The organism is Pseudomonas gingeri, assembly GCF_013386115.1.
GTDB lineage: Bacteria > Pseudomonadota > Gammaproteobacteria > Pseudomonadales > Pseudomonadaceae > Aquipseudomonas > Aquipseudomonas gingeri.
Map to the genome: position 1 here is coordinate 437661 of NZ_JACAOR010000010.1, position 50222 is coordinate 487882.

Genomic DNA, 50222 nt, shown 5'->3' on the forward strand with positions numbered 1-50222 from the left:
ACCGCGCATCACTTTCGCCCGCGCGGAGGGTCAGGCGCTCGATCAGCGCCGCCAGTCCGGCCCGGTCGGCCTGGAACAACGGCCCGCCCTGCGCACGGGGGAAGCCGTAGCCATTGAGAAACACCGCGTCGATATCCGAGCCTCGCTGGGCAACCCCCTCTTCGAGCAGGCGGATACCCTCGACACTCAGCGCATCCAGGCAGCGACTGACGATCTCCTCGTCGCTGAACGTGCGGGCCACCACGCCCCGCTCACGCCGATAGTCCTCGATCAATGTCTGTATCAGCGGGTCCTCCACGGCTTGCCGGCTGCCTTGCGGATAGGCGTAGATGCCGGTGCCACCCTTCAGGCCGAGGCGCCCCAGTTCACTGACGCGGTCGAGCCAACCGGACCAGCGCTGATCCGGATAATCGCGGTATTGCCGCTGACGAATGTCGTAGCCGACATCCAGACCCGCCAGGTCGGCGACCCGCAGCGGCCCCATGGCGAATCCCCAGTCCTGCAGCGCGCGGTCCACTTGCATCGGCGAGGCTCCCTCTTCCACCAGTAGCGAGGCCTGGCGCAAATACTGGTGCCACATGCGATTGCCGATAAAGCCGTCAGCACTGCGCGCCACGACCCCGATCTTGCCGAGGGTCCTGGCCAGGTCCAGCGCCGTGACCAGCACCTCATCGCGGGTCGCGCGACCGCGCACGATTTCCAGCAGGCGCATCACCGGGGCCGGACTGAAGAAATGCAGGCCCAGCACTTGCCCGGGACGGCTGGTGAACCCGGCGATACGGTCGATATCCAGGGTCGAGGTATTGCTCGCCAGCAAGGCCTGCGGCTTCATGACCCGATCCAGGGTGGCGAATACCGTCCGCTTGACGGCCAGGTCCTCGAACACTGCCTCGATCACCAGATCGGCATCGGCGATGGCCTCGAAGCTGTCATGTGGTGCGATCCGTCGGATCAACTGCTGCGCGGCGTCGACACTCAGGCGCCCCTTGTCCACTTGCGCCTTGTAGTTCTGCCGGATCCCGGCAAGCCCACGGGTCAGCGAGTCCGGATTGACATCGAGCAGGCCGACGCTGAATCCGGCATTGGCAAAGCACATGGCGATCCCGCTCCCCATGGTACCGGCGCCGACCACGGCGATCTTGTGCAGGGCCAGCGGGCGGGTTCCGGCGGCCAGCCCGGAGAGTGTGCCGGCGCGACGCTCGGCGAAAAAAGCATGGCGCAGGGCCGCCGACTCGGCACTGCTTTCCAGGGCGGCGAACGTTGTGCGTTCCAGCTCCATCGCAGCCTCGAACGGCTGCCGCACGGACGCCTCGACGCATTGCCGCAAGGCCTGCGCGGCATGGCTGGCGACGCGTCCGGGGAGTGCCGGCAACGCCTGTTCGACAACCTCCCGTTGGCAACTGCGACGCACACCCTGGCCGCCGTCGAGCAAGGCAACAAACCAGCGCAGTGCCCGCGCGGCGAACTCACCGTCGAGCACCTCATCCACCAGCCCGAGCTGCGCCGCTCGTTCGGCGTCGATCGGCTGGCCGCCGAGCATCATCTCGTAGGCCGGCTGCAGGCCGATCAGCCGGGGCAGGCGCTGGGTACCACCAGCCCCGGGAATCAGCCCCAGGTGAATTTCCGGCAGCCCCAGGCGCGAGCGACGGCTGGCGACGCGCCAGTGACACCCCAGGGCCAACTCCAGGCCGCCGCCCAATGCATGCCCGTCGATGGCGGCCAGGATCGGCAGGCGAGCGTTCTCGATCTGTCCGATCAGGGCCCCCAGGGACGGGTCGGCGTGACTGGCGGGCGAGCCGAATTCGGCGATGTCCGCTCCCGCCGAAAAAGCCCGCCCTCCCGCGCCCATCAGGATGATGCCGCGTACGGCCGGGTCGGCCAGGCAACGCTCCAGGCGCTCGGCCAGGGAACGACGCAAGGCGTGGCTCAAGGCGTTCACCGGAGGATTGTCCAGTGTCAGCAACGCAATCCCTGCGTGTACTTCATAAAGTGTGGTCATGGCAGGCAAGTCCCGAAAGAGTGAAGCGGCAAGGTCAGCCGATACGGCGAACAATCGCCTCGACCCGTTCGCGGTGGTCGTCGGTGGCATGGGCCAGCGCCTGGAACGCTGCCGACATTTCCAGAATGGTTTCCAGCCGCGCGTGGGCCGACTCGCGCATCAGCCGCTTGGCCATGCGCAACGCGTGACCGGGATTGACGGCGATGCGCGCAGCCAACGCCCAGGCTTCATCCAGCAGCGTCTCGTGCCCGACCACCCGGGAGACCAGGCCGAAGCCCAGGGCCGTGGGGGCATCGATCGTGTCGCCGGTGAAGGTCATTTCCGCGGCCCGGGCGACGCCGATCACCCTCTGCAGCAACCAGGCCCCGCCGTCACCGGGAATGATCCCGACCTTGACGAAACTCTCGGCGAAGGTCGCCTTTTCACTGGCGATACGCAGGTCGCACATGCACGCCAGGTCCAGTCCGGCGCCAATGGCCGGACCGTTGATCGCGGCAATGACCGGCACCTCCAGGCGATGCAGGGCCATGGTCACCCGATGGATGCCTTCCTGGTAGCGGTAGCGCTCTTCAATGGGCTCGGCGCTGCGGTCGAGGGCACGCCGGTGCATCAGTTTCACATCGCCGCCGGCGCAGAACGCCTTGCCGGCACCGGTCAGTATCGCGACACGAATTCCCCGATCCCTCTGGATCCGCGCGCAGGCCTGCTCGATGGCGTCGAACTCCCTGGCGGTGCTCAGGGCATTGCGGGTATCCGGTGAGTTCAGGGTCAGCAGGACAATGCCGTCGCGCTCGACGGCAGTGACAAAGGGAACGTCAGTCATGGGTGTCTCCAGAAAACCGGGGCAAGCGTTTCTCGCGAAATGCCTGCAATCCTTCTTGATGATCGGCACTGCGCCGTGCCACGTCGAGATCCTGCTGGCTGCTGCGGACCGACTCGAGCAATGTCTGTTCATGGGCGGCCCAGGCCTGGCGCTTGATCACCGCCAGGGAACGTGGCGAGCAACGCTCCACCAGTGCCTGCAGATAGTCTTCGACATGGGCGTTGAAACCCTCGCCATCGACCACGTGATTGACCAACCCCATCTGCTGGGCTTCGGCTGCCTCGACCAGGCGACCGGACAACAACAGATCGTTGCTCGCCCCCGGCCCGACCAGACGGGGCAACCACCAGGCAATGCCGTACTCGGCGACCAGGCCGACCCGGCTGTAGGTAAAGCCCAATCGCGCGCCCGCCGAGGCGATGCGGATGTCGCAGAACGCCGCCAGGACCAGCCCGACGCCCACGGCCGCGCCGTTGATCGCCGCGATGATCGGCTTGCGGGCCTGGATCAGGTAGCCGAAGCGAAAGGCCTCCAGGCTATGCGGCTGCGGGGTGTAAGGCAGTGCCGTCGACAGCCCCGGCGCCACGCTCAGGTCAGCTCCGGAACAGAAGCCTTCGCCCATGCCGCTGATGCAGATCACGCGACACTCCGGATCGTGCTCGGCACGGCTCACGCAGGCACGCAGTTCGGCGTCCATGTCCGCGCTCAGCGCATTGCGCCGGGCCGGACGGTTGAGAGTGATCCAGGCCACGTGGCGGTCCAGCAGATACAGGACCGCGGGGCTGCTGTCCGGGGCAAATGCGGCGTCATTGGCCATGGCGCTTCCTCTCGGCTAGGAGCACGCCACGATCGAGCATCTGATCGATCTGCGTATCCGAATAGGCTGCCTCGCCGAGAATCTCCCGGGCATGCTGGTTGTATTGCGGCGGCGCGCTATGCACCTGGCCCGGAGTGCGAGACAGCTTGATCGGAATACCGGTGCTCTGGTACTCACCCAACTGCACCACCATCTGACGATGCAGGGTGTGAGGATGGGTCAGGGCCTGATCCACCGATTGCACGGCGCCAGCGCCCACACCCACGGCCATCAGCTTCTGGCAGATGTCCACGCCTTCGAAATTCGCCAGCTGCGCCTCCATGGCATCGGTCAGCACCCGACGGTTGACGATGCGCCTGGCATTGCTGGAGAACCGCTCGTCCTCGGCCAGTTCCGGCAGTTCCAGCACCGCGCACATGCGCTTGAACTGGTTGTCGTTACCCACCGTGATCAGCACCGGCTGGGTCTTGGTGTTGAACAGGCTGTAGGGGGAAATGCTCGGATGCTCGTTACCGGTGAGCCCAGGCACCTTGCCGGACATGAACCAGTTGGGAGCGTGGGGATGCAGCAGGCTGATGGCCGTGTCATAGAGTGTCAGGTCGACATGCTGGCCACGTCCGGAGCGATCACGCTCGTACAGCGCCAGCAGGATGCCGATGACCGCGTTGCTGGCGGTGGACATGTCGATCACGGGGATGCCCAGGCGCAGCGGACCGCTCTGCGGCGTGCCGTTGGTCGATACCAGTCCCGACCATGCCTGCGCCATCAGGTCATACCCCGGCTGGCCGCCGAACGGTCCGTCCTTGCCGAAACCGGTGACGCTGGCGTGAATCAGTCGCTCGAAGCGCCGGGACAGCACGTCATGGCCAATGCCCCACTTCTCCAGCGTCCCGGGCTTGAAGTTCTCGATCAGGATATCCGCGCCTTCCAGCAGGCGCATCAGCACCTCGCGCCCCTCTTCCAGGGACAGGTCCAGGGCCAGGGTGCGCTTGTTGCGATTGACGTTTAGGAAGTAGGCCGAGGCATCGCCCCGGAAGGGAGGCCCCCACTCACGGGTCTCGTCACCCTGCGGCGGTTCGACCTTGATCACATCGGCGCCATGGTCAGCGAGAATCTGCGCCGCCAGCGGTCCTCCCAGCACCCTGGACAAATCGATCACACGTACGCCCTTGAGCGCACCGGAGGTCGACACTGACGGTCGGGATGAGGTGCCCATAAAACGATCTCCATAACGGTTTCTTGTTTTCACCGCGCCACAAGGGCCGCGGGTCATGTCAACCGATTATGTGCAAGCACTCGCCGGGCAGCGACGGCCCAATCCCACACAGTGGAATTGGCCGGATCCAGCCGCGGCGAAACGTCAGCGTCACGCCCCGTCACCCTGGGGCGCCAACCCTCTACGACAGGTCCTCCAGCGAGCGCACCTGCGCCAGTTGCTCACGGATTTTTTGCAACAGGCCTTCAAGCAACGGGGTCAGTTCACTTTCGATTTGCCCGGCGGTGAAGTCCTGGCTAGCGAAGCTGATGTTGAAGACATAGGGGGGTTGGTCCTCAAGATCCAGGGGCAAGGCGATGGAGGTGATGCCGGCCTGCCATGATGCCTGGCAGACACCCCGGTTGTGCACGGCCTTGCGCGCGTTGGCTATCGCGGCACGCACCTGCTTCCAGTTCTTCGGATGCCGGGGCTTGAGTCGATCCAGGAGCGCTTCCAGCGCCGGCCCGGACAATGTCGACAGATAGGCCTGCCCCAACGACGTGATTTCGATGGGCACCCGCGAGCCGCTGGTGACGTGGCGGAACAAGCCGCTGCGGTTCTTGCGCACGGACTCCAGATAGACCATATCCGTCTGGTCAGCGACGGCCAGGCCGACATTGATCTTGTGGCCCTCGGCAATCTCGCGCATCAGCGGCTGCGCCAGCTTGAGGATCTCCGATTCCAGGCGCAGGGCATGGGCCAGGCTCAACAACGGCGGACCGAGGCGATAGGTGCCACGCTGCAGTTCGTATTGCAGGAAGCCGTTTTCCACCAGCGTCTGGGTCAGGCGACTGATGGTCGAGCGCGGCAGGCCGGTCAACTCAACCAGTTCGGCATTGCCCAGCGCCGCCACGCCGGGCCGGAAGGCCCGCAGGATCAGCAGCGCGCGTTCGACCGAGCGGTTGGAGGGCGAACTGCGCGACTCGGTGGGTTTTCTCGGCATCGGGAGACTCCTGGGTAGAAATAATGGCAAACACACAACGGTTACAGATAGCAGACGCAACGCGCCCCAACCAATCCCACTCAGTGGAATTGCCGGCTACTGCCTACGGTAACCGACGTCGATAATCGCCGGACAGCCCTGGCTACCGCCTGTCTTCGCGGCCGGGCATTCCCCACGACATGCGAGAACCTGCCCATGTTCAACAGTTTCAGTTTCCAGACCGTCAAGTCCCTGCTGGTCGAAGCCGGCGCGGCCCAGCGCCTCGGCGAAATCGCCCGCCAGCACGCCATGCACTCGGTGCTGCTGGTGTCCGACGCCGGGGTCAAGCGCCTGGGCCTGCTGGACGCCGCACTGGCCAGCCTGCAGGCCAGTGATATCGCCGTGACCCTGTTCACCGAAGTCACGGCCGACCCGACGGCGGCCATGGTCGAAGCCGCCGCCGCGGCAGCACGAGCAGCAGGTGCCGATGGCGTGATCGGCATCGGCGGCGGCAGCCCCATGGACGTCGCCAAGCTCGCCGCCCTGCTGGCCCGGGACGGGCAGCCACTGGACACCCTCTATGGCGTCGGCCTGGCAAGCGGCCAGCGCCTGCCCTTGATCCTGATTCCGACCACCGCCGGCACCGGTTCCGAAGTCACTCCCGTGGCCATCGTCACCACCGCCAGCGGTGAAAAGAAAGGCGTGGTGTCGCCCCTGCTGCTGCCGGACTGCGCCCTGCTCGACGCCCTGCTGACCCTGGGCCTGCCCCAGCCGGTCACGGCGGCGACCGGGATTGACGCGATGGTCCACGCCATCGAGGCCTATACCAGCCGACGGCTGAAGAACCCGATTTCCGATTGCCTGGCCCTGGATGCCCTGCGGCTCCTGAGCGCCAACATTGTCCGGGCCTGCGAACAGGGACAGGATGTTGCCGCTCGCGAAGCCATGCTGCTGGGCGCCTGCCTGGCCGGCATGGCGTTCGCCAATGCCCCGGTAGCAGCCGTCCATGCCCTCGCCTATCCCGTCGGGGCGTTGTTCCATGTACCCCATGGCCTGTCGAATTCCCTGCTGCTGCCCGGCGTGATGGCCTTCAACCTGACCGAAGCCCGGCCGCTGTATGCGCAACTGGCCAGGGCGGTGGTACCGGACGCCCATGGCGACATTGACGAACTGGCCGATGCCTTGCTGCGGACCATGACCCGCCTGCCCTTGCAACTGGGCCTGCCAACCCGTCTGGCCGATGTGGGCATTGGGGCCGACGACCTGCCGAAACTGGCCGGGGACGCCATGAAACAGACCCGCCTGCTGGTCAACAACCCGCGCGAGATGACCTACGACGCGGCCCTGGCGATCTACCAGGAGGCCCTGTGACCCAGCGGCAGGCAGCGCAACCCCGTGACCGGTTTCCCGTGCTGCGCACGATGCCGACACGTTGGGCGGACAACGACAGCTACGGGCATATCAACAACGTGGTGTATTACGCCTGTTTCGATACCGTAGTGAACACCTGGCTGATGGAGCATGGCGCATTGCAGCCCCTGCAAGCCGGCGCTGCTACCATTGGCCTGGTGGTGGAAAGCCAGTGCCGCTACTTCGCCTCGGCACGGTTTCCCCAGGTGCTGGAGATCGGCTTGCGGGTCGGCCATGTCGGCACCAGCAGCGTGCGCTACGAGCTGGCGGTCTTTCGCGACGACCATGACGTTGCCGTGGCGCAAGGGCATTTCGTGCATGTGTATGTGGACAGCACGACCCGCCGGCCGGTGAAGGCATTGCCAGCGACACTGCGGGCGGCACTGACGATGCTCGAATCGACACCAACGGTGGCCTTGCTGGCCGACCGTTGCCTCGAGCCACTCAGCCCCCCGCCTCCAGCGCCAGCTGCGCACTGATGGTGTCAATCAGGGCACGGACGCGGCGCGGCAGGACACGCACCGGTGGATAGACAATCTGCAGCGCCGTCTGGCCGGGCGAATAGCCCGGGAGCACTTCCACCAGCCGTCCGGCAGCGATGTCGGCCTGGACGTCCCAGACCGATTTGTTGCAGATGCCGTGACCGTCCAGGCACCACTGCCTGACCAGGCCACCGTTATTGGCCACCCGCCTCCCCTTCACCGCCACGCGATAACTTTCGTCGCCCACCCGGAAGGTCCAGATCCGATCGATATTGCCGCCAAAGCGCATGACGAGGCAGTCATGCCGCACCAGATCGTCCGGATGTTGCGGCGTGCCATTGAGTTCAAGATAACGGGGCGCCGCGCAGACCACGCGACGGTTCTCGCCGATCGGCTTGGAGCGTAACGTGCTGTCGGCCAGGGTGCCGTAACGAACGGCGAAATCGATCCCCTGGCCGACCAGGTCGACAAAACCATCGGTGAGGTTGAGGTCGATCGTCACGGACGGATGTTCGGCCAGGAAACGGTCGAGGATCGGCACGATCTGCGCCTGCCCCAGATCGACCGGGGCCGTGAGGCGAATCAACCCGGAAATTTTCTGTGCCCCCAGGCGGATGCTGCTTTCCAGTTCCTCGGCCTCGGCCAGCAGGCGTCGGGCGCCATCGGCCAGCAAACGGCCCTCGTCGGTCAGGCTGATGGAGCGGGTCGTGCGGGTGAGCAGGCTCGCGCCGTAATAGCTTTCCAGTACCGCCAGCCGTTCGGACACCGAGGCAGGCGACAACCCCAGCTCCCGCCCCGCGGCAGACAGGCCGCCCTTCTCGACGATCATCAGGAACAGCGCCAGGTTATCCAGGGTCATTCTTCGGAAACTCCGAAATATAATTTCGAATCCTAAGCAATTATCAACCGGGTCCGCAATGTCTATCTTCGCCACATCAACCGGCGGGACTACGCCGACAACCCACTGATTTGTGCGCAGGAAGACCCCTTCATGTCACTGACCTCGAGAATGCCGATCCAGATCTGGATCCTGACCCTTTCCGCCTTTGCCATCGGCACCGCCGAATTCCTCATCGCCGGCATCCTGCCCCAGGTCGCCGACAGCCTGAAGATCAGCACCGGGCAAGCGGGCAACCTGATCACCGCCTATGCCCTGGCCATCGTGATCGGCGGTCCCCTGCTGACGTTGTGGCTGGCGCGCTTCGAAAAACGCAACGTGCTGATCGTGCTCCTGAGCCTGTTTGTCGCCGGCAACCTGATTGCAGCCTTCAGCACCGACTACACCATGCTCCTGGTCAGCCGGGTGGTGGCCGGCCTTACCCAGGGCCCGTTCTACGGTATCGGGGCGGTCGTGGCGACGCGCATGGTCGCCGATAACATGGCCGGGCGCGCGGTGGGCCAGATGTTTGGTGGCCTGACACTGGCCAACGTCCTGGGCGTGCCGGCCGGCGCCTGGATCGGCAATGCCTTCGACTGGCACACCGCCTTTCTCGTCGTGGCGGTCATGGGTGTCGTCGCCATGCTGATGATTGCCGTCACCATTGCCCGCAGCCCGGAAAACAAACCGGCCTCGATGCTGACCCAGCTCTCGGTGTTCCGTGATCGCAATCTTCTGGCCAGCCTGACCTTCACCGTGCTCGGCTGGGTCGGTTTCATGACGCTGTACGGCTACATCGCGCCGGTGGCCGAGCAGATCGCCGGCTTCGACCGCAGTGCGATCACCTGGGTCCTGGTCGTGGTGGGCGCCGGCCTGGTGGTCGGCAACAGCATCGGTGGCCGGACCGCGGATGCCAACCTGCGCCGCTCGCTGAGCCTCTGGCCACTGGCGATGATCGCCGCGCTGATCCTGGTGGGTTTCCTCGCCCACTACAAATGGCTGTTCCTGGTCGCGGCGTTCATCTACGGCGTGACCACCTTCGCCAACCTGCCGCCCATGCAGATGCGGGTCATGAAATACGGCTCGAAAGCGCCCGAACTGGCGGCCACCGCGAATATCTCGGCCTTCAACATCGCCAACGCCCTGGGCGGCTTCATCGGCGGCGCGGTGATCGACAGCCACCTCGGTGCCGCCGCGATCCCATTTGCCGCGGCCATCATCCCGGTGCTGGGCCTGCTCTTCATCTGGTCGCAAGAAGCGCGGTTGGCGGCGCAACCGAAGGCCGCCGCACCTTGTGTATCGCTCGGAAACTGATCCCTTATCCCACCTGACCCTGGAGACGAAAATGTCGACGACATCAAAGCTGTTCAGCCCTACCCGATTCGGCCGTCACGAAGTAACCCATCGCATCGTCATGGCACCGATGACCCGCGCACGCAGCACCCAGCCCGGCGATATCCCCAACGCCCTCAATGCCCGCTACTACGCCCAACGCGCCTCGGCCGCGCTGATCGTCAGCGAAGCCACGCAGATCACCCCGCAGGGCAAGGGCTATTCGTTCACGCCGGGAATCTACAGCACGGAGCAGATCGCCGGCTGGAAGCTGGTGACCAAGGCCGTGCACGACGCCCATGGGCGGATCTTCCTGCAGCTCTGGCACGTCGGCCGGATGTCCCACCCGGACTTCCATAACGGCGAGTTGCCAGTCGCGCCCTCCGCAGTGCCGTTCGACGGCTCGATCTGGAAGGTCGACCCGGCCACCGGTATCGGCGCCATGGTGCCGAGCCCGACACCCCGGGCGCTGGCCCATGACGAGATCAAGGCCATCGTCAACGACTTCCGCCAGGCCGCGCGCAATGCCATCGACGCCGGCTTCGATGGCGTGGAAGTGCACGGTGCCAACGGCTATCTGATCGACCAGTTCCTGCGCACCACCTCCAATGTGCGCACCGACGAATACGGCGGCTCCCGGGAAAACCGCCTGCGCTTCCTCAAGGAAGTGATCGATGCGATCGCCGACGAGGTCGGTGCCGAGCGTACCGCGATCCGCCTGGCCCCGTTCCTGACCGCACGCGGCATGGACTGCCCGGATATCCTGCCGACCATCCTCGAGGCCACCGAGTACCTCCAGGCCAGGAACATCGCCTACCTGCACCTGGTGGAAGCGGACTGGGACGACGCCCCGCAATTCACCGAACAGTTCCGCCAGGATATCCGCCGGCATTTCCACAATACGATCATCGTTGCCGGCAAGTACGACAAGACCCGCGCCGAGTGGGTGCTCGCCAAGGGTTATGCCGACCTGGTTGCCTTCGGTCGCCCCTTCGTCGCCAACCCCGACCTGCCGCACCGCCTCGCCGAAGACCTGCCGCTGGCGGACTTCGATGGCGGCTCGCTGTTCGGCGGCACCGAGCGTGGCTACACCGATTACCCGGCCTGGAGCGCCGCGCCGCAGGCGGTATCGCCGGCCTGACCCGGGGCATCCGCCCTTTCCCTGAGTGATCCGGGGCATTCACCTGTGCGGACTCTCCCCAGCCGTAACGGTGAATGCCCCCCGTCCCCGCCCGTTTCCCGCCCTCCTGCTTTCTGCCCTTCTTTCCTGCTGCCCCGCCCGCGACCTGATCGCCTTGACCCGCCTTGGCAGTTTTTCGCAAAAATAACTTAAATCTCACAATGTGAAATATTTGATAAATCCCTATTTACAGAATTTTTGATTGGGAATAGATTGACTCCATGGCCCACCTGCCGAAAAAACGGGCCGCAAAAAACAACAAGAAGAGTCCATGCCATGCCAACCGTGCCTGAAACAGCAAACGTCCTGAGCGACGTGATCGATCAACGCCCCATGGGCCGCCTGCAACTGGAGTTGATCGGTCTGTGCGTGATCCTGGCCGCCATCGACGGTTTCGATACCCAGGTCATGGGCTTTCTCGTCGGACCGATGGCCGAATCCCTCGGTTTGCCGGCGGCCAGTTTCGGCCCGGTGTTCGCCAGCACCCTGCTCGGCCTGATGATCGGCGCCTTGAGCCTGGCGCCCCTGGCCGATCGCATCGGACGCAAGAAAGTCCTGCTGGGTTGCGTCGCCACCTTCAGCGTGTTTTCACTCCTGACCGCCCTGACCCAGAGTTACGAACAACTGTTGCTGGTGCGTTTTCTGACCGGCCTCGGCCTGGGCGGCGCCATCCCCAACCTGATTGCCCTGGTCTGCGAATACACCCCCCGGCGCCATGCCCGCAGCGCGGTCACGCTGGTGTTCTGCGGCATGCCGCTGGGCGCCATGGCGGCTGGCCTGATTGCCGAACACGTGCTGCCGGCCCTGGGTTGGCGCGCGGTGTTTATTTGCGGGGCGCTGCTGCCGCTGGTCTTCGCCGACCTGTTGTGGCGCAGCCTGCCGGAGTCGGTGGAATTCCTCTCGCGCACGGCGGCCAACCGCGAACAGGTGGCAAGGATCGTGTCACGGCTGGTGCCGGGCCTGGAAACGCTGCCGGACACGCTGTTCGACCGCCCTCGGACCAAGGCCCCGCGCATTTCCCCACGCCGGCTGTTCGAAGACGGCATGTGGCGCCGGACATTGCTGCTGTGGCTGCCCTATGCGATGAACCTGCTGATCCTCTACTCGATCATGAGCTGGGTGCCCACCGTGTTGAGCAGCGCCCGGCTGCCCGCCCACACCGGTATCCAGGCGATCGTGCTGTTCAGCCTCGGAGGCGTGCTCGGCTCGCTGGCACAGGGCCGCCTGATGGATGCGCTGGGCGCCCATCGGGTGCTGATCGCCGAGTTCCTGGTCTATCAGGTGCTGGTCCTGCTGCTGGTGATGCTGCCGCTCCAGGCGGCGAGTTTCCTCACCCTCCTGCTGCTGATGGGCGTGCTGATCCAGGGTGCGCAGGCCGGGCTCAACGCCCTGGCCGCCGAACTCTATCCCCAGGAAATCCGCTCCACCGGTATCGGCTGGGCGCTGGGCATCGGCCGCATCGGCTCGATCCTCGGCCCCTTGCTCGGCGGCCTGATGGTCGGCCTCGGCTGGCACGTCCAGCAAGTCTTCATGGCGGCGCTGATTCCCAGCCTGATCGCCCTGTGCGCGCTGCTGGCGATTCACCTCGGCCAGCGCCGCGCCAACGCTTCCCACCCTACCCCGACTTATTGATCCTTCCAGGAGACCCACCATGAAAATTGCCAGCTTCCTCAACCAGGGTATCCCCAGCTACGGCCTTGTCGACGGCGACCAGGTAGTGGACCTGCAATCGTTGAAGGCCGAACTGGGCTATGACCTGAAGGCCGCGATCACCCACGGCCTGCTCGCCGGCCTGACGCCGGAGCGCATCGCCGCGCTGCCGCGGCTGGCCCTGGCCGAAGTCACCTTCATGCCGGTGATCCCCAACCCCGGCAAGGTACTGTGCATCGGCATCAACTACGCCACCCATGTGCGCGAAACCGGCCGGGAAATGCCGACCTACCCGATGATCTTCACCCGCTTCGCCGACAGTCAGACCGCCCACCTGCAAGCCATCCTGCGCCCGCGGATCTCGCACAAGCTGGACTTCGAAGGTGAACTGGCGATCGTCATCGGCAAGAAGGCGCGCCATGTAAAGGCCGAAAACGCCCTCGATCATGTGGCCGGCTACGCCTGCTACAACGACGGCAGCGTACGCGACTGGCAGAAGCACACGATCCAGTTCGTGCCCGGCAAGAATTTCCCGCAGACCGGTGGTTTCGGCCCCTGGCTGGTGACCGCCGATGAAGTCGGCGATCCGCAGGACCTGGAGCTGACCACCCGGCTCAACGGCCAGGTCATGCAGCACACCTCCACCAGCGACATGATTTTCGACGTGCGCAAACTCATCGAGTACTGCAGCACTTTCACCGAACTGGCCCCCGGCGATGTCATCGTCAGCGGCACCACCGGCGGCGTCGGCGCCTTCCGCGAACCACCGGTGTGGATGAAACCGGGCGATGTGGTCGAAGTGGAGATTTCCGGCCTGGGCATCCTGCGCAACACCATCGCGGACGAGATCTGAATCATGACCGACACCCACAACCCCGCTGTTTCCCCCGCGTCGACCGAGTCGGTGGAAAGCACCGCCGAGGCCAAGGGCTCCAGCCTGGAGCGCATGCTCAAGGTGCTGGACCTGTTCACCGAGCATCAGCCGGTATGGACCGTCGACGACCTGGGCACTGCCATGGGCTTCACCCGTTCGACGATCTACCGCTACGTGCGGGAGCTGGCCGAAGTGGACCTGCTGTTCCAGGTCGAGGCCGGCCGGTATGCACTGGGCGCCCGGATCATCACCTGGGACCGGCAACTGCGGGTCAGCGATCCACTGGTGCGCGCCGCCAATCAGCTGGAAAGCCAATTCCCCCAGTGGAGCCCGTCACAGGTCTGGCTGACCTGCCGGCTGTTCAAGGACCAGGTGGTCTGCGTGCACCAGAGCGGCAGCATTGCCAGCGAGGTCAGCTATACCCGCGGCACGCCACGCCCACTGTTCCTCGGCGCCACGTCCAAGGCCATTCTCGCCAACCTGGGCTCGCGCCAGCACAACCGCCTGTACCTGGAAAAACACGAGGAGGTCCGGCTCAGCCACCTGGGGCAGAACTGGGAAGAGTTTCGCCGCTCGATGCAGCGCCTGCGCAAGAAAGGCTACGTCGTCTCGCGGGCCGAAGTCGACAGCGGCATCTGCGGCATCGCGGCACCGATCTTCGACAGCGACGGCAAGGCCATCGGCAGCATCAGTTGCGTGCGTCCGGACAGTGAATGCGACGCCGCGCGCGATGACGAGTACGGGCAGCAGATCGTGCAACTGGCCCAGCAGCTTTCGCAGCTCATGCAGGCCTTTTCCGGGCGTCCCCGGCCGTTGGACTAAACAGCATCGGTATCGACCATGACCACTTCCAATATCATCAACACCGGCGTGCTGATCAGCGGCGCCGGTCCCACCGGCCTGACGCTGGCCAACTACCTGGGCCAGGCCGGCGTGGAGACGTTTATCGTCGATCGCAAGCAGAGCACGGTCGGCGAACCACGGGCGGTCTCGATCGACGATGAATCGCTGCGCACCATGCAGGCCGTGGGCATGGACCAGGCCGTGCTCAAGGACGTGGTGCCCGGCTATGGCGTGCACTACTACACCCGTCCAGGCGGCCGCTGCTTCGGCAAGGTCGAACCGACCTCGACCTTGTATGGTTTTCCCAAGCGCAATGCGTTCCGCCAGCCGCTGTTCGAGGCGACCCTGCATGAAGGGATGCAACGCTTCGACAACCTGCGGGTCGGTTTCGCCCATGAACTGCTGCATGTCGAACAGGACGCCACGGGAGTGACCGCCAGCGTGCGCAACGCCGACGGCGACATCCATATCGTCAGGGCCCGCTACCTGGTGGCCTGTGACGGCGGCCGCAGTCCGGTGCGCAAGCAACTGGGCATCAACCTGGTGGGTTCGAGCTTCCAGTCGCGCTGGCTGGTGGTGGACACCGACCAGGATGACGATCCGTTCTGGCAATGCCGGATGTACTGCGACGCCCGCCGCCCGACGGTGGACGTGCCCGGCCCCCACCGCACCCGACGCTACGAGTTCATGCTCAAGGCCGATGAAAGCGACGAAGAGATGCTCGACGAAGCGCGAATCAAGGAACTGGTCAAACCCTTCCGGGGTGACAAGCCGATCTCCATCGTGCGCAAGACCGTGTACACCTTCCACGCCCGGGTCGCCGAACGCTGGCGCGAAGGCCGCATCTTCCTCGCCGGCGACGCCGCGCACCTGACCCCGCCCTATGCCGGGCAAGGCATGAACAGCGGTGTGCGCGACGCCCACAACCTCGGCTGGAAGCTGGCCGGCGTATTCAAGGGCCAGCTCAGCAGCACCGCGCTGGACAGTTACGAAACCGAGCGCCGCGATCACGCCTGGGCCCTGATCAAGCTGGCCCTGGGCCTGGGCGTGGTCATGGCGCCGTCCACGGTCTGGCGGGCCAACCTGATCAGTGGTGCGTTCCGTGTCATCGGTCTGCTGCCACCACTGCGCGACTACTTCCTGCAGATGCGTTTCAAGCCCAAGCCGCGCTTCACCCAAGGCCTGGTGATCGGCAACGGCCGTTGCGGGCAGTTGAGCTGCGGACAGATGTTCCCGCAACCCCGGGTCGAGGATGCCGCAGGCAACAGCGTACTGCTGGACAAAGTCCTCGGCACCGGTTTCGCCCTGCTGCAATACGCCAGTTCCGTCGACAGCCGTCTGGACGCGTTGCGGCACCCGCTGTGGGAGCGCCTGGAAGCCCGGCGAATCCTGGTCCTGCCCAAGGGCGGCAAGCCCGATCCGGCACACACCGGTCCGGTATGGATCGACAGCGACGGTGCCCTGCAGGCGCTGCTCGACGAGCCTTCGGGCCAGCTCCTGCTGTTGCGGCCCGACCGGTATGTCGCGGCGATTTTCCCGCTCGCCGAAGAACAGGACATCGCCGAGGGTTTCGCCGCCCTGCTGGGCGTCCAGCAGACCCCGGCCAGTGCCCTGGTCGATGCGCTGCCTCTCGACGAATCATTACTGCGAAATTCACGCTAAGGAGACCGTCATGCATAACTTGCAGACCCAAACCCCTGCGCACCTGCTGTACCTGCACCTCTCCAGCAAGGAGCCGCAGCGCCAGGTGGACTTCTACCAGCGCATGCTTGACCTGCAGGGCTATCGGCAGGCCGATGGCACCTGGGTACTGACCGGGCCACAGCGCGCCGTGCTGATCAGCCCGGCCGACAGCAACGGTTTTCTCGCCGCAGCCTATGGCGTGGCCGACCAGGCCAGCCTCGACCGACTGCGGGTGAACCTGCAGGCCCGCGACTGCCAGACCGAGGACGCCTGCTCGCCCTTGCTGGAAGACAACGCCTTCAGCATTCGCGACCCCCAGGGCCGGCAACTGCTGTTCGGCGTCGGCCGCGGGATTCCCGATGCCATCCACCCCGGCATGCCGGGTCGCCTGCAGCATGTGGTGTTCCAGACCACCGAACTGGAAGCGGTGCTGGACTTCTACATCAACAAGGTCGGCTTCACCGTGTCCGACGATGTGGTCGACGAGGCCAACGGCGCGCTGATGACCCGCTTCATGCGCTCGGACAACGAGCACCATTCGCTGGCGTTCTTCCGCGGTTCCAGGAACGAACTGGATCACCACTGCTACGAAACCAACGAGTGGAACGACATTCGCGACTGGGGCGATCGCTTCGCCGCCGAACGCATCACGATCTTCTTCGGCCCCGGCCGCCACGGCCCCGGCAACAACCTGTTCTTCATGGTGGTGGATGCCGACCGCAACCGCCTGGAGTTTTCCTCGGAGCTGGAGATCACCGGGCCGGAACGCCAGGCCGGGGTCTGGCCGCACTGCGAATACTCGCTCAACTCCTGGGGCAAGGCCTGGATCAGGAGCTGAAGCGCAACACCCTCGATCAACACTACAAAAACAATAGACAGGTGACCTATGAGCGCTTCATTCACTCAGCAACTGCAAGGTGGCTGGACCCGTTTCATGCATGGCGAATTCGAGTGCACGGTGATTACCGACGGCCCCTTGCACATGGGTGCGCCGCATCCGACTTTCATCGGGGCTGATCCGAAGGAAATCGATCAGTTGCTGGAAGACAACTTCCTGCCCAAGGACCGGATGTCGCTGAACCAGAACATCCTGATCGTCAACACTGGCAGCCAACTGGTGCTGTTCGACACCGGTTCGGGGGTCAACGCCGAGTTCGGCATCAAGACTTTCGGCGCCCAGACCGGCCAGGCCCTGAAAAACCTGCGCGCGGCCGGGATCGACCCGGCGGACATCGACATCGTCGCCCTCACCCACGCCCACCCCGACCACTGCTGGGGCCTGGTCGACGATGACGGTCAACTGCTCTACCCGAATGCACGGATCGCCATCGACCCCAGGGAGCTGGACTACTGGACCGACCTGAGCATTCTCTCCACGCCCAAGGGCGAAGCGATGAACCCGCACATGCGCGATCACTTCCTCGGCGCGCACAAGAACCTCACGCCGTACGTGGAGCGCGAACGCATCATCCTGATCGGTGACGGTTTCGAGCTGCTCCCCGGCATCACCGCCGTCAGCACCCCCGGCCACAGCCCGGGCCATACCCTCTACAAAATCGAGAGCCAGGAGCAGACCCTGGTGCTGTGGGGCGACCTGTGCCACCACCAGGTGCTGCTGTTGCAGCGGCCGCAATGGGGGTTCCTGTTCGACTACGACAACGCGGCCGCCGCCCACACCCGCATGCGCGTCCTCGAGGAAGTCGCACGCGCGCGCCACGCCGTCCTGTCCTATCACTTCCCGTTCCCCGGCCACGGTCACCTGGTCGCCCGCGATGGCGGCTACCACTGGCTGCCGATCGAATTGCAACTGTACTGAGTCAAGGAGTTCCCATGTCCCTGCCAACCGCTTCGACGGCCCGCTGCCACTGCGGCCTGATCGATGTTCATGCCCATTGCCTGTCGCCCACCTACAAGGCGGCGCTGACCGGGGCCGGCCTGCTGACCCTGGACGGTGGTTATCCGGTGCCGGAGTGGTCGCCGCAAAAAGCGCTCGCGGTGATGGACGCCGGCAACATCGACACGATGATCCTGTCGGTGTCGTCGCCCAGCGTCGGTTTTCTCAAGGAAAAGCACGAACGCGTGGCCCTGGCCCGCGCGATCAACGAAGAGACCGCGGCGGTGATCCAGCAACATCCCGGCCGGTTCGGCGGTTTCGCCACCCTGCCGCTGCCCCACGTCGCGCAATCCCTGGAAGAAATCGCCTACGCCTTCGACGAGCTGAAATTCGACGGCGTGGTGATCGAAACCAATGCCGACGGCAAGTACCTGGGCAGCGATGACCTGGCGCCGATCTTCGATGAGCTCAACCGCCGCCAGGCCACGGTATTCCTGCACCCGACCTCGCCGCAATGCTTCGACGCGGTCGGCCTGGGTCGCCCGGCGCCGCTGTTCGAATTCCCGGTGGACACCGCGCGCACGGTGATCGACCTGGTGTTTTCCAACACCTTCAAGCGCTGCCCGGAACTGAACCTGATCCTGCCTCACGCCGGGGGTGTGCTGCCGTCGATTGCCCGGCGTATCGCGCTGTTGTCCGGCATGCCGGCGATGAAACCGGCACCCAAGCCGGGGACCGAGGTGATCGCCGAACTGCAACGGCTGTACTACGACGTGGCGATGTCCGCCAACCAGCCGACCTTCGACGGCCTGCGCACCCTGGCACCGCTGTCGCAGATCCTGTTCGGCACGGACTTTCCGTTCCAGCCGGCCGCCAACGTCGAGGCCAACGTCAACCACTTCCGCGCCCTCGAAGGCTTGAGTGCCAGCGAACACGAAGCCATTGCCCGGGGCAACGCGCTGCGCCTGTTCCCGCGCCTGCAACGCCGCTGAGAACGCCAACGGGCGCCTGGCGCCCGCCACCCTCCAGAGAGTGAAGATCATGAGTAGCAGTCATTACACCGGCTTTGCCGGCCAATACATCGACGGTGAACAACGCCCCGGCGGCATCGGCCAGTGCCTGCTGGACGTCAACCCGTACGACGGCGAAGTGCTCGCCGAACTGCAACTGGCCAACCTCGCGGACCTCGAACAAGCCTGCCAGTCGGCCCAGGCCGCGCAAACGGTCTGGGCACGAGCGCTGCCGGCCGAACGCAGCGCCGTGTTCCACCGCGCCGTGCAGATCATGCAGACACGCCGCGAGGAAATCGTCAGCTGGCTGATCCGTGAAAGCGGCAGCACCCGGACCAAGGCCAACATGGAATGGGCCGCCGTGCGCGACGGTATGCTCGAGGCGGCGACTTTCCCCAATCGTGTCGTCGGGCGAATCCTGCCGATCGATATCGCCGACAAGGAAAGTCGTGTCTACCGCAAGCCGCTCGGGGTGATCGGGGTCATCAGTCCCTGGAACTGGCCGATGCACCTGTCGCACCGCTCCATCGCCCCGGCGCTGGCCCTGGGCAACGCCGTGGTGGTCAAGCCGTCGCAGGAAACCCCGATCACCGGCGGCCTGCTGCTGGCGTGCATCTACGAGGAAGCCGGACTGCCGGCCGGGCTGTTGAACGTGGTGGTCGGGCAGAACAGCGAGATCGGCGATGCCTTTGTCCAGCACCCGACCTTGCGCTTCATCTCCTTCACCGGTTCGAACAATGTCGGGCGCCATATCAATGCGCAGATCGCCGCCGCCAGCACCCTCAAGCATGTCGCGCTGGAGCTGGGCGGCAACGCGCCGCTGGTGGTCCTCGACGATGCCGACCTGGAGCATGCGGTACATGCGGCGGTGGTCGGGCGCTTCCTGCACCAGGGCCAGATCTGCATGAGCACCAACCGGATCATTGTCGATCATTCGCTCTACAACGACTTTGTCCCGTTGTTCGTCGAACGGGTCTCGCGCCTGAAGTTCGGCGACCCGGACGCCGCCGACACGGTGATCGGCCCGCTGATCAACCGGCGGCAACTGGACGGTGCGCTGGGACATATCGCCCGGGCCCGGGCCGATGGCCTGGCGCAATTGCTCGGTGGCGAACCCCAGGGGCTGGTGCTGCCGCCGCACGTGTTCGGTCCGGTCGGCAATGACTCGGCGCTGGCACAGGCGGAGCTGTTCAGCCCGATTGCGCAGATCATCCGCGCCGACAGCGAAGCCCATGCCCTGTTCATGGCCAACGACACCGAATACGGCCTGAGCAGCGCAGTGTTCACCCGCGACGAGGGCCGTGGCCTGCGCTTTGCCCAACAGCTCCAGGCAGGCATGGCGCACATCAATGACATCCCGGCCAACGACAGCCCCAACAGCATGTTCGGTGGCGTGAAGAACAGCGGACTGGGTCGTTTCAACGGCGACTGGATCATCGATGCCTTCACCACCGATCACTGGATCAGTGTGCAGCACGCGCCACGTCCCTATCCGTTCTGAAACCGAGGAGTGATTGTTCATGCAACAGCCACAGTCAAACCTGCACCGCGCCAAGGCGGCGGTGATCCGGGAAAAAGGCGGTCGCTTCCAGATGGAAGCCATCGAGCTGCAGGCCCCGCGTGCCGATGAGGTACTGGTGCGAGTGGTCGCCTGCGGGGTGTGCCACACCGACCTGATCGTACGCGACCAGTACTTCCCTTGCCCGCTACCGATGATCCTCGGCCACGAAGGCTCCGGGGTGATCGAAGCGGTCGGTGCCGAGGTGAAGGATTTCAGCGTCGGCGATCATGTGGTGATGAGCTACCTCTCCTGCGGGCACTGCGAACCCTGCAGCACCGGCGAGGCGACCTATTGCACCCACACCTTCGCCCTGAATTTCGGCGGCAGCCGGCTCGACGGCAGCGGCTCGACCCGCGACAGTCACGGGCACGCGATCCACGACCATTTCTTCGGCCAGTCGTCGTTCGCCACCTACTCGATTGCCAACCGGCGCAACCTCGTCAAGGTCGACAAGGACCTGCCGCTGGAACTGCTGGGGCCCTTGGGTTGTGGCGTGCAGACCGGCGCCGGTGCGGTGCTCAACGTCCTGCAGCCCAAGGCCGGTACCGCCTTCGCGGTATTCGGTGCCGGCGCCGTCGGCCTCAGCGCCCTGATGGCAGCGCGCATTGCCGGAGCCACCACGCTGATTGCCGTGGACATCACCCCCGGCCGGCTGGAACTGGCCAGATCGCTGGGCGCCACCCATGTGATCAACAGCCTGGATGTCGACCCGGTGGCCGAGGTCCGGCGCATCACCGCCGGCGGCGCCCACTGCACCCTGGAAACCAGCGGTCGCCCGGCGGTGCTGCGCCAGGCCATCGATGCGCTCAGGGCGCGCGGCACCTGCGCCATCGTCGGGGCGCCGCCGGCCGGCACCGAAGCCAGTTTCGACGTCAACGAGGTGATGACCCAGGGCCGCACCATTCGCGGGGTGATCGAGGGCGAAAGCATTCCCTCGGTGTTCATTCCGCGCTTGCTGGAGCTGTATCGCCAGGGCCGGTTCCCCTTCGACAAGCTGGTGCGCTTCTACGACTTCGAGGACATCAACCAGGCCGTTGCCGACGCCCAGAGCGGCCTGACCGTCAAACCGATCCTGCGCATGGGTTGACTCCCGACGCAGACAACACGCTGCCCGCCGGGCCCCTGGCAGTCGCCGGGAACGGCCGGGCAGCGGATTCGCCTACCTATAAAAACAAGAGAAAGGCAATGCATATCATCAAGATCGCTCAGCTTGGTGCGGCCCTGGCCGCCTGCGTAACGCTCACCGCCCATGCCGCACCGTCCGAGGACCGTGGCGAAGGCGCCCTGTTTACCGCGCTTTTCGGCGACAGCCTGGAAAAACAGACCGGGATCGTCGTCTCGGGGCTTTCGGAAACTACCTACTCCAGGAACAACCGCTCCACGGCGGACGAACGCAAGGACGGCATGAGCAACTTCCCGCTGATCGGCGCCGGCGACGAAGGCCTGGAGTTCGGCTCGTTGCGCCTGTTCATCGACAAGCCGCTGGACTCGAACATGATCCCGCGGGTCACTCCGCTGCCCGGTCCGACACCCGACAAGTTCTCCTTCGGCTTCACCTTCGAGGGCAACTACGGGCGCAATGCCCAATTCGCCAGGACCTTCGGCTGGGACATGCACTGGGGGGTGAACGCCCCGGGCGACAACGATCCGGCCAAGGCCCAGCGCGACAAGCAACGCTTTCTCGCCGTGCCCAACCTGGCCGCCACCGCGTACCTGCCGATCGGCACCGGCCTGACTGTCATGGCCGGGATCTTCGGTCCGGGGATCGGCTACGAAATCCCGCCGGACATCCGCGAGGCGCGCAATGCCTTCGCCACCAAGACCTATGCCCTGGTCTCGGAGCCCGGCACCTTTTCCGGTGTACTGATGGGCACGCGCCTGATGAACAACGACAGCGGCGTCCTGGGCGTCGAGCTGGGCGTGGTGCAAGGCTGGAACAACCTGCGTGACAACAACGACAGCAAATCGCTGACGGGCGCGGTGCGCTGGCGCACGCCGGACATGAAAACCTGGATCGACTATGAGTTCGTCGTCGGCAACGAGCAGAACAGCAGCAACAAAGACGTCCAGGCACCGATCCAGCGGCTGATTTCGCCGAGCGGCCAACTCAAGCAGCAGCACTCGCTCAACGGCTGGCACGAGTTCGACGCGCACTGGTCGATGGGCGCCGAAGTGCTCTATGGCCATCAGGCCGGCGACGGTCGGCCGCAGACCATCGATATCGTCAACGGCCCGGGTTTCGACGGTGCCCGCTGGTGGGGCGCGAACGCGGTGGTGACCTACCGCTACCGCAAGGACCTGGCGTTCTCGCTGCGCGGCGAGCACTTCAGCGACCCCGACGGTTTCGCCCTGTTCCCGGTCAGCAGTGCCCGTGGCGACTTCAACGCCCTCACCGCCGGCTTTCGCTACGACGTCAACCGCTACCTCTCGCTACGCCCGGAGCTGCGTTACGACTGGTTCGACGGCAATCGCCAGGACCACCCCTTCGGCAATGGTCGCGACCGCGATCAGCTGACCGCCAGCATGGATGCGTTGTTCTACTTCTAGACCGCAGTGCCCTCAGCGCTCCTGGCCCCGGACATTCCCCGGCCACGGGCATGCCTCATCCTCGAATCTGGAAATCCGAACCATGAACAACCACAAGACTGCATGGGACTCGCGTTACGAATGGCAGGCCGTCCTGCTCCTGGCCTTCGGTTTCGGCCTGGTGGGACTGGACCGTTTCATCATCCTGCCGCTGTTCCCCGCGATCATGAAGGACCTGGCCCTGGACTATCAGGACCTGGGCAATATCTCGGCGGTGCTGGCCCTGGCCTGGGCGCTGTCCTCGATCCTGATCGGACGCATCTCGGACACCTTCGGCAGACGCAAGGTGCTGATCCCCTCGCTCATCGTTTTCTCACTGCTGGCCGGCGTGTCGGGCCTGGCGACGGGCATCGCCTCGTTGCTGCTGATCCGGGCAATCATGGGCGTTGCCGAAGGGGCATTCACCACCACCTCGATCGCCACCAACGCCGAGGTCTCCCATCCGTTGCGCCGGGGGCGAAACATGGGCATCCAGCTGGGCTTCTTTCCCCTGCTGGGGCTGGGGCTGGCGCCGATCATCGCCACGCAATTGCTCACCGTGGTGCCGTCCTGGCGCTGGGTCTTTGCCATCGTCGCGCTGCCGGGTTTCGTCCTGGCCTGCCTGATCTACCGCAACCTGAAGGAAACCCGTCCCCAGGCCGCCAAGGTCGCGACGACCGCCGCCGAACCCGTCGAAAAACACCGCTGGCTGACCGTCCTGCGCCACCGCAACATGCCGCTGAATATCATCTGCATGTGCTGCGCGCTGACCTGCCTGTTTGTCGTCAGTGTGATGACCGCCAACTACCTGACCGACTACCTGCACCTGAGCCTCGCGCAGATGGGGTTCGTCATGTCCGCCATCGGCTTCGGCGGCTTCGCCGGGGACATGATCATGCCCTCGCTGTCGGATCGCCTGGGGCGCAAGCCGGTGTTGCTGCTGTCGTTCGTGGCCACCGCGTTGTCGCTGTGGCTGCTGATCCACACCGGGGCCGAACCGCTGCAGTTGTTCGGCCTGTTGTTCATGACCACCTTCTTCAACTTCAGCATGATTTGCGTGATCAACGGACCGCTGACCAGCGAGTCGGTGTCGCCGGCGCAGATCGCCACCGCGACCGGGCTGGTGGTCGGTGCCGCGGAGTTGTTCGGCGGGGCGGTCGCGCCGGCACTGGCGGGTTTCATCGCGCAGCACTACGGCATCGAGAAAACCCTGTTGCTGGCACTGGGCAGCCTGGGAATTGGCCTGCTGGCCGGCCTGTTCCTGCGCGAGACCCTGCCGGGCAAACGTCGATCGACGCCGGCCCGGGCGTTCCCGGCTGCCGGCCTGGACGCGGCCGAGAGCAAGCCTGACTGATCCCCGTCGAACGACCTCAGGGAAGCGCCCACGGTGCCTGCGGGTTGAACGCCTCGACAAGGAAGTCGATCATCACCCGGACCTTCGCCGGTGGCGTACGGTCGGACGAACGCACCAGGTGAATCCCGCCCAGGTCGGCCGGGGGGGCGTCCAGCGTGACAGGCTCCAGTTCTCCCCGGCGGATGGCGTCCGTGACGATGAACTCCGGCTCGTACAGCACCCCCAGGCCGGCGGTGGCGGCGGCCACCAGGGCGTCGCCGTTGTTGGTGCGCAGGCTGCCCTTGACCGCCACCCGCCTGTCAGCCTCCTTGCCGAATCGCCACTCATCAGGACGGGACAGGCCCGACAAGGTAAAACTCAGGCAATTGTGCGTGTGCAATTGCGCCCAGCGCGCGGGCCGTCCATGGCGATCCCAGTAGGCCGGCGCGGCACAGACGACCATGGCGCTGTCGGCCAGCTTGCGCGACATCAGGCGGCTGTCTTTGAGCACCCCGACGCGGATCGTCAGGTCCCAGCCCTCCTCCATCAGATCCACTACGCGGTCATTGAGCCCCAGGTCCACGGTAACGCCCGGGTGCTGGCGATAAAACTCCGGCAACAACGGCGCCACGAAGCGCACACCGAAAGACAGTGGCGTATTGAGTCGCAACAACCCGGTCGCCTCCACCCGCTGCGACGCGATCGCCGCCTCCACGTCCTCGAGGTCGGGCAGCAGGCGACCGCAGGCGTCCAGGTACTGCTGGCCCGCCTCGGTCAGGGTGAGTTTTCGCGTACTGCGATGAAACAGCCGCACACCCAGACGCCTCTCCAGCGCGTCCACATGTTTGGTCGCCATCGCCGGCGATACCCCCATCTGCCGGGCACCGGCCGACAGGCTGCCGAGGTGCGCGGCCTGGGAGAAAATCTGCATGCCGGTAATACGATCAAGCATTTTATTTCTCACTCCGGATAAAAACTGAATCACCAAACCAACGAGTTATCACCCTTACAGTAAATATATAGAGTGACGCGCAACCACACCACTCTGTTTGAGACAGGAATCCGCATGGACTCCAAGACACACCAGAACGCACCGGCCTCCCAGGGTCTGTCACGTCGCCAGTTACTCGTCAGCGCCTCCGTGGGCGGCCTCGGTGCCGCCCTCGCCGGGTCCCTTTCCACGGCCCTGGCGGCGACACCCCGGCCGACGTGGGACCGGGCCCGGGCGATGGACGCGGTTATCCTCGACGCGGTGAACCGCGGCCGGATTGTCGGGGCGACGGTCATCGCCGCCAAAGACGGGGAAATCGTCTACCAGCGCGCGGCCGGTTTTGCCGACCGGGAACAGCGCCGGCCCATGCAAGAGGAAGAAGTCTGTCGCCTGGCCTCGATGACCAAGCCCATCGTCGGCGTGACGGCCCTGGCCCTGGTCGACCAGGGCCGGCTCGGCCTGGATGATCCGCTGACCCGTTGGCTCCCCGACTTTCGGCCCAAGCTCGCGGACGGACGCGAGCCGCTGATCACCGTGCGCCATCTGCTGACCCATACGGCAGGCCTGTCCTACGGTTTTCTCGAAGCACCGGACGGCCCCTACCATCGGCTCGGGATCTCCGACGGACTGGACGTCCGCGGTCTGACCCTGGCAGAGAATCTGCGCCGCATTGCCTCGGCCCCCTTGCTGTTCGAGCCGGGAACCGCCTGGCACTACTCGGTGGCCATCGATGTACTCGGCGCGGTTATCGAGCGCGTCACCGGCATGACATTGCCCGAGGCGGTCGCCCAGATCGTGACCACGCCGCTGGGCATTGCCAGTCTCCGTTTCGTCGCCGCGCCCGGCACCGTACTGGCAACCCCCTATGGTGATGCGCTGCCTCGCCCCGAAGCCATGAGCGAGCCCTTTTCCCTGCCCTTCGGCCCCGGTGCGATTGTCTATTCGCCCAGCCGGGCCTTCGATGCCGGCGCCTTCGCTTCCGGCGGCGTCGGCATGGTCGGCACTGCCAGGGACTACCTGCGTTTCGTCGAAGCGATCCGCACCGGCGGTGCCGGGATCATCCGCCCGCAGACAATGGCGGCCATGACCGGCAACACCATCGGCGACCTGCCGGTGGCAGCCGCCGGCCCGGGTTTCGGCTGGGGCCTGGGGGTGGCGGTGCTGAAAGATCCGCTGGCGGCGAAATTGCCGCTCAATGCCGGCAGCTGGAACTGGGCCGGCGTCTACGGCACGAATTTCTGGGTCGACCCCGTGCAACGCCTGAGTGTCGTGACCCTGACCAATACCGCGGTCGCCGGCATGAGCGGCGACTTCCCGACCGCGCTGCGCCACGCCGCCTACCCGGGCTGAGCCGACGCCGCGATCCGGGCCCGCACCACCCGGCCGTCGAGCCGATCTGCCGACCCGACGCGCCTCCCGCCAGCCGACGCTCGCGGGATAGGGTGGGCGCCTCGTAACGCTCTTTTTCTCCCTCCTCAAACACTTCAAGGGTATTCAGATGACACAGCCAGCAAAGCACTGGATCAATGGCCAATGGATGGATAGCGGGCCACTGCGCGACAGCATCAACCCGGCCACCGGCACGGCCTTCGCCACATTCCATGATGGTGGCCTGGTCGAGGCGCAACAGGCCGTGGCCGCCGCTCGGCAGGTGTTTCTCGACAGCGACTGGAAGGTCGATGCCATGCGTCGCTCGACCGCCCTCAGTCACCTGGCCGATGCCTACGAGCAGCGCTCGCAGGAGATCATCGACTGCCTGGCCACGGAGAACGGCAAGCTGAAAATCGAGGCAGGTTTCGAGGCCATGCAGATCGTCCGTGCCCTGCGTTTTGCCGCCGGCCTGGCCCTGCACACGTTTGGCCGGGTGGCCGAACCGCGCCCCGGCACCCAGTCCATGGCGTTGCGCCAGGCCGTGGGCGTGGCAGGCCTGATCGTGCCGTGGAACTCCCCGGCCTTCCTGCTGATCCGCGCCCTCGCCCCGGCGCTGGCCGCCGGCTGTACGGCGGTCGTCAAGCTGCCGGCCCAGGCCGCGCAGAGTGCCTGGCTGTCGGCGCAGATACTGGCCAGCGTGCCGGAGATTCCCCGGGGTGCGATCAACATTTTTATCGAGAGCGGTGCCGAGGGCGCGAAGTTCCTGGTCGACAGCCCTGACGTACCGGTGATCAACTTTACCGGCAGCACCTCGACCGGCCGCCTGATCGCCGCGGCCGGTGCCGCGCATTTCAAGCGCATCGGCCTGGAGCTGGGCGGCAAGACACCACACCTGGTATTCGACGATGCCGACCTGGAAGCGGCCGTGCCGGCCATCGTCGCCTCCTCGACCGTGTTTGCCGGTCAGTTCTGCGTGACCGGCAGCCGCATCCTGGTGCAGCGGGGTATCGCTCAGAAGCTCAAGGACCTGCTCGCGCAACGCCTCTCGGCCGTGCAGCCCGGCCCTGCGGCCGACCCGGCCAGCCAGATGGGCCCATTGATCGACCGCGAGGCAGCCGAACGGGTGGACCTGAAGGTCAGGGCCGCCCTCGAAGAGGGAGCGACGGCAATCGTGCGTGGCGGCCTGATCGGCCAGGGCCCCCTGGCCGGCGGCGCGTTCTACCGCCCGGCGCTGCTGGAGGTGCCGGCCGCGGGCCTGGCCATCTCGCGCGAGGAAGTCTTCGGTCCGGTGCAGACGCTGCAAGTGTTCGACAGCGAGGAGCAGGCAGTGGCCATGGCCAACGACAGCGAATACGGGCTCAGCGCCTGTATCTGGAGTCGCGATGTCAATCGGCCGATTCGCGTCGCCCGCCAGCTCGATGCCGGCCATATCTGCATCAATGACTGGGCCGGCATGCAGGTCGAGTTCGAGGAAGGCGGTTTCAAGAACAGCGGGCAAGGTCGTCTGGGCGGCCTGGCCTGCCTGGATGACTTCATGGAGTACAAACAGATCCTGCAGGTTTTCCGCCAGGGCTGAAGCGTCTCGGCAACCGGCCCGTGCGCATGCCTTTCGACAGCAGGCGCACGGGCCGGGCGGCCGGCCCCGAACGCAAAATAGATGAGTCACCGACAGACTGTCCTGTAATATCGGAACCCATCATTGAGCGAGATCTTCCATGAAGCCGGCCGAACGCCACCGTACTATTCTCGATATGGTTCGAACGCGCGACACCAACGTCGAAGAGTTGAGCGCAGCGCTGGGCGCCTCCGAAGCCACCGTGCGCCGGGACCTGACCCTGTTGGCCAGACAGCGCCTGCTGGTCCGCACCCATGGTGGCGCCACCGCGCTGATCGGCGTGCATGAACCGGAAGCTTCACTGGAAGAACGCAAGAGCGCTCGCCGCGACGAGAAGGACGCCATCGCCAAGGCCGCGGCGCTGCATATCCAGGATGGCGACACGATTTTCCTGGACAGCGGGACCAGTTGCGTCGCCCTGGCCATGCATCTCTATTCCCACCAGGACATCCACGTGGTGACGAACAACCTGCTGGTCGTCATGGCGCTGGCCAATGTCCCCGGCGCCAGGCTGACCCTGATTGGCGGTGAGCTTCGCGAATCCAGCATGAGCACGCTCGGCCCGCTGGCCGAACTGTCACTGAGCCGGCTCAGCGTGGATCGGGCATTCTTCGGTGCCGATGGTGTCGTGGCCGGCTTCGGCCTGTGCGAAGCCAGTGCCCAGCAGGCCTACCTGAAAGAATGCGTCATCCGGCGCGCGGCCGAGGTGTTTGTCCTGGCCGACTCGGAGAAACTGGGCCGGGCGCGGCAACAGCACTGGACACCACTGGAGCGGGAATGGCGGCTGATCACCTCATCGCGCGATGAAGTGGAACTCCAGCCGTTCCGGGAAATGGACATGGTCACGGTGGAGACCGTCGTGGCCAGCCACCCATAGCCTGGCAGCACCCCGGGGTGCCGCACGGCCTCATGCCGGGATAAGGTGCCGGGCGGCTTATCGCCGCGTCGCCAGCTCGGCTCCCTGGCGCAGCGCTTCGAGCAGGCTGCGTTCGTCGGCGATGCCCTTGCCGGCGATGTCGAACGCCGTGCCGTGATCGACGGAAGTGCGCACCACTTCCAGGCCAACGGTCACATTCACCCCCGCCTCCAGGCCCAGCACCTTGACCGGGCCATGTCCCTGGTCGTGGTACATCGCGACCACCAGGTCGAAGTCGCCTCGCCCGGCACGGAAGAACAGCGTGTCGGCCGGCAGCGGGCCGGTCACGTCGAAACCGCGCGCCTGCAACACCTGCACCGCCGGGATGATTTTCTCTTCTTCCTCGCCATAACCGAACAGGCCGTTCTCGCCGGCATGGGGGTTGATACCACAGACACCGATACGTGGCCTGGCGATGCCGGCCTTGATCAGCGTTGCGTTGCCACGCTCGATGGTCCGTTGCACCAGGCCCGGCTCGATCTTGCGGATCGCATCGATGATGCCGATATGGGTGGTCACGTGGATCACCCGCAGTTGCGGCGCGACCAGCATCATCGACACCTCGTCGACGTGGGTCAGGTGGGCGAGCAATTCGGTATGGCCGGGGTATTTGTGACCGCCGGCATGCAGCGCTTCCTTGTTCAGCGGCGCGGTGCAGATGGCGTCGATCTGCCTGGCCTGCGCCAGTTCGACGGCACGGGCGATGTATTGATAGGCCGCATCGCCGGCGACCGCCGACAACTGCCCGAACGGCAGGTCTTCGGGAATCAGGTCCAGGTCGATGCAATCAATGGTGCCCGGCTGGTACAGGGCTTCGCTGGCGTCCTTGATACGTCGGACCCTGGCACTGCCGTTGACGATCCGATTGGCCTGTTCCAGGCGGCGGGCATCACCGATCACCAGCGGTCGGCATTGCTGGTAGACGATGTCATGGGTCAGGCTCTTGACGATGATTTCCGGCCCGACGCCCGCGGCGTCGCCCATGGTAAGACCGATAACGGGAAGATAGTTGCTCATAAGACTGACCTTGATCCTTTCAATGCATGAAGTGGAGCGCCGGACCCGCTGTCCGCGCTCAAATGAAGCCAGGCGGCATACAGCGCCTGTTCGCTGCCGAAGGCCCCGGCCTTGGTGACGATGCCCGGGCGATGGCCGTGTTCCATGGCAAGGGGGCGGCCCACGGCGACCCCGGCTTCGATTTCCGTGACCAGTTCGAGGCTCTCGATGCCGACGGCCATGAGCATCGCGCGGGCGGTTTCCCCGCCCGTCGCCACCAGCCCGGAGACCTGGGCAAAGCCGGGTTTGACCATGGCCGCCAGCATGTTCGACAAGTGCGCGCCTTCGGCCGGGTCGAACGCTTCGTCGCGTCCGATGCGCAGCAGCAGGTCCTCGCCACCGCCAAGGTGCCGGGCGATACGCGTGGCCCATGTGGACCACGCGTCGGACGCCGGGCCCGGGCGCAGTACGGCGGACGGCACGATCAGCTCGGCTATCGCGCTGCGGGCCTTGAGCACCGCGCATTGGCGCTCGGAAACAGCCGACAGGCTGCCGACCATGACCAGCACCGGCCCCGTGCCGTTGCGCAAGGTCGCCGCGGCTGGCGTCGAGACTTGCAGCAGCTCGGGCAGATGGGTGATCTCACGGGCCAGGCCTCCGGAGCCGACCCAGAAAAATGGTGGTTCCAGGTGCAGGGTCACGTCGGCAAGGATGCGCAGGTCGTCGCTGGTTTCGGCATCGACGATCAGCGCCTGGATGCCCTGGCGCCTGAGTTCATGCAGATGCCGGACGAGCTGTGCCGGCTGGCCACGCAACCGCTCGATTCCCACCCGGGCGGTACTCAGCCCGGCGGCCACGAGCATGCCGTCGACATCCGCCGGGCGACCGGCATTTTCCAGTTGCCAGGTGTCCGTGTTTTCCAGGGGAACACCGTTGACCAGTACGCGGCCATCGCGCAGCGTGCGCCCCGTGGCCGGAAATGCCGGGGCGACGATTGCCAGGCCGGCCCGTCGCTGCAGCGCCGCGACCTCGGCCGCCCAGTTGCCGCGCAAGGTCGAATCGATTTTCTTGTACAGCCGTTGCCCCGGTCGGATCAGCGCCTGGTACGCGGCGCTGGCGCACTCGGCCGCCTCCCCGGCCGGCAGGCGACGCGAGTCGGTGTCCACCGCGATGACCTGGGCATCGCCCGTGACTTGTGCCGGATTCAGCGCCACCACCGTTCGCAGGCCCGCGCAGACAAAGCCGATGGCACAGTCGGCGGCCCCCGACAGGTCGTCGGCGATGATCAGCATGCTCATCGTGGGGCTCCCTGCCCGTCCGTTGCCTGGGGCCGGGTTTCATCGGCCGTTCGGCCCTTGACCCGCTTGGCGATGGCGGAGACCAGCACCGGCGAGACGATCGCCGTCACCACGACACAGGACGCCACCAGCAAGGTCGCGCTGGCGGCCGCCTGTTCGTAGACCGGATTCGCCGCGGCGATCAGCGCCGGCACCGCCGCGGCATTGCCGGCCGTGTTCGCCGCCGCCGCCCCTGCCACGCCGGTGCCGCCCGACAGACGATCGGCGAAGTACAGCGGGATGCCGGTGACCACGACCACCGCGATGCCCAGGGCGATACCGAGCAACCCGGCTTGCCAGACTTTATGCAGGTCCAGGGTCGCGCCCAGGGCCAGGGCGAAGAACGGAATCATCACCGGCACGGCCCTGGCGAGAAAGTCGCGCATTTCGCGGTCAAGGTTGCCCAGCAACATGCCCAGCAGCAGCGGCAGGATCGCGCCCACCAGGGTGGGCCAGGGGAAGGCCGACAAGCCGGCGACACCGAGCGTCACCATGGTCAGGAACGGACCGGACTCCAGCGACATCACCGAGTACGCACCGACGTCTTCGGAGCGCCCATACTGCCCCATCAGGGCCATGTACAAGCCACCGTTGGTATCGTTCATGGCCGCCACGACCGCCAGGGTCGAGAGTCCGGCAAACAATCCGGAGGTGATCGGCTGCTCACCGAGGAAATGCCCCATCACGATGCCGATGAGCATGGCGGTGCCGACCTTGGTGCCGAACAGCACGCCGCCTTTTTTCAGCAGGTAGGGCGTGGCCTTGACGTCGATGCTCGCGCCCATGCAGACATAGAACACCGCCAGGATCGGCAGGGCCCCGGTAAACATCGCATTGGTAAAGGAACCGAAGAACTTCGGCATGTCGGGCAGGAACGTGGCGACAAGGGAGCCGATGAGCAAGGGGACAATCATCATGCCGCCCGGAACGCGTTCGATCGACCGCTTGATGGGAAACTGGGCCATGCGGGTACTCCTTATTTTTATAGGGGCGCTGCTGAGCAAGCCTGACCGAATCAGTCATCATTGTGATTAATTCAGTCACAATCACGGTATGACAAAGCCCCGATATGCGCAAGCAATCATTTTTATGATCACTTCAATCATTTCCAGGGCTTCATATTCGAAAAACTGCTCAGCAACGGCCGCTCAGGAGACCGCGGGCGTGCCGACGACCTCCTTCAGGCTGCGGCCCTGGTCCTGCAAGACCGCTTGCGCCGTGTTGCGTCCCGGCAGACCACTGATCGATCCGCCGGGTGCCGTGCAGGCACCGGTCTGATAGAGACCGGGGATACCCAGGCGACAGGGGGCGAAGTTGCCCCCGCGATTGTCGAAATGATGCGCGCCGCCACGCCACATGGCAGGGTTGATCCGCTCGATGTCCAGGGGGCTGAGCAGGAAGCTGCCGAGCAGTTTGTCCTTGCTCAGGTTGGTCGTGTAGCGCAGGTAGCGCGTCAGCAGCGTATCGGCGACCTGATCCTTGATATCGTCCCAGTGCTGCGCCCCGCCCTTGAGGGCGTAGGGCATGCACCCTTCGATTTTCAGCAACCCCCGCCCGGCCGGCACCCGCGTCGGATCGAAGACCGAGGGATGACAGACCTGCAGCGGATAATCGGCAATGTTCAGCTCGCCATGGGCGTCGTCCGGAGTCAGCGTGAAGATACTCGCGGGGTCTTCCATCAGGGCGGCTTCACAGCTGGCAATGGTCCCGCCGGAGGCCAGCGCATAGGCAGGCTCCTCGGTGAAGGCGAAGTGAAACTGGAACATGGCCAGTTCCGGTTGCATGAGGTCGACGCCGTCGAGCACGGCATCGCCAAACAGTTCGCGCGGAGCCATGTCGATCAGGTGCTTGACGTGGATACTGGACACCACCCCCTTGTCGGCCCGGTACTGCGTGCCGTCGGCGCACTCGACGCCCTTGCACGCGCCCTGCTCGATGACCAGTTGGACAATCGACTTGCGGGTGAGAATGACCCCGCCGTGGGCTTCGATAAAGCGGCCCAGCGCCACGCTCAACATTCCCGAACCACCCTTGGGGATCGGCCGGCCCCTGAGATGATCGAGCATCGAGAACGCCTGCCTGCCGGTGCCGTAGTCGCTGCCCATCGGCCCGAAGAAACGACCGCCGGACAGGGCCGCCGCCTGCATATGGGGACTTTCCCAGACGGCCCGGGCGGCCGCGAACCCGGTCATTTCGCCGAGCCGGCGCAGGTACAGACCGTCACGGGAAGCCGCCGCCGCTTCCGCCGGCATCGCGGCCAGTCCCGCCCGTACCGCTGCCGCGCGCCGGAAGGTCCGGGCATCCTTGCGGGACACCTGCTCGATGGTCGCGGCGGTGCGCTCGACGTCATTGCGAAACACGGTGAAGGACGCGCCATCGAGAAACGGATAGTGCAGCACCACATCCGGATACAGCAGTTCATAGCCGTATTGCGCCAGGTCCAGTTCCCGGTCGCGGATCAGCGGGTTGCCGAGGATCGCGCCATGGGCGCTGGAGCACAGGTCTTCCCTGAACCCCGGCAGCAGCGGTTCAGTGGTCTTGCAGCCGCCGCCGATGAGCGCGTCTCCTTCGAGTACCAGGACCCGGTAGCCTGCCTTGGCGAGATAGGCGGCGCAGATCAGGCCGTTATGACCCGCGCCGGCTACCACATAGTCAAAGTGCCTGGGTGCCGACGGGGTGTCGCCGGCGATGGCGGCGGCGCCGTGCATGAGTCCGGCGGCCAGCACCGGCATGGCCGCCGCAGCTTTGAGGAAGTCTCGACGAACGATTGGCGGCATGTCCTGCTCCTGGGATCGCGATTTCGCTGTGACACTAGCGACAATCCCCCGGAGCCATTAGAGGCTGGTGACGAAATTCACTTCACACCCGGAGCAGGGAATACCGGTGGTCCGGAGCCTGTCACCGGACCAGGCCTAGGCAATGCCCAGCTTCTTCAGGCGCGAGGCCAGCGTGGTTGGCTTGATCCCCAGCAGCTCGGCCGCACCATCCTTGCCGAACAGCTTGCCACCGCAGGCGGCCAGCGCCGCGCACAGGTTGTCGCGCTCCAGGGTACGCAACTGCTGCTCGGTCATGATGGGCCGCAGGTGTTCTGACGCCGGTGCCTGGCCGGACACCGCCGCGCCGGGCAGGTCGATATTCAACTCGGCGCCGGTGGCGGTGATCAGCGCCCGCTCGATCACGTTCTGCAGCTCGCGGATATTGCCTGGCCAGTCATAGGCCTGCAGGCGGGCCATGTCGCCCTTGCTCAGGCGTCGCCCCGACATGTTCAGCCGCGTCCCGATCAGCTGGAGAAAATGCGAGGCCAGCAAGGGAATATCGGAACGACGCTCCCGCAGGCTTGGCGAATGGACGGGAAACACGTTCAGCCGGAAAAACAGGTCTTCGCGAAAACGCCGGGCCTGCACTTCAACCCGCAGATCGCGATTGGTCGCGGCAATGATGCGCACATCCACACTACGGGTGCGCTCTTCCCCTACCCGCTCGAATTGCCCTTCCTGCAGCACACGCAGCAGCTTGCTCTGCAGCTCCAGGGGAATCTCGCCGATTTCGTCGAGAAACAGGGTGCCGCCATCGGCCAGCTCGAAGCGTCCGACCCGGTCGCGCACCGCCCCGGTGAAGGCGCCGCGCAGGTGGCCGAAGAACTCGCTCTCGAACAGTTCGGCCGGAATCGCCGCGCAGTTGACCCGGATCAGCGGCTGCTCGCGACGCCGGCTGGCCTGGTGAATGGCCCGGGCGATCAGTTCCTTGCCAGTGCCGGACTCGCCGTGGATCAGCACGTTGGCATCGGTGGGGCCGACCACATCGATCTGCCGGACGATCTTCAGGATCGGCTCGCTCTGGCCGACGATATCCCGGTAGTTGTGCTCGATATGGATTTCTTCCTGCAGGTAGGCGTTCTGTTCCTCGAGTCGCTGCTTCAGTGCCTGCAGTTCGGCCAGGGCGTTCTGCAGTTGCAATTCGGTGGTGCGGCGCTCGGTGATATCGCGAAACACCACCACCGCGCCGACGATCCGACTGTCGCTGATCACCGGCGTGCTGGTGAACTCCACCGCGAAGGAGGTGCCGTCGCGCCGCCAGAACACCTCCTGACGCCCCTCGTGCACCAGGCCGTCGTGCACCGCCTTGTAGATCGGGCAGTCTTCGACCGGGTAGTGACTGCCATCGGCGTGGGTGTGGTGGTGGATGCGGTGGATGTTCTTGCCGATCATCTCCTCCGGGGCCCACCCCAGCATGCGCGCGCCGGCCGGATTGACGAAGGTGGCGAGCCCTTCACTGTCGATGCTGTAGATACCGTCCCCCACCGAACTGAGCAGCAGTTGCTTGTCACGCTCGGTTTCCTGGAACAGGTTCATGATATTGCGCCATTCGATCAGGCCGCCGCGCATGGTGCGTTCGGTATCGGCCTGGTCGCGATGGTAGCGCTGCCGGCTTTGCTCGCGCAGCACCAGGATCAGTTGCGGCTGGCCCTTGACCTGGAGAACGGTGGCGGAGACTTCCAGTTCGATGCGCTCGCCGCTCTTGCAGTTGCAACTGAGCCCATCGGTCCAGCCCCGGCCCTTGTCCATCACCGCCTGGGTAAAGACGATCAGGTCCGCCAGTTGATGGCCGAACAGCTTGCTGACCGGCAGTTCCAGCAGTTCCTGGCGGGGATAGCCGAGCAATTGGCAGGTGGCGATGTTCAGGTCGCCGAAACGGTCGCCGTACGGATTGAGCAGGGCAATGGCTTCGGCGCAGTGCTCGAACACCATGTGTCGGGAGGAATAGGCCAGGTCGGCCCAGCCAGCCAGGAAGTCAGTGTCGCTCATGCCTACGAAATCCCGTAACTACCAGTGTCGGACAAAGCCAGTTATACGGAATTTCGTAGCGCCCCGATAGGATCAGTTGGCGTTGAAAAACACGCATCAGAAAAGCCGATCGCCCCGTCGTCCCCCTTGAGCCCGATAGTTGAGGAAAATGGAATTATGTTGTCGGTTTCGCGGTAATTATCTCTGCGAAAAAACAATCCACCATGGCCTCCGTTCGCCCACCGCGCCAGGAAACACGCCATGCGCCCTCGACCGTCAACCCTCCCCGCAGCCCTGCGCAGGTGCCTGGGGATCGCCACCTTCGGGCTGTTCGCGGCGATCACCCTCACGGCGTGCGCAACCCCACCGAAACCCGACGCCACGCAGGAAATAAGCATGAAACCTTCCATCACGTATTTGCATCTGCTGCGGCACACGCCGTTCTTCACGGCGCTGTCGAGCGACCAGTTGCAGTGGGTGATCGATCATTCGCGAGAATGGGAAGCCGAAGAAGGTTCGGTCATTGCCAGCAGCGCTCAGGCCAACGCACCGGCAGCCGACTACTGGATCCTGCTCGATGGTGGATGGCGGGTGGAGTACGCCGGCCATTCGTTTCCCAGCGGGCACGCCGCCCCCGGCAAGTGGTTCAATCTGCGCGAAGCCCAGGGCGCCGACTGCGTCCTGAGCACCACCGAACACAGCTATGTGATGCGCATCACCGAGGCCGACATGCAGGTGATGCTGGAGAAAGGCTTCGCCTTCGGCCCCCACCTCGGCAGCGGTCATGCCTACTACGGCTCGATCTTTCACGACAACGTCCCGGCATCACGCCCCGTCGCGCGCTGAACACAGAGGCAATCACGATGAAGGTACTGATTCTCGGGGCAACGGGCCAGGTCGGCCGCCACGTGCTGGAGCAGGCGCTGGCCAATGAACGGATCGAACAGGTGATCGCCCCGACGCGCCGGGCGCTGGCGATGCACCCCAGGCTCCTCAACCCGGTGTCGGCCGATTTGCACCAGACCTTTGCCGACATCGCCGGGCTGTCGATCGACGCGATGATCTGCACGATGGGCACGACCATCGCCAAGGCCGGCTCGAAGGAGGCGTTCCGAGAGGTCGACTACGTGCTGCCGATCAAGTTTGCCGAATGGTCCCTGGCACTGGGTGCGAAGGCCTGCGCGATCATCTCTTCGCCCGGCGCCTCGCTGTCCATACCGCTCTACTATTGCCAGGTCAAAGGTGAGCTGGAACGCGATATCCAGGGCATCGGCCTGCGTTCGCTGACGATCATTCGCCCGGGCATGATTGGCGGCAGCCGCGAAGAGTTCCGCCCCGCCGAACGCCTGATAATGCCCCTGGCGGCCCTGCTTCGGCCGATACTGCCACGCGGCCTGTGGATCAACCCGCCGGCCAATATTGCCCGGGTGATGATCGAGGCCGTGTGCTCCGGGCCCCAGGGCGTTCACCTGCTGACGTCGCGGGACCTGGTGTGAAAAGGGGCTGCGTACCGGCAGCCCCCTGCCCTGTCAGGCACTCAGCCCGAGCTTCCTGGCCCAGACATCGTACTCGTTGATATCGCGCACGGTGTCCGCGCTCGACGCCGCAAAGCGGGCGATTTCATCCTTGCGCATGAACACCACGCCCGGTTGCCTGAGTGCGTATTCGAGGAACCGTCCCAGCGAGCGCACCCGCGCCGGCCGGCCCGCGATGCGGTCATGGGTGCTGATCGACATCATCCGCCGACGGCTGCCGGCCTCTTCGTAAAGCTGGTCGAACTCGTCATGCAACTGGCGCTCGAAAGCGTCGACGCTGTACTGGTAGCCCTCGAACTGAATGATGTCGTTGAGGTTCATCGTATAGGGCACCACGACAAAATCCTTGCCCCGCACCGGAATCAGGAACGGCTCGTCGCGACTGACATCATCGATGTGGTACTCGAAGCCCAGGTCCTGCAACAGGTTGAGGGTATTGGGCGTGCCGCGCATGGCCGCGCCGTTGTAGCCGACCGGACGCACGCCAGTGGCCTTGATGATGCTGTCGATATTGTCGGCGATGAACTTGCGCTCATCCTCCAGCGACAGGTCGTACTGCGGGATCCAGTCGCGCCCGTGGGCAGCCGCTTCGTGGCCGCGCTGGACAATTTCCTTCGCCACCTCAGGAGAACGGTCCACCGCACTGCCGACCATGTGCGAGGTGACCTTGATGGCGTACTTATCCCAGAGGTCGAGCATCCGCTGGATACCCTCGCGGTAGCCGTACTTGTACCAGGACTGGGTGGGGAAGTCCGGATAGCCGTCCTTCATGCCGAACATGTTGCTGAACGGTCCCATCGCGCCGAAGGGGGCTTCGCCACCCGCTTCGAACTGCATGGAAACCGATATCACGAGCCGGACACCTTCCGGCCAGAACGTCTTGGTCATGGTCTTGCCTCTTTCGGGGTGATGCGGGATGGAAAGCCCGGTCCACGCGGACCAGGCCGGGTCTGCATGAAGGGATAACGTTATTGACCGGCCCAGATGCCGCGGTAGACATCCCGATAATGGTTGTCCGGGTCATACAGGTTGCGGGGACCGCCATCGGTGGCGATGTTGCCCGCCACGACCAGGTGCACAGGCGCACTGAAGCCGCTCGGCGACTGCCCGGCAAAAGCCCGGTTCAGCTCATCGACCGCTTGCCAGCCGTGCAGGGACACCGGCTCGGCGACCGTGGCGCTCTGGTATTGCCCAGTCCGGATGCGCTGGAAGGCGGTTTCGCTGCCGTTGCCGGCCGAGACCCCGAGCAATGGCCCGTCAGCGGCGTAGCCGGCCTGCTGCAACGCCGGCGCCATGAAGTCGAACGTCAGGTCGTTGATCGACAAGGCATAGGTCCATTTCGCCCCGAAACGCTGCAACAGCGTGGTGGTCAGTTGCGGCATGCGTGTCGCCGAATCGGCCAGGGGCGCGTCCTCGATTTTCAGCAACTGGCAACCCGAGCACTGCTTGACCAGCTCGGCCATCGCATTGGATTTACTGATGGCGATCTCGTAGGTGGAGTCGGTGAAGATCACCACCCCGGCCTTGCCGTCGGACTGCGCGACGGCGTACATCACCGCCGCCTTGCCGACGTCGAGCGGGTCGGTCGCCAGGTTGGTGAACAGTCCCGCCGCCGGTGCGGGTCCCGGCCTGGACAGCGAATGCCAGCCCACCACGCGGATGCCCCGGCTGCTGGCATCCTTGATCAACTGTGCCTGCTCGTTGGCATCCACGCTGCCCAGCACAATGCCGTCGGGCTTGAGGGCAATGGCCTGGTTCAAGGCGGCCGAGCGCCCCGAGATGGAGCCCTGGCCGTCAATCGAGCGGAAGCTCCAGCCGATGGCCTTGGCCGCCTCCTGCACCGCCTGGCCGACACCGCGCGGGCCGCTGTCACGCTGGTCCGCGGAAACGAAGACGATGCTCTTGCCCGACTGCGCGGGCGCTCCGCTGGTGGGTCCGGTCCAGGGTTGGCCGGGTTGGGTGACGTCGCGGGTATACGCGCGCGCCTGTTCGAGAAAGGCATCCCCGGCATGGGCCGGCGCGGCCAGTGGCAAGCACACGGCCATCGCCGCGCAGAGATGTAGGCGCTTCAGGTCGAGCATGTTCATGGTGTCCCCTTTTGTTGTTTTTGGATTGAGGTGCATCGCGGAAAGAGGGTTTCAGGTGGAGGCTGCCTTGCCCTGCGGATCGCCCGCTGCGCCGGCCGCGATGGCCGGACGCTTGCGAGCCACGCTGCGCCGACGCTGGGCATAGCCGGCAATGCCGATGGCCACCAGCAGGGTCATGCCGTTGAACAGCGGCTCGACATAGAACTCGCCACCCAGTTGCTGGATACCGGAGATGCCCACAGCGAGGATCACCACCCCGACCACCGTGCCCCAGACATTCACCCGCCCCGGCTTGATGGTGGTCGACCCGAGGAAGGCGCCGACCAGCGCCGGCAGCAGGAAGTCGAGCCCGACGCTGGCCTGGCCGATGCGCAGCTTGGCCGCCAGGATCACCCCGGCGAAGGCCGTCAATGCACCGGAGGCCACGAACGCGCCAATCACATAACGGCGGGTGGGAATGCCGTTCAAGGTGGCGGCCCGGGAGTTGGCACCGATGGCGTACAGGTAGCGTCCGACCGGCAGGAAGTCGGCCGCGAGCCACAGCACCAGGCTGATGACCAGCACGTACACCGCGACAATCGGCATGCCCCACAAATGGCTGGTGAACAGCGCCGTGAACGCGTCCGGCAAACTGCCGATGACCTGCCGTCCCTGGGTATGCCACATGGCAATGGCGTACAGCACGGTGCCGGTGCCCAGGGTGGCGATGAACGAGTCGATCTGGGCGATCTCCACCAGCAGGCCGTTCAGCAAGCCCAGCAGCGCCCCCAGGACCAGGACGATGACCACGGCCGTGATCCAGTCGAGCCCATAGACCGTCTGCAGGCTGATGGCGAGGATATGCCAGAGGACAATCCCGTAGCCCACCGTGAGATCGATGCGGCCGCTGGACATCGGGATCATCGCCGCCAGCGCGAGAATGGCGATGATCGCCTTGTCGCCGATGATCGAACGCAGGTTGAGCAGCGTCGGGAAGGTCTCCGGCAACAGGATCGAGAACAGCGCGATCAACAGCAGCGTCAGGATCGGCAGGCCGAACACCGGCAGCAGGCGCAACAGGCGGGCGAACCCCGACAGTTCGGCCAGCTCTCGGCGGGTCGGTTCGAGCGCGTTGGATTTAAGCGATTGCATGGTGGAACCTCACGCGGTTTTGATTATTGTTGTGGGAGCGGGATCGGCGGCATCCAGGGAGGCGCAACGCAGCAGTGCATCGACGCTCAGTTGCGCCATCGGCAACTCGCGGGCGATGCGGCCATCGCGAAAGATCAGGGCGCGGTGGCAGATCTGCGCGGTTTCCTCGAAGTCCGAGGAGATCAGCAGCACGGCCATGCCGGTCCGGACCGCATCACCGAGCAGGCGATAGATCTCCACCTTGGCGCCGATATCGACGCCGGCAGTGGGGTCTTCGAGCATCAGCACATGGGCACCGATGCGCAGCCAGCGGGCGATCACCACCTTCTGCTGGTTGCCGCCGGACAGCGTCTCGATCGGCGCCGAGGGATCATTCGGCGCCAGGGCCACACGACGCCCCAGCTCAAGGGCTTCACCGCCCTCGCTGGCCGGGGAGCGCGGCTTGAACCCGGTGCGGCCGCTGGCCAGGGGATTGAGGAAGAGGTTTTCACGGATACTCAGTCCGGGCGCGATGGACTCGCCGTAGCGATCACCGGCCACCAGGCAGACGCCACTGGCGATGGCGGCGGCAGGCGTCGACAGATTCACCCCGGCGCCGTTGAGCAGGACTTCGCCGCTGACGATCGCAGCCGCGCCGAACAGCGCCTTGCCCAACGAATCGTGCCCCGCCCCGCGCAAGCCCACCAGGCCGAGGATCTCGCCCCGGCGCACATCGAAATCCAGTGGTCCGGCCTCCTCCGTCACCAGCCCGCGGACGGTCAACACGGTCGGTGCCGCCCTGACCAGCTGCGGCCGGACAAACACCGAGTCGGGTTCGCGGCCGATGATGTGCCGGACCAGTTCGTCCGGGCGGGTCTGCCGGGTGGCCTGCTCGGCCACCTTGCGCCCGTCGCGCAGCACGACGATGCGATCCGAAAGCGCAAAGACTTCATCGAGCCGGTGCGACACGTAGATCATCGCCACACCCCGTGCCCGCAGGCCCTTGAGGACCTCATGGAGTCGCAGCACTTCATTTTCGGGAAGACTGGCGCTCGGCTCGTCCAGGACCATGACGTCGGCCTGGCTGGACAGTCCCCGGGCAATCGCCACCAGGGATTTTTCCGCCCGGCTCAGCTCGCCGACCCGCTGCCGCGGATCGATCTCGCCACCGACCAGCGCCAGCGCCTCACGGGCCCGGCGGGTGACCGACGACCAATGGATGAGCCCGGACTTTTTCGGATAGAACGTCGAGAGAGCGATGTTTTCGGCGACAGTCATCCAGTCGACCAGCCCCAGGTCCTGGTGCACGAAGGCAATGCGCTTGTGGTTGGCCGCAGGATCGAACGGCTCGCCGCGAAACAGCAGGCGTCCGCTGGACGGCAGGTGGACCCCGGCGAGAATCTTGATCAGGGTCGATTTCCCCGCGCCGTTCTCACCCAGCAGGGCGACGATCTCACCGGGGGCGATGGCGAAACTCACATCCATCAGGGCGGGCACGCCGTTGAATTTTTTCCCGATCCCTTCGACGGTGAGGATGGCCGGGACAGCAGTCCCTGGCGTGGGGTTTTGCGGATGCAGCTCAGCTTGCATATCATCCTCCGTGGCCGTTTTTAGTTTTATGGCCATGTTATTTTTGTTTTCGGCTATTATCCGCCCCACAGGAATTGCCACCGACTGAAATCGGCCAATCAATCATCGAATATCGGCCACCCCTCAGGCGCGGCTCGGTGTGCAGCGGCCCATCCACTGGAGTGAAGACATGAGTGACGCGGCGCAGTTATCGGTCTGGATCGAACCGGAGGATGACGTCCACAACCCTTTTCGCTGCGACGCCCCCACGCCCGAATGCGTGGAGCGCATCGAACCGGGCCGGCTGACGGTCGGCTCGCGGGGCGACGGCAAGAACAAGATCCTCTGCGTGGAACGTGGCCGGGTAAAACTGGAAGGTCCCCATGGCCAGTGGCTGATCCTGCCGGCGCACATGGTGTTCATTCCCCATGACCGGCCCTACCGGATCCACGCCAGCGCCGATGCGGTGCTGGTGGTCATCCACCTGGGCGCGGAACATACCGTCTGGCAGCACGAAGGTTGCTGGGCCGCCTCGATCAGCAGCCTGGCCCGGGAGATGTTCGGCTATGCCTTGCGCTGGGGGCGCACGCGGGACGCCGACGATGCCGTGGCCAACGGTTACCTCAACACCCTGGGCCTGCTCTGCAAGGACTGGTTCGAATGTTCGAGAATGATGTGGGTGCCCTATGGCGAGTCGCCGATCATCAAGCGCGCCGTCGCCTATACCCGCACACGCCTGGACACCGCGACCATCGAACTGGCGGCCGAAGCGGCCGGGACCTCGACGCGCACCCTGCGCCGGCATTTCCAGGAAGAACTGGGCATGAGCTGGCGCCGCTTCCTCCAGGAATTGCGCATGACCCGCGCCATCGAACTGCTCACGCGCAAGCAGATGTCGGTGACCCAGACCGCCCTGGAAGTCGGCTTCAACAGCGGTGCCGCCTTCACCCTGGCGTTTACCGCCTTCACCGGCAAGACGCCGAGCGCCTATGTGCGCGAGTTCCTGAGCAACGGTTCCATCATTCAACAGGCCTGACACTGCCGGGGCGTTGCCGACCCACGCCCGAGGGGTACGAACTCTCGTCGAACCCCACTACGAATAATCGTATTTCTACGTAATTACGTAGCCGTTTCGACCTGCAAATGTGCTCCACAAACCCGCCACGAACGAAAAATATTCATATTTTTCAATCAGATAAAAACAAACCGTCGGCACCACGAAAAACTGGCACGTCCTTCGCTCCATGCCTTGCAACGATCAGCCGCTCCCCGGCCATCGATAACAGCAACCATAACGGAGACGACACCATGCCAAACGTGGACATTGCCCATTACCAAGATGGCGACTTCCTGGTCAATTACGAAGAAAAGGTCTTCGAGGACGTCAAGGCCGAACCGGGTGCCAAGGCCCTGCTGACGTTCCACACCATCGCCTTCGAAGGGTCCATCGGCCTGGTCAACCTGTTGCAGGCCAAGCGCCTGCTGCGCAAGGGCTTCGAAACCAAGATCCTGCTCTACGGACCGGGCGTGCAACTGGGGGTGCAGCGCGGCTTCCCGACCCTCGGCGCCGAAGCCTTCCCCGGTCACCTGGCGGTGAACAACCAGATCAAGGCCTTCATGGCCGAAGGCGGTGAGGTCTACGCCTGCCGCTTCGCCCTGCAAGCCCTCTACGGCCAGACCGAAAAAGCCCTGATCGAAGGCATCCGCCCGATCAACCCGCTGGACGTGATGGACCTGCGCCTGCTGATGCGCCGCGAGGGCGCCATGATCATCGATACCTGGACCGCATAAGGCCGCCTGGAACCCGGTGGGCGTGCGATGGCGACCGTGAGCGCCATCGCCGGCACCACCACGCTCAACGCCGCCCGACAGCCGACCACCCCGACAGGAACCCCTGACATGTCCACTATCCGCGCTGCCGCCGTCCAGTTCAGCCCTGTGCTGTATTCCCGTGAAGCCACGGTAGCCAAGCTCTGCAACACGCTCCTGGACCTGGGTCGCCAAGGCGTCCGGTTCGCGGTGTTCCCGGAAACCGTGGTGCCTTACTACCCCTATTTCTCCTTTGTCCAACCGCCCTTCGCGATGGGCAGGGAACACCTGCAACTGCTCGAACAATCGGTCACCGTGCCGTCCGATGCGACCCGGCAACTGGGCGAAGCCTGTCGCGAGGCCGGGATCGTCGCCTGCATCGGCATCAACGAACGCGATGGCGGCACGATCTACAACGCGCAGTTGCTGTTCGATGCCGACGGCACACTGATCCAGCATCGGCGCAAGATCACCCCCACCTACCACGAACGCATGGTCTGGGGCCAAGGCGACGGCTCTGGCCTGCGCGCCACCGACAGCGCCGTCGGCCGCATCGGCGCGCTGGCCTGCTGGGAGCATTACAACCCCCTGGCGCGCTATGCGTTGATGGCCGATGGCGAGCAGATTCACGCGGCGATGTTCCCCGGCTCCCTGGTCGGGCAGGTCTTCGCCGAACAGATCGAAGTCACCATCCGCCACCACGCCCTGGAGTCCGGGTGCTTCGTGGTCAATGCCACCGCATGGCTGGATGCCAAACAACAGGCGCGGATCATGGCCGACACCGGCTGCGCCCTGGAGCCCATTTCCGGCGGCTGCTTCACCGCCATCGTCTCGCCGGAAGGCAAGTTGCTGGGCGAGCCGCTGCGCAGCGGCGAAGGAGCAGTGATCGCCGATCTGGACTTCAACCTGATCGACAAGCGCAAGCGGATGATGGACGCGGTGGGGCACTACAGCCGCCCCGAGCTGCTGAGCCTGCTGATCGACCGGCGCCCCGCCGCGCACCTGCATGAGCGGCGCGAAAGCTTCGAGGGCCAGGCCCATGAGTAGCCTGCTCGCCTCCTCGGCCGGCACGGACCTGCTGGCCGAACTGCAATGCCACGGTGTGCGCTGGCAAGGCGCCGACGGCCTGTCGCGCAAAGGCGGGGCCGGCCCTTCGGACCACAAGGCGCTGAGCCTGGACGCCCACACCGCGATGGTGCCGATGCTCAACCGCGCCTCCCTGGACTCGCCCTACTCCGCCGTCCCCGATGCGGCCGGCCAGCAGGCACTGATCTTTCGCGAAGGCCTGCAGGTCGGCCAGGTGCAATTGCCGGGGGTGCCGAACTTCTATGCCCTGAGCACCGCAGACGGCACGCCCTACTGGAAGATTGCCACGCTGCACAGCAAAGACGTGCTGGCGACCACGATCCTGCAGCATTGCATCCGCCTGAACGAAGCCGCGACCGCCTGCCAGTTCTGCGCCATCGGCCAGTCCCTCGCCGCGGGCAAGACCATTGCCCGCAAGCGTCCGGCGCAACTGGCCGAAGTCGCCAAGGCCGCGGTGGAACTCGATGGCGTCAAGCACATGGTGATGACCACCGGCACGCCACAGACCGCCGACCGTGGCGCCGCCATTCTCTGCGAATCCGCAGCGGCCGTCAGGGCCGTGGTCGACCTGCCGATCCAGGCCCAGTGCGAACCGCCGGACGACGATGCCTGGTTCCAGCGCCTCAAGGACAGCGGCGTGGTCTCGCTGGGCATGCACCTGGAAGCGGTCACCGATGCCGTGCGCCGCCGCATCATGCCGGGCAAGGCCGAAGTGACGCTGGAACGTTATTTCAGCGCCTTCGATGCCGCCGTCCAGGTGTTCGGCCGCGGCCAGGTCAGCACCTACATCCTCGCTGGCCTGGGCGACAGCGAAGACGCCATCGCGCAGATGAGCGAACGCCTGGCGAGCGCCGGCGTGTACCCCTTCGTCGTGCCGTTCGTGCCCATCGACGGCACACCGCTGGCCCATCACCCCAAGCCCGACAGCGCCTTCATGCAGCGGCTCTACCCGCGCATCGGCGCCAGCCTGCGCAGGCACGGCCTGCACTCGGACCAGATCAACGCCGGCTGTGCCAAATGCGGCGCCTGCTCGGCCCTGAAACACCACGAGTAACCGGAGCCCCACGCCATGGCCGAACATGCCTTTGCCCTGATCGACAGCACCTTCAGCGACTTTCTCGCCGATGACCTGCTGGTCAAGCCCGCCGCCGAAACCTGGGAGCGCCAGGATTACTATGCGCTGCGCCGCGCGGTGTTCTGCGCCGAACAGCAACTGCTGGCCCAGGACAAGGATGACAAGGATTTCCAGGCCATTCCCATCGTGGCCGTGGCCCATCACTGCGGCATGCCCGAGCAGGTGGTCGGCGCCGTGCGCATCTACGAGAGCACGCCGGGAACCTGGTACGGCGGTCGCCTGTGTGTCGAACGGGCCTATCGTCGTCACGGCATGATCGGCAAGGCCCTGGTCAACGAGGCCGTGTCGCGCGCCATCGACCTCGGCTGCCGGACCTTCCTCGCCACCGTGCAACAGGCCAACGAGAGCTACTTCCACAGCCTGCACTGGCAGACCCTGCGGCCCATGGAACTGCTGGGCCAACCGCACTGCCTGATGCAGGCCCGGCTGGAGTGTTATCCGTTCATGCCCCGGCAAGTCGCGCTGGTGCCCCGCAAGGTAATCCGGCATGACTGACCCGATACTGGCCTCGACCGCGCTGCAGGCCATGCTGCACAGGCTGCGCGATACCCCGGCGATGCGCGCCAAGCTGGCGATCCAGCAGCCGGCGCGGGCACTGCCGGCACGCACCGCCGGTCACGACGATTGCTATGCATTGCCGGGCGACGATACGGCGGCGATTCGCTGCGGCGACCAGTACCAACTGCTGGCCATCGAGGGCATGATCCCGGCCTTTGTCGAGCAGGCGCCATGGTTCGCCGGCTGGTCGGCGGTGATGGCCAATGTCAGCGATATCACCGCCATGGGCGGGCGGGCCAGTGCCGTGGTCAACGCCTATTGGCACCATGATCGCCAAGCCGCCGACAGTGTCCTGGCCGGCATTCGTGACGCATGCCAGGCCTACGGCCTGATCCTCGCCGGCGGCCATACCAGCCAGGCGCCGGGCAATCCGGCGGCCCTGGCGGTGGCGATCAGCGGTTGGGCACGCAGCCTGCTGTCGACCCTGCACGTCGTGCCCGGCCAGGTCATCGCCATGGCCGTGGACCTCGACGGCAGCTGGCACGGCACTGCGCCCTACTGGAAAGCCTTTGAAAACGTGCCCGCCGAACGCCTGCGGGAAAAACTCGAAGTCATCCCGCGCCTGGCCGAAGCCGGTCTCCTGCATGCCGCCAAGGACATCAGCAACGCCGGCATTCTCGGCACCCTGCTGATGCTGCTGGAGCCCACGACCCGTGGCGCGCGCATCGATCTCGACGCCCTGCCCCGGCCGGCCGATGCGCCGCTGGAGCGCTGGCTGCAGGCCTTCCCCAGCTACGGTTTCCTGCTCACCCTGGAACGCCAGGACCTGCCCACCGTCGAGGCCGCCTTTGCCTTTGAAGGCATTCACTGTGCCTGCATCGGCGAGGTCGATGACAGCGCCCGGCTGCGGGTCGGCCAGGGTGATGCCTGCCACGAATTCTGGAACCTGGCCGAACAACCGTTCACCGGCTTCAGCCACCCCGGCTTTCAACTTTCAGCCGTCTCAAAGGAGCACTGACATGCCCGCCGTCAATATTCGCCTGCGCTGGCCCGATGGCCAGGAAAGCAACGCCTACTCACCCTCGACCACCATCTACGCGCACTTCGAAGCCGGTCGCTCCTATGCCATGGCCGATTTTATGCGCCGGGCCGAAACCGGTCTGAACGCTGCCTCGGAACGGGTCAGGCAGGTCAAGGGCTTCTATTGCAGTTCGGCCATGGACAGCCTCGGCGGGCTGCGCCTGATGGCCCGGCGTTTCCCCGACCCGGATGCCCGGGTGCAGGTACTGGACATCAGCAACCAGGGCGCCGGCAAGGTTCACTACGCGGGCTTCGGCGATATCTGAGCACCCTGCTCATCCCCCAGGAGGATTGCAACATGACCCACTACAAAGCCATCGTCGTCGGCGGCGGCCAGGCCGGACTGTCCGCCAGTTACTACCTGCAACAACAGGACATCGACCATCTGGTGCTGGAAAAGCACAGCCTGACCCACACCTGGCGCAACCAGCGCTGGGACGCCTTCTGCCTGGTGACACCCAATTGGCAGTGCGCGCTGCCGGGCCATCCGTACGAGGGTGACGACCCCCATGGTTTCATGAAGAAAGAGCAGATCATCGACTACCTCGACGGCTTCATCGCCAAGGTCAACGCACCGGTCAGGGAAGGCGTGGCCGTGCAGCGCATGAGCGCACGCGCCGAGGGCGGTTACCTGCTCAATACCTCGGCCGGCGACTTCAGCGCCGATCAGGTGATTATCGCCAGTGGCGGTTATCACACGCCGATCATTCCGCGGCTGGCCGAACGCCTGCCCGCCGCAATCAGCCAGATTCACTCCGAGCAGTACCGCAGCCCCCAGGCCCTGCCCGCCGGTGCGGTGCTGGTGGTCGGCTCCGGGCAGTCCGGGGCGCAGATCGCCGAGGACCTGCACCTGGCCGGGCGCAAGGTGTTCCTCGCGGTCGGCGATGCGCCGCGTTGCGCCCGCTTCTATCGCGGCAAGGATGTGGTCGACTGGCTGGCACAGATGGGCTACTACGATATCGGCGTCGACACCCACCCGCTGCGCGAAGGCGTGCGCGACAACACCAACCACTACGTCACCGGGCGTGACGGTGGGCGCGATATCGACTTGCGGCGTTTCGCCAGCGAAGGCATGGAACTGTTCGGGCGGCTGGACAGCCTGGACGGCAGCACCCTGAAATTCGCCGGCGACCTGGGGGCCAAGCTGGATGCCGCCGACGCGGTGTACAACCGCATCAACAGCAGCATCGACAAGTACATTGCAGACAATGCCATCGACGCGCCTGCGGGCACCGCGTACATCCCGCTCTGGGTCCCGCAGATCGAGAGGAACGAACTGGACCTGACAGGCAGTGGCATCACCAGCATCATCTGGTGCATCGGTTTCCAGCCGGATTTCAGCTGGGTCGATGTGCCGGTCTTCAATGGCCGCAGCTATCCCGGTCACCATCGTGGTGTCACTGCCCACCCCGGTTTGTATTTCCTCGGCCTGCCGTGGCTGCATACCTGGGGCTCCGGCCGGTTCTCGGGGATCGCCCGGGATGCGCAATACCTGGTGGAACACCTGGCGGCGGCGCAACGAGGCTGATTGCGTCCTTCCATGACGGTGCCGCCCGACCGGACGCCTTCGCGGGCAAGCCCGCTCCCACAGTATCCGTGCCTGGCCAGGAATCCCTGGCATGACATCGAATCCATGGGAGCAGGCTTGCCCCCTCCTACAATATCCGTGTCTGGCCAGGAATCCATGGCACGACATCGAACCCGTGGGAGCGGGCTTGCCCCCTCCTACAATATCCGTGTCCGACCAGGAATCCATGGCACGACATCGAATCCGTGGGAGCAGGCTTGCCCCCTCCTACAATATCCGTGTCCGGCCAGGAATCCATGGCACGACATCAGAACCGTGGGAGCGG

Annotated in this window: 44 protein-coding genes (1 of these 44 only partly in view); 28 read left to right on the plus strand and 16 right to left on the minus strand. The window is 65.2% G+C overall.

What is annotated here, in order from left to right; translation table 11 throughout:
- The 5 genes from HX881_RS20920 to HX881_RS20940 all read right to left on the minus strand — a co-directional run.
- A protein-coding gene (locus HX881_RS20920; RefSeq protein ID WP_177086372.1) for a 3-hydroxyacyl-CoA dehydrogenase NAD-binding domain-containing protein crosses the window boundary here: on the minus strand, nt 1-1999 show its 5' portion. The gene continues 83 nt to the left of window position 1, outside the view; 1999 of the gene's 2082 nt are visible here — the first part of the coding sequence; it begins with the start codon at nt 1997-1999; the stop codon falls past the left edge of the window.
- 34 nt (nt 2000-2033) lie between these two features.
- Nucleotides 2034-2822 carry a crotonase/enoyl-CoA hydratase family protein gene (locus tag HX881_RS20925; protein ID WP_177086374.1) on the minus strand — a complete coding sequence of 263 codons (789 nt, stop codon included), beginning with the start codon at nt 2820-2822 and terminating at the stop codon, nt 2034-2036.
- On the minus strand, nt 2815-3639 hold the full coding sequence (locus HX881_RS20930) for an enoyl-CoA hydratase-related protein (RefSeq protein WP_177086376.1): 825 nt from the start codon (nt 3637-3639) through the stop codon (nt 2815-2817). The genes HX881_RS20925 and HX881_RS20930 overlap by 8 nt, the downstream gene beginning before the upstream one ends.
- On the minus strand, nt 3629-4855 hold the full coding sequence (locus HX881_RS20935) for a CaiB/BaiF CoA transferase family protein (protein WP_042936689.1): 1227 nt from the start codon (nt 4853-4855) through the stop codon (nt 3629-3631). Before HX881_RS20935 ends, HX881_RS20930 begins: the two co-directional genes overlap by 11 nt.
- Nucleotides 4856-5036: 181 nt before the next feature.
- Nucleotides 5037-5837, minus strand: coding sequence for an IclR family transcriptional regulator (locus tag HX881_RS20940; RefSeq protein ID WP_017128822.1), 801 nt, complete (start codon nt 5835-5837; stop codon nt 5037-5039).
- A gap of 195 nt (nt 5838-6032) precedes the next feature.
- On the opposite strand from HX881_RS20940, the gene HX881_RS20945 reads away from it, so the two are divergent.
- Together HX881_RS20945 and HX881_RS20950 are read left to right on the plus strand one after the other, a co-directional pair.
- Entirely contained in the window at nt 6033-7187 is a 1155-nt protein-coding gene (locus tag HX881_RS20945; RefSeq protein ID WP_177086378.1) for an iron-containing alcohol dehydrogenase, read from the plus strand.
- The gene (locus HX881_RS20950; RefSeq protein WP_425503524.1) at nt 7184-7705 is read left to right on the plus strand and encodes an acyl-CoA thioesterase; all 522 of its coding nucleotides are present in this window, start codon (nt 7184-7186) and stop codon (nt 7703-7705) included. Before HX881_RS20945 ends, HX881_RS20950 begins: the two co-directional genes overlap by 4 nt.
- On the opposite strand, the gene HX881_RS20955 is transcribed toward HX881_RS20950, so the two are convergent.
- Nucleotides 7671-8567 carry a LysR family transcriptional regulator gene (locus HX881_RS20955; protein ID WP_177086380.1) on the minus strand — a complete coding sequence of 299 codons (897 nt, stop codon included), beginning with the start codon at nt 8565-8567 and terminating at the stop codon, nt 7671-7673. The genes HX881_RS20950 and HX881_RS20955 overlap by 35 nt on opposite strands.
- A 132-nt stretch (nt 8568-8699) precedes the next feature.
- Here HX881_RS20955 and HX881_RS20960 point away from each other — a divergent pair, with 132 nt between their 5' ends.
- The 13 genes from HX881_RS20960 to HX881_RS21020 all read left to right on the plus strand — a co-directional run bounded on the left by HX881_RS20960 (nt 8700) and on the right by HX881_RS21020 (nt 24471).
- Nucleotides 8700-9899 (plus strand): MFS transporter, encoded by a 1200-nt coding sequence (locus HX881_RS20960; protein WP_177086382.1) that lies wholly within the window; start codon nt 8700-8702, stop codon nt 9897-9899.
- A gap of 31 nt (nt 9900-9930) precedes the next feature.
- On the plus strand, nt 9931-11058 hold the full coding sequence (locus tag HX881_RS20965; protein ID WP_177086383.1) for an alkene reductase: 1128 nt from the start codon (nt 9931-9933) through the stop codon (nt 11056-11058).
- 315 nt (nt 11059-11373) lie between these two features.
- Complete coding sequence (locus HX881_RS20970) at nt 11374-12729, plus strand: MFS transporter (RefSeq protein ID WP_177086384.1); 1356 nt, start codon at nt 11374-11376, stop codon at nt 12727-12729.
- A 19-nt stretch (nt 12730-12748) separates the two neighbouring features.
- A complete protein-coding gene (locus HX881_RS20975; protein ID WP_017128814.1) occupies nt 12749-13600 on the plus strand; it encodes a fumarylacetoacetate hydrolase family protein in 852 nt (283 codons plus the stop codon).
- Nucleotides 13601-13603: 3 nt separating this feature from the next.
- On the plus strand, nt 13604-14443 hold the full coding sequence (locus tag HX881_RS20980) for an IclR family transcriptional regulator (RefSeq protein WP_017128813.1): 840 nt from the start codon (nt 13604-13606) through the stop codon (nt 14441-14443).
- 18 nt (nt 14444-14461) lie between these two features.
- Complete coding sequence (locus HX881_RS20985; RefSeq protein ID WP_017128812.1) at nt 14462-16126, plus strand: bifunctional 3-(3-hydroxy-phenyl)propionate/3-hydroxycinnamic acid hydroxylase; 1665 nt, start codon at nt 14462-14464, stop codon at nt 16124-16126.
- Between the two features lie 10 nt (nt 16127-16136).
- Nucleotides 16137-16985: a VOC family protein gene (locus HX881_RS20990; protein WP_177086385.1), complete on the plus strand. Its 849-nt coding sequence runs from the start codon at nt 16137-16139 to the stop codon at nt 16983-16985.
- A gap of 48 nt (nt 16986-17033) precedes the next feature.
- Nucleotides 17034-17963 carry an MBL fold metallo-hydrolase gene (locus HX881_RS20995; RefSeq protein WP_177086386.1) on the plus strand — a complete coding sequence of 310 codons (930 nt, stop codon included), beginning with the start codon at nt 17034-17036 and terminating at the stop codon, nt 17961-17963.
- A gap of 14 nt (nt 17964-17977) precedes the next feature.
- A complete protein-coding gene (locus HX881_RS21000) occupies nt 17978-18973 on the plus strand; it encodes an amidohydrolase family protein (protein ID WP_017128808.1) in 996 nt (331 codons plus the stop codon).
- Nucleotides 18974-19022: 49 nt separating this feature from the next.
- Nucleotides 19023-20492: an aldehyde dehydrogenase family protein gene (locus tag HX881_RS21005; RefSeq protein ID WP_177086387.1), complete on the plus strand. Its 1470-nt coding sequence runs from the start codon at nt 19023-19025 to the stop codon at nt 20490-20492.
- A gap of 19 nt (nt 20493-20511) precedes the next feature.
- The gene (locus HX881_RS21010) at nt 20512-21639 is read left to right on the plus strand and encodes an NAD(P)-dependent alcohol dehydrogenase (protein ID WP_177086388.1); all 1128 of its coding nucleotides are present in this window, start codon (nt 20512-20514) and stop codon (nt 21637-21639) included.
- Between the two features lie 98 nt (nt 21640-21737).
- Nucleotides 21738-23099 carry an outer membrane beta-barrel protein gene (locus tag HX881_RS21015; RefSeq protein ID WP_017128805.1) on the plus strand — a complete coding sequence of 454 codons (1362 nt, stop codon included), beginning with the start codon at nt 21738-21740 and terminating at the stop codon, nt 23097-23099.
- A gap of 82 nt (nt 23100-23181) precedes the next feature.
- Nucleotides 23182-24471, plus strand: coding sequence for an MFS transporter (locus HX881_RS21020; RefSeq protein WP_177086389.1), 1290 nt, complete (start codon nt 23182-23184; stop codon nt 24469-24471).
- 16 nt (nt 24472-24487) lie between these two features.
- Here the strand turns inward: HX881_RS21020 and HX881_RS21025 are convergent, their stop codons facing one another.
- Nucleotides 24488-25402, minus strand: a complete 915-nt coding sequence (locus HX881_RS21025) for a LysR family transcriptional regulator (RefSeq protein ID WP_177086391.1) — start codon at nt 25400-25402, stop codon at nt 24488-24490.
- 114 nt (nt 25403-25516) lie between these two features.
- Here HX881_RS21025 and HX881_RS21030 point away from each other — a divergent pair, with 114 nt between their 5' ends.
- The 3 genes from HX881_RS21030 to HX881_RS21040 all read left to right on the plus strand — a co-directional run bounded on the left by HX881_RS21030 (nt 25517) and on the right by HX881_RS21040 (nt 29304).
- The gene (locus HX881_RS21030) at nt 25517-26791 is read left to right on the plus strand and encodes a serine hydrolase domain-containing protein (protein ID WP_177086392.1); all 1275 of its coding nucleotides are present in this window, start codon (nt 25517-25519) and stop codon (nt 26789-26791) included.
- A 148-nt stretch (nt 26792-26939) separates the two neighbouring features.
- On the plus strand, nt 26940-28388 hold the full coding sequence (locus tag HX881_RS21035; RefSeq protein WP_042936682.1) for an aldehyde dehydrogenase family protein: 1449 nt from the start codon (nt 26940-26942) through the stop codon (nt 28386-28388).
- Nucleotides 28389-28527: 139 nt separating this feature from the next.
- Nucleotides 28528-29304: a DeoR/GlpR family DNA-binding transcription regulator gene (locus HX881_RS21040; RefSeq protein WP_017128801.1), complete on the plus strand. Its 777-nt coding sequence runs from the start codon at nt 28528-28530 to the stop codon at nt 29302-29304.
- Nucleotides 29305-29361: 57 nt separating this feature from the next.
- Here the strand turns inward: HX881_RS21040 and pdxA are convergent, their stop codons facing one another.
- The 5 genes from pdxA to HX881_RS21065 form a co-directional block, all read right to left on the minus strand.
- Complete coding sequence (pdxA, locus tag HX881_RS21045) at nt 29362-30360, minus strand: 4-hydroxythreonine-4-phosphate dehydrogenase PdxA (protein WP_017128800.1); 999 nt, start codon at nt 30358-30360, stop codon at nt 29362-29364.
- The gene (locus HX881_RS21050) at nt 30357-31637 is read right to left on the minus strand and encodes a four-carbon acid sugar kinase family protein (RefSeq protein ID WP_177086394.1); all 1281 of its coding nucleotides are present in this window, start codon (nt 31635-31637) and stop codon (nt 30357-30359) included. Before HX881_RS21050 ends, pdxA begins: the two co-directional genes overlap by 4 nt.
- Nucleotides 31634-32641 carry a 2-keto-3-deoxygluconate permease gene (locus HX881_RS21055; protein ID WP_017128798.1) on the minus strand — a complete coding sequence of 336 codons (1008 nt, stop codon included), beginning with the start codon at nt 32639-32641 and terminating at the stop codon, nt 31634-31636. The genes HX881_RS21050 and HX881_RS21055 overlap by 4 nt, the downstream gene beginning before the upstream one ends.
- A gap of 183 nt (nt 32642-32824) precedes the next feature.
- Nucleotides 32825-34453, minus strand: a complete 1629-nt coding sequence (locus HX881_RS21060) for a phytoene desaturase family protein (protein WP_177086396.1) — start codon at nt 34451-34453, stop codon at nt 32825-32827.
- 135 nt (nt 34454-34588) lie between these two features.
- The gene (locus HX881_RS21065; protein WP_103032872.1) at nt 34589-36481 is read right to left on the minus strand and encodes a sigma 54-interacting transcriptional regulator; all 1893 of its coding nucleotides are present in this window, start codon (nt 36479-36481) and stop codon (nt 34589-34591) included.
- Between the two features lie 375 nt (nt 36482-36856).
- On the opposite strand from HX881_RS21065, the gene HX881_RS21070 reads away from it, so the two are divergent.
- Complete coding sequence (locus HX881_RS21070) at nt 36857-37306, plus strand: hypothetical protein (RefSeq protein WP_017128795.1); 450 nt, start codon at nt 36857-36859, stop codon at nt 37304-37306.
- Between the two features lie 17 nt (nt 37307-37323).
- Nucleotides 37324-37956, plus strand: coding sequence for an NAD-dependent epimerase/dehydratase family protein (locus tag HX881_RS21075; protein ID WP_177086398.1), 633 nt, complete (start codon nt 37324-37326; stop codon nt 37954-37956).
- 33 nt (nt 37957-37989) lie between these two features.
- On the opposite strand, the gene HX881_RS21080 is transcribed toward HX881_RS21075, so the two are convergent.
- From HX881_RS21080 to HX881_RS21095, 4 genes are all read right to left on the minus strand, one after another.
- Nucleotides 37990-38883, minus strand: a complete 894-nt coding sequence (locus HX881_RS21080) for a polysaccharide deacetylase family protein (RefSeq protein WP_017128793.1) — start codon at nt 38881-38883, stop codon at nt 37990-37992.
- An 80-nt stretch (nt 38884-38963) separates the two neighbouring features.
- Nucleotides 38964-40082, minus strand: a complete 1119-nt coding sequence (locus HX881_RS21085) for a substrate-binding domain-containing protein (protein ID WP_017128792.1) — start codon at nt 40080-40082, stop codon at nt 38964-38966.
- A 51-nt stretch (nt 40083-40133) separates the two neighbouring features.
- Complete coding sequence (locus tag HX881_RS21090) at nt 40134-41213, minus strand: ABC transporter permease (RefSeq protein ID WP_177086400.1); 1080 nt, start codon at nt 41211-41213, stop codon at nt 40134-40136.
- 9 nt (nt 41214-41222) lie between these two features.
- Nucleotides 41223-42782: a sugar ABC transporter ATP-binding protein gene (locus HX881_RS21095; protein WP_177086401.1), complete on the minus strand. Its 1560-nt coding sequence runs from the start codon at nt 42780-42782 to the stop codon at nt 41223-41225.
- 169 nt (nt 42783-42951) lie between these two features.
- On the opposite strand from HX881_RS21095, the gene HX881_RS21100 reads away from it, so the two are divergent.
- The 8 genes from HX881_RS21100 to HX881_RS21135 all read left to right on the plus strand — a co-directional run bounded on the left by HX881_RS21100 (nt 42952) and on the right by HX881_RS21135 (nt 49897).
- Entirely contained in the window at nt 42952-43797 is an 846-nt protein-coding gene (locus HX881_RS21100; RefSeq protein ID WP_103032873.1) for a helix-turn-helix domain-containing protein, read from the plus strand.
- A gap of 272 nt (nt 43798-44069) precedes the next feature.
- Complete coding sequence (locus HX881_RS21105) at nt 44070-44552, plus strand: MSMEG_0572/Sll0783 family nitrogen starvation response protein (RefSeq protein WP_017128788.1); 483 nt, start codon at nt 44070-44072, stop codon at nt 44550-44552.
- A 108-nt stretch (nt 44553-44660) separates the two neighbouring features.
- Entirely contained in the window at nt 44661-45617 is a 957-nt protein-coding gene (locus tag HX881_RS21110; protein WP_177086466.1) for a Nit6803 family nitrilase, read from the plus strand.
- Nucleotides 45610-46710 carry an MSMEG_0568 family radical SAM protein gene (locus tag HX881_RS21115; protein WP_177086404.1) on the plus strand — a complete coding sequence of 367 codons (1101 nt, stop codon included), beginning with the start codon at nt 45610-45612 and terminating at the stop codon, nt 46708-46710. Before HX881_RS21110 ends, HX881_RS21115 begins: the two co-directional genes overlap by 8 nt.
- 15 nt (nt 46711-46725) lie before the next feature.
- Entirely contained in the window at nt 46726-47286 is a 561-nt protein-coding gene (locus HX881_RS21120) for an MSMEG_0567/Sll0786 family nitrogen starvation N-acetyltransferase (RefSeq protein ID WP_177086406.1), read from the plus strand.
- Entirely contained in the window at nt 47279-48307 is a 1029-nt protein-coding gene (locus tag HX881_RS21125; protein ID WP_177086408.1) for a sll0787 family AIR synthase-like protein, read from the plus strand. The genes HX881_RS21120 and HX881_RS21125 overlap by 8 nt, the downstream gene beginning before the upstream one ends.
- Nucleotide 48308: 1 nt before the next feature.
- On the plus strand, nt 48309-48635 hold the full coding sequence (locus tag HX881_RS21130; protein ID WP_017128783.1) for an MSMEG_0570 family nitrogen starvation response protein: 327 nt from the start codon (nt 48309-48311) through the stop codon (nt 48633-48635).
- 32 nt (nt 48636-48667) lie between these two features.
- Nucleotides 48668-49897, plus strand: coding sequence for an MSMEG_0569 family flavin-dependent oxidoreductase (locus HX881_RS21135; RefSeq protein ID WP_177086410.1), 1230 nt, complete (start codon nt 48668-48670; stop codon nt 49895-49897).
- Nucleotides 49898-50222: the final 325 nt, after the last annotated feature.

What these genes read in the sequence shown, in the direction of transcription:
- HX881_RS20925 (WP_177086374.1), bottom strand. Translation starts at nt 2,822, where the DNA reads ATGACTGACGTTCCCTTTGTCACTGCCGTCGAGCGCGACGGCATTGTC.
- HX881_RS20985 (WP_017128812.1), top strand. Translation starts at nt 14,462, where the DNA reads ATGACCACTTCCAATATCATCAACACCGGCGTGCTGATCAGCGGCGCC.
- HX881_RS21100 (WP_103032873.1), top strand. Translation starts at nt 42,952, where the DNA reads ATGAGTGACGCGGCGCAGTTATCGGTCTGGATCGAACCGGAGGATGAC.
- HX881_RS21080 (WP_017128793.1), bottom strand. Translation starts at nt 38,883, where the DNA reads ATGACCAAGACGTTCTGGCCGGAAGGTGTCCGGCTCGTGATATCGGTT.
- HX881_RS21075 (WP_177086398.1), top strand. Translation starts at nt 37,324, where the DNA reads ATGAAGGTACTGATTCTCGGGGCAACGGGCCAGGTCGGCCGCCACGTG.
- HX881_RS21060 (WP_177086396.1), bottom strand. Translation starts at nt 34,453, where the DNA reads ATGCCGCCAATCGTTCGTCGAGACTTCCTCAAAGCTGCGGCGGCCATG.
- HX881_RS21035 (WP_042936682.1), top strand. Translation starts at nt 26,940, where the DNA reads ATGACACAGCCAGCAAAGCACTGGATCAATGGCCAATGGATGGATAGC.
- HX881_RS21010 (WP_177086388.1), top strand. Translation starts at nt 20,512, where the DNA reads ATGCAACAGCCACAGTCAAACCTGCACCGCGCCAAGGCGGCGGTGATC.
- HX881_RS21025 (WP_177086391.1), bottom strand. Translation starts at nt 25,402, where the DNA reads ATGCTTGATCGTATTACCGGCATGCAGATTTTCTCCCAGGCCGCGCAC.
- HX881_RS20975 (WP_017128814.1), top strand. Translation starts at nt 12,749, where the DNA reads ATGAAAATTGCCAGCTTCCTCAACCAGGGTATCCCCAGCTACGGCCTT.
- HX881_RS21125 (WP_177086408.1), top strand. Translation starts at nt 47,279, where the DNA reads ATGACTGACCCGATACTGGCCTCGACCGCGCTGCAGGCCATGCTGCAC.
- HX881_RS20990 (WP_177086385.1), top strand. Translation starts at nt 16,137, where the DNA reads ATGCATAACTTGCAGACCCAAACCCCTGCGCACCTGCTGTACCTGCAC.
- HX881_RS20930 (WP_177086376.1), bottom strand. Translation starts at nt 3,639, where the DNA reads ATGGCCAATGACGCCGCATTTGCCCCGGACAGCAGCCCCGCGGTCCTG.
- HX881_RS20980 (WP_017128813.1), top strand. Translation starts at nt 13,604, where the DNA reads ATGACCGACACCCACAACCCCGCTGTTTCCCCCGCGTCGACCGAGTCG.
- pdxA (WP_017128800.1), bottom strand. Translation starts at nt 30,360, where the DNA reads ATGAGCAACTATCTTCCCGTTATCGGTCTTACCATGGGCGACGCCGCG.
- HX881_RS21030 (WP_177086392.1), top strand. Translation starts at nt 25,517, where the DNA reads ATGGACTCCAAGACACACCAGAACGCACCGGCCTCCCAGGGTCTGTCA.
- HX881_RS21135 (WP_177086410.1), top strand. Translation starts at nt 48,668, where the DNA reads ATGACCCACTACAAAGCCATCGTCGTCGGCGGCGGCCAGGCCGGACTG.
- HX881_RS21105 (WP_017128788.1), top strand. Translation starts at nt 44,070, where the DNA reads ATGCCAAACGTGGACATTGCCCATTACCAAGATGGCGACTTCCTGGTC.
- HX881_RS21085 (WP_017128792.1), bottom strand. Translation starts at nt 40,082, where the DNA reads ATGAACATGCTCGACCTGAAGCGCCTACATCTCTGCGCGGCGATGGCC.
- HX881_RS21000 (WP_017128808.1), top strand. Translation starts at nt 17,978, where the DNA reads ATGTCCCTGCCAACCGCTTCGACGGCCCGCTGCCACTGCGGCCTGATC.
- HX881_RS21120 (WP_177086406.1), top strand. Translation starts at nt 46,726, where the DNA reads ATGGCCGAACATGCCTTTGCCCTGATCGACAGCACCTTCAGCGACTTT.
- HX881_RS20995 (WP_177086386.1), top strand. Translation starts at nt 17,034, where the DNA reads ATGAGCGCTTCATTCACTCAGCAACTGCAAGGTGGCTGGACCCGTTTC.
- HX881_RS21095 (WP_177086401.1), bottom strand. Translation starts at nt 42,782, where the DNA reads ATGCAAGCTGAGCTGCATCCGCAAAACCCCACGCCAGGGACTGCTGTC.
- HX881_RS20940 (WP_017128822.1), bottom strand. Translation starts at nt 5,837, where the DNA reads ATGCCGAGAAAACCCACCGAGTCGCGCAGTTCGCCCTCCAACCGCTCG.
- HX881_RS20960 (WP_177086382.1), top strand. Translation starts at nt 8,700, where the DNA reads ATGTCACTGACCTCGAGAATGCCGATCCAGATCTGGATCCTGACCCTT.
- HX881_RS21050 (WP_177086394.1), bottom strand. Translation starts at nt 31,637, where the DNA reads ATGAGCATGCTGATCATCGCCGACGACCTGTCGGGGGCCGCCGACTGT.
- HX881_RS21055 (WP_017128798.1), bottom strand. Translation starts at nt 32,641, where the DNA reads ATGGCCCAGTTTCCCATCAAGCGGTCGATCGAACGCGTTCCGGGCGGC.
- HX881_RS21040 (WP_017128801.1), top strand. Translation starts at nt 28,528, where the DNA reads ATGAAGCCGGCCGAACGCCACCGTACTATTCTCGATATGGTTCGAACG.
- HX881_RS21020 (WP_177086389.1), top strand. Translation starts at nt 23,182, where the DNA reads ATGAACAACCACAAGACTGCATGGGACTCGCGTTACGAATGGCAGGCC.
- HX881_RS21115 (WP_177086404.1), top strand. Translation starts at nt 45,610, where the DNA reads ATGAGTAGCCTGCTCGCCTCCTCGGCCGGCACGGACCTGCTGGCCGAA.
- HX881_RS21065 (WP_103032872.1), bottom strand. Translation starts at nt 36,481, where the DNA reads ATGAGCGACACTGACTTCCTGGCTGGCTGGGCCGACCTGGCCTATTCC.
- HX881_RS20945 (WP_177086378.1), top strand. Translation starts at nt 6,033, where the DNA reads ATGTTCAACAGTTTCAGTTTCCAGACCGTCAAGTCCCTGCTGGTCGAA.
- HX881_RS20970 (WP_177086384.1), top strand. Translation starts at nt 11,374, where the DNA reads ATGCCAACCGTGCCTGAAACAGCAAACGTCCTGAGCGACGTGATCGAT.
- HX881_RS21015 (WP_017128805.1), top strand. Translation starts at nt 21,738, where the DNA reads ATGCATATCATCAAGATCGCTCAGCTTGGTGCGGCCCTGGCCGCCTGC.
- HX881_RS20935 (WP_042936689.1), bottom strand. Translation starts at nt 4,855, where the DNA reads ATGGGCACCTCATCCCGACCGTCAGTGTCGACCTCCGGTGCGCTCAAG.
- HX881_RS21130 (WP_017128783.1), top strand. Translation starts at nt 48,309, where the DNA reads ATGCCCGCCGTCAATATTCGCCTGCGCTGGCCCGATGGCCAGGAAAGC.
- HX881_RS21090 (WP_177086400.1), bottom strand. Translation starts at nt 41,213, where the DNA reads ATGCAATCGCTTAAATCCAACGCGCTCGAACCGACCCGCCGAGAGCTG.
- HX881_RS21005 (WP_177086387.1), top strand. Translation starts at nt 19,023, where the DNA reads ATGAGTAGCAGTCATTACACCGGCTTTGCCGGCCAATACATCGACGGT.
- HX881_RS21070 (WP_017128795.1), top strand. Translation starts at nt 36,857, where the DNA reads ATGAAACCTTCCATCACGTATTTGCATCTGCTGCGGCACACGCCGTTC.
- HX881_RS20955 (WP_177086380.1), bottom strand. Translation starts at nt 8,567, where the DNA reads ATGACCCTGGATAACCTGGCGCTGTTCCTGATGATCGTCGAGAAGGGC.
- HX881_RS20965 (WP_177086383.1), top strand. Translation starts at nt 9,931, where the DNA reads ATGTCGACGACATCAAAGCTGTTCAGCCCTACCCGATTCGGCCGTCAC.
- HX881_RS21110 (WP_177086466.1), top strand. Translation starts at nt 44,661, where the DNA reads ATGTCCACTATCCGCGCTGCCGCCGTCCAGTTCAGCCCTGTGCTGTAT.